The sequence below is a fragment of the Serratia sp. PL7 genome, assembly GCF_945957435.1.
The window spans coordinates 1-57,671 of record NZ_CAMFLB010000034.1; the positions used below are offsets into that span (position 1 = coordinate 1).

Annotated in this window: 39 protein-coding genes; 35 read left to right on the plus strand and 4 right to left on the minus strand. The window is 52.0% G+C overall.

The annotated features are described in order from the left end of the window. The 9 genes from N6G83_RS49140 to N6G83_RS49180 form a co-directional block, all read left to right on the plus strand. Nucleotides 1-765 (plus strand): hypothetical protein (locus N6G83_RS49140; protein ID WP_260524231.1); only part of this gene is annotated, 765 nt, incomplete at its 5' end. Beyond that, on the plus strand, nucleotides 735-1,484 hold the full coding sequence (locus N6G83_RS49145; RefSeq protein ID WP_074031249.1) for a DUF3142 domain-containing protein: 750 nt from the start codon (nucleotides 735-737) through the stop codon (nucleotides 1,482-1,484). The genes N6G83_RS49140 and N6G83_RS49145, both read left to right, overlap by 31 nt. A 132-nt stretch (nucleotides 1,485-1,616) precedes the next feature. After that, the gene (locus N6G83_RS49150) at nucleotides 1,617-1,871 is read left to right on the plus strand and encodes a type II toxin-antitoxin system Phd/YefM family antitoxin (protein WP_024529119.1); all 255 of its coding nucleotides are present in this window, start codon (nucleotides 1,617-1,619) and stop codon (nucleotides 1,869-1,871) included. Further along, nucleotides 1,871-2,176 carry a type II toxin-antitoxin system RelE/ParE family toxin gene (locus N6G83_RS49155; RefSeq protein WP_074031250.1) on the plus strand — a complete coding sequence of 102 codons (306 nt, stop codon included), beginning with the start codon at nucleotides 1,871-1,873 and terminating at the stop codon, nucleotides 2,174-2,176. Before N6G83_RS49150 ends, N6G83_RS49155 begins: the two co-directional genes overlap by 1 nt. Before the next feature lie 398 nt (nucleotides 2,177-2,574). Next, nucleotides 2,575-3,621: a LacI family DNA-binding transcriptional regulator gene (locus N6G83_RS49160; protein ID WP_211136077.1), complete on the plus strand. Its 1,047-nt coding sequence runs from the start codon at nucleotides 2,575-2,577 to the stop codon at nucleotides 3,619-3,621. 123 nt (nucleotides 3,622-3,744) lie between these two features. Continuing rightward, on the plus strand, nucleotides 3,745-5,052 hold the full coding sequence (locus N6G83_RS49165; protein WP_074031251.1) for an MFS transporter: 1,308 nt from the start codon (nucleotides 3,745-3,747) through the stop codon (nucleotides 5,050-5,052). A 35-nt stretch (nucleotides 5,053-5,087) separates the two neighbouring features. Then, nucleotides 5,088-5,852, plus strand: coding sequence for an SDR family NAD(P)-dependent oxidoreductase (locus N6G83_RS49170; RefSeq protein WP_024529116.1), 765 nt, complete (start codon nucleotides 5,088-5,090; stop codon nucleotides 5,850-5,852). Between the two features lie 89 nt (nucleotides 5,853-5,941). Continuing rightward, on the plus strand, nucleotides 5,942-6,367 hold the full coding sequence (locus tag N6G83_RS49175; RefSeq protein ID WP_024529115.1) for an RbsD/FucU domain-containing protein: 426 nt from the start codon (nucleotides 5,942-5,944) through the stop codon (nucleotides 6,365-6,367). A gap of 130 nt (nucleotides 6,368-6,497) precedes the next feature. After that, nucleotides 6,498-7,070 carry a DJ-1/PfpI family protein gene (locus N6G83_RS49180; protein WP_260524232.1) on the plus strand — a complete coding sequence of 191 codons (573 nt, stop codon included), beginning with the start codon at nucleotides 6,498-6,500 and terminating at the stop codon, nucleotides 7,068-7,070. Between the two features lie 32 nt (nucleotides 7,071-7,102). Here N6G83_RS49180 and N6G83_RS49185 read toward each other — a convergent pair whose 3' ends face one another. Both N6G83_RS49185 and N6G83_RS49190 read right to left on the minus strand, forming a co-directional pair. Further along, nucleotides 7,103-7,882 carry a helix-turn-helix domain-containing protein gene (locus N6G83_RS49185; protein WP_074031253.1) on the minus strand — a complete coding sequence of 260 codons (780 nt, stop codon included), beginning with the start codon at nucleotides 7,880-7,882 and terminating at the stop codon, nucleotides 7,103-7,105. Nucleotides 7,883-7,997: 115 nt separating this feature from the next. Continuing rightward, complete coding sequence (locus tag N6G83_RS49190) at nucleotides 7,998-8,318, minus strand: FaeA/PapI family transcriptional regulator (RefSeq protein WP_024529112.1); 321 nt, start codon at nucleotides 8,316-8,318, stop codon at nucleotides 7,998-8,000. Nucleotides 8,319-9,080: 762 nt separating this feature from the next. Between N6G83_RS49190 and N6G83_RS49195 the strand changes: the two genes are divergently transcribed. From N6G83_RS49195 to N6G83_RS49230, 8 genes are all read left to right on the plus strand, one after another. Beyond that, nucleotides 9,081-9,620, plus strand: a complete 540-nt coding sequence (locus N6G83_RS49195; RefSeq protein ID WP_024529111.1) for a fimbrial protein — start codon at nucleotides 9,081-9,083, stop codon at nucleotides 9,618-9,620. A 69-nt stretch (nucleotides 9,621-9,689) separates the two neighbouring features. Then, on the plus strand, nucleotides 9,690-10,226 hold the full coding sequence (locus N6G83_RS49200; RefSeq protein ID WP_024529110.1) for a fimbrial protein: 537 nt from the start codon (nucleotides 9,690-9,692) through the stop codon (nucleotides 10,224-10,226). A 122-nt stretch (nucleotides 10,227-10,348) separates the two neighbouring features. Continuing rightward, complete coding sequence (locus N6G83_RS49205; RefSeq protein ID WP_370592667.1) at nucleotides 10,349-12,925, plus strand: outer membrane usher protein; 2,577 nt, start codon at nucleotides 10,349-10,351, stop codon at nucleotides 12,923-12,925. An 8-nt stretch (nucleotides 12,926-12,933) separates the two neighbouring features. Further along, nucleotides 12,934-13,683 (plus strand): fimbria/pilus periplasmic chaperone, encoded by a 750-nt coding sequence (locus N6G83_RS49210; protein ID WP_024529108.1) that lies wholly within the window; start codon nucleotides 12,934-12,936, stop codon nucleotides 13,681-13,683. A 64-nt stretch (nucleotides 13,684-13,747) separates the two neighbouring features. Continuing rightward, a complete protein-coding gene (locus N6G83_RS49215; protein ID WP_235163279.1) occupies nucleotides 13,748-14,284 on the plus strand; it encodes a fimbrial protein in 537 nt (178 codons plus the stop codon). Nucleotides 14,285-14,297: 13 nt separating this feature from the next. Beyond that, entirely contained in the window at nucleotides 14,298-14,786 is a 489-nt protein-coding gene (locus N6G83_RS49220) for a fimbrial protein (RefSeq protein ID WP_024529106.1), read from the plus strand. A 15-nt stretch (nucleotides 14,787-14,801) separates the two neighbouring features. Then, nucleotides 14,802-15,332 (plus strand): fimbrial protein, encoded by a 531-nt coding sequence (locus N6G83_RS49225; protein WP_024529105.1) that lies wholly within the window; start codon nucleotides 14,802-14,804, stop codon nucleotides 15,330-15,332. Between the two features lie 79 nt (nucleotides 15,333-15,411). Further along, nucleotides 15,412-16,239 carry a hypothetical protein gene (locus tag N6G83_RS49230; protein WP_024529104.1) on the plus strand — a complete coding sequence of 276 codons (828 nt, stop codon included), beginning with the start codon at nucleotides 15,412-15,414 and terminating at the stop codon, nucleotides 16,237-16,239. A 70-nt stretch (nucleotides 16,240-16,309) separates the two neighbouring features. Here N6G83_RS49230 and N6G83_RS49235 read toward each other — a convergent pair whose 3' ends face one another. After that, nucleotides 16,310-16,678: a dTDP-glucose pyrophosphorylase gene (locus N6G83_RS49235; protein WP_256714349.1), complete on the minus strand. Its 369-nt coding sequence runs from the start codon at nucleotides 16,676-16,678 to the stop codon at nucleotides 16,310-16,312. Between the two features lie 931 nt (nucleotides 16,679-17,609). Here N6G83_RS49235 and macA point away from each other — a divergent pair. The 4 genes from macA (at nucleotide 17,610) to N6G83_RS49255 (ending at nucleotide 40,927) form a co-directional block, all read left to right on the plus strand. After that, entirely contained in the window at nucleotides 17,610-18,719 is a 1,110-nt protein-coding gene (gene macA / locus N6G83_RS49240) for a macrolide transporter subunit MacA (protein WP_024529102.1), read from the plus strand. After that, a complete protein-coding gene (gene macB / locus N6G83_RS49245) occupies nucleotides 18,719-20,665 on the plus strand; it encodes a macrolide ABC transporter ATP-binding protein/permease MacB (protein ID WP_024529101.1) in 1,947 nt (648 codons plus the stop codon). Before macA ends, macB begins: the two co-directional genes overlap by 1 nt. A 181-nt stretch (nucleotides 20,666-20,846) precedes the next feature. After that, entirely contained in the window at nucleotides 20,847-40,199 is a 19,353-nt protein-coding gene (locus N6G83_RS49250; protein WP_260524233.1) for a non-ribosomal peptide synthetase, read from the plus strand. Between the two features lie 68 nt (nucleotides 40,200-40,267). Then, complete coding sequence (locus N6G83_RS49255) at nucleotides 40,268-40,927, plus strand: 4'-phosphopantetheinyl transferase family protein (protein ID WP_211134468.1); 660 nt, start codon at nucleotides 40,268-40,270, stop codon at nucleotides 40,925-40,927. Between the two features lie 50 nt (nucleotides 40,928-40,977). Here the strand turns inward: N6G83_RS49255 and N6G83_RS49260 are convergent, their stop codons facing one another. Then, entirely contained in the window at nucleotides 40,978-42,369 is a 1,392-nt protein-coding gene (locus N6G83_RS49260) for a Xaa-Pro peptidase family protein (protein WP_211134467.1), read from the minus strand. Nucleotides 42,370-42,844: 475 nt separating this feature from the next. Between N6G83_RS49260 and N6G83_RS49265 the strand changes: the two genes are divergently transcribed. The 14 genes from N6G83_RS49265 to N6G83_RS49330 all read left to right on the plus strand — a co-directional run bounded on the left by N6G83_RS49265 (nucleotide 42,845) and on the right by N6G83_RS49330 (nucleotide 57,410). Continuing rightward, nucleotides 42,845-43,615 carry a histidine phosphatase family protein gene (locus N6G83_RS49265; protein ID WP_211134466.1) on the plus strand — a complete coding sequence of 257 codons (771 nt, stop codon included), beginning with the start codon at nucleotides 42,845-42,847 and terminating at the stop codon, nucleotides 43,613-43,615. A gap of 559 nt (nucleotides 43,616-44,174) precedes the next feature. Further along, complete coding sequence (locus N6G83_RS49270) at nucleotides 44,175-44,909, plus strand: nucleoside recognition domain-containing protein (RefSeq protein WP_024529096.1); 735 nt, start codon at nucleotides 44,175-44,177, stop codon at nucleotides 44,907-44,909. A 16-nt stretch (nucleotides 44,910-44,925) separates the two neighbouring features. Beyond that, a complete protein-coding gene (locus tag N6G83_RS49275) occupies nucleotides 44,926-45,387 on the plus strand; it encodes a YjiG family protein (RefSeq protein ID WP_037434993.1) in 462 nt (153 codons plus the stop codon). Between the two features lie 96 nt (nucleotides 45,388-45,483). Continuing rightward, nucleotides 45,484-46,596, plus strand: coding sequence for a M20 family metallopeptidase (locus tag N6G83_RS49280; protein WP_211134465.1), 1,113 nt, complete (start codon nucleotides 45,484-45,486; stop codon nucleotides 46,594-46,596). A 166-nt stretch (nucleotides 46,597-46,762) separates the two neighbouring features. After that, the gene (locus N6G83_RS49285) at nucleotides 46,763-47,629 is read left to right on the plus strand and encodes a ParA family protein (RefSeq protein WP_050135289.1); all 867 of its coding nucleotides are present in this window, start codon (nucleotides 46,763-46,765) and stop codon (nucleotides 47,627-47,629) included. Beyond that, the gene (locus N6G83_RS49290) at nucleotides 47,626-47,970 is read left to right on the plus strand and encodes a hypothetical protein (RefSeq protein WP_050147526.1); all 345 of its coding nucleotides are present in this window, start codon (nucleotides 47,626-47,628) and stop codon (nucleotides 47,968-47,970) included. The genes N6G83_RS49285 and N6G83_RS49290 overlap by 4 nt, the downstream gene beginning before the upstream one ends. Then, a complete protein-coding gene (gene dnaB-PI, locus N6G83_RS49295; protein ID WP_050135286.1) occupies nucleotides 47,963-49,315 on the plus strand; it encodes an SPI-7-type island replicative DNA helicase in 1,353 nt (450 codons plus the stop codon). The genes N6G83_RS49290 and dnaB-PI overlap by 8 nt, the downstream gene beginning before the upstream one ends. Further along, a complete protein-coding gene (locus tag N6G83_RS49300) occupies nucleotides 49,305-51,020 on the plus strand; it encodes a ParB family protein (RefSeq protein WP_050135284.1) in 1,716 nt (571 codons plus the stop codon). Before dnaB-PI ends, N6G83_RS49300 begins: the two co-directional genes overlap by 11 nt. 2 nt (nucleotides 51,021-51,022) lie before the next feature. Continuing rightward, a complete protein-coding gene (locus tag N6G83_RS49305) occupies nucleotides 51,023-51,754 on the plus strand; it encodes a DUF2786 domain-containing protein (RefSeq protein ID WP_050135283.1) in 732 nt (243 codons plus the stop codon). Nucleotides 51,755-51,847: 93 nt separating this feature from the next. Continuing rightward, nucleotides 51,848-52,423, plus strand: a complete 576-nt coding sequence (locus N6G83_RS49310; protein WP_050135281.1) for a DUF2857 domain-containing protein — start codon at nucleotides 51,848-51,850, stop codon at nucleotides 52,421-52,423. Continuing rightward, on the plus strand, nucleotides 52,423-53,661 hold the full coding sequence (locus N6G83_RS49315; protein ID WP_050135279.1) for an STY4528 family pathogenicity island replication protein: 1,239 nt from the start codon (nucleotides 52,423-52,425) through the stop codon (nucleotides 53,659-53,661). The genes N6G83_RS49310 and N6G83_RS49315 overlap by 1 nt, the downstream gene beginning before the upstream one ends. A gap of 256 nt (nucleotides 53,662-53,917) precedes the next feature. Further along, nucleotides 53,918-54,703, plus strand: coding sequence for a PFL_4669 family integrating conjugative element protein (locus N6G83_RS49320; protein ID WP_050135277.1), 786 nt, complete (start codon nucleotides 53,918-53,920; stop codon nucleotides 54,701-54,703). Beyond that, a complete protein-coding gene (locus N6G83_RS49325) occupies nucleotides 54,690-55,271 on the plus strand; it encodes a hypothetical protein (RefSeq protein ID WP_050147524.1) in 582 nt (193 codons plus the stop codon). Before N6G83_RS49320 ends, N6G83_RS49325 begins: the two co-directional genes overlap by 14 nt. A 138-nt stretch (nucleotides 55,272-55,409) precedes the next feature. Next, nucleotides 55,410-57,410 carry a DNA topoisomerase III gene (locus N6G83_RS49330; RefSeq protein ID WP_050135273.1) on the plus strand — a complete coding sequence of 667 codons (2,001 nt, stop codon included), beginning with the start codon at nucleotides 55,410-55,412 and terminating at the stop codon, nucleotides 57,408-57,410. Nucleotides 57,411-57,671: the final 261 nt, after the last annotated feature.

Consider the following 57,671-nt stretch of genomic DNA (forward strand, 5'->3'; position numbering starts at 1 on the left):
CAGCAACAGTATCTGCAGCTGATGTTGGCCACCGCCTTGGTGCAGGAAAATAAAACGGCGGCTATTTTTGCCCCAGACAGCCCAATCAATAACCTGCGTTATCGCTCCGTGGTGCTCAAAAGCCTGGCCAATAAAGCGTTGCTGCAACAGCAGGCCGTAGGCGCACCCAATGACGAAGAAAAGACCATCGCTCTGCATACGCTGCTGTTTAAGGATTTGATGGTGGGTGACTATCAGGGGTTTATTGACGACAGCCAACTGAAAAAAAATATCAAACAGACGCCTGACCCGCAGGTGTTTGGCGATGTTGCACTCAGCGTTTTCGATTGGGATGGCAGCCGGACGGAGCCTGGTTATTTCTGTGCTTCTTTAGACGCTAACGTTGCCGTATTGGCAAAGAACAAGACTGATGCACACGCCATGAACTGCGTGGCAGAGTTCTTGCGTACCACCTTTGCCGATATCAGCACGGAAGCGGAAATGGGGGGCAATGAACAGTTGGATGATCTGGCTGGGGTCGAACTGAGTAAAGATAAAGCGCACGGCAGATTAAAATATTATCAGCAAGTGATCGCCGATCCCAAGGCCGAACCGGAAGATAAAACCTATGCGTTGTACCGGGCAGTGATGTGTTTCTCACCTTCCGGCTACAACAGCTGCGATCGGCAGGAGATCTCACAAAAAACTCGCCAACGTTGGTTTAACCTGTTGAAGAGCCAGTATAAAGGTAACCAGTGGGAACAAAAGCTCAAATACTATTGGTGATGCGCGTATTACTGCTGCTGTGGTTGCCAATCTCTGCAACCGCCGCAGCGGCGGATAACGCAGCTGGCCGGTATGTAAATGCGCATGATTACCGCGCATTCTGGCTTTGGTCCGGCGTTTGGCCGCAGCCTGCGTTGCAGCAGGCCGATTTGCTCTATCTCCATCAGGGTGAAATCGTGAACGGCCGCCAGGGCGCTCGTTTTCTGAAGCTGGGATTGCCGTTGAGCAAGCTCCAGGCGCCTGCCGTCTGGATCACCGTACGTGTCGCAACCCTGGACATATCCGACGAGGTATTGGCCTCGGCGGTGCGTCTGCCTGCTCGTTGGGCTGCGGCAGGCAATCGGGTGGTAGGGCTACAGATCGACTTTGACGCGGCAACCTATCAACTGGATAAGTACGCGGAATTTCTCGACAAACTGCGCGGTCGTTTACCCAAAGAATATGCTTTGGGGGTGACTGGCCTGCTCGATTGGGCAAAGACCGGTAACGTCAGCCAGTTGAATGCATTACCGATCGATGAGTTGGTGATCCAAACCTATCAGGGGCGGCGCACGGTCACGGAGTATGAACGCTATCTCCCCGCGCTACTTAAGCTACAAATCCCCTTCAAAATCGGTCTGGTGCAGCAGGGCGACTGGAACGCCGAGTGGCAACGGCGGCTGACCACATCGCCTTATTATCGCGGCGAGGTGGTTTTTTTGTTGAATACGAGCCTGTAGTTGTTGATTTTATATAAGTATATCAATTGGATAATCATATTATTTGCTTATGCTAGTAGGCAGAACTTAACTGGTCTAAAATAGGTATGAATCGAACGATTTATACCTACTTGAACGACTGAGGAAATTGCCATGATTAGCTTTACGGCCAACCAGGCCAAAACCCAGTTTGGCGAGATGATAACTAAAGCTCAGCGTGAGCCGATCAGCATCACCAAAAACGGTAAACCTTCCGTAGTGGTTATGTCTGTTGAGGATTACAACGAGTTTGAGGCGTTGAAACTGCAAAGCTTGCGCGCCAAGCTTGCGCAGTCCATTGCTCAGGCAGAGGCTGGCCAGTTGCATGAGGGTGAACAGGTATTTGACGAGTTGATGAAGGATCTTTAATGGTTAACTACAAACTGACTGACGATGCGCGAGAGGATTTGCGCGAATTAAAGGCATTTTCTCTGAGGCAGTTTGGAACGTTAATAACAAGGGAATACTTGGCTGATATGCGTGCCACTATGCAGCATTTGGCTAATATGCCGGGGATGGGCACTAATGAAGTTGAGAGTTTAGGATTGGATATATGGAGTTTTCCGTATATGAGCCATACGATCTATTATCAACGTGCCGCTGATGGAATTTCTATCATCGGCGTTGTTCACCAGAGTCGCCTACCAACGTTGTTATTAAATCGTCGCATATGAACATAGGATGAAGGTGCTCTCTTTGGCTGTTTTTTTGCGCCCCCGTTTTGCAGACTATGTATGTAGGGGCGTAGCATGCAGTACTCATCCAAATCCCGTTCCAGCCTTTAACCCCCACCACTAAACACTCACTAAACAGCCGGGGATTTTTGCCCGTGTTTAGTAATCCCAGAACGCTGGGCTTGATAGCTTTCACAAAAGCATCACGCAACCGCGGCGCGGCTGGTAAAGTCGCTTGATTGAGTCATATCTCCGCTATAAATTGATCTGCATCGTTTCACTAAAACGATACAGATAATGCCAGGCCGTATATTTAATATATTGATTATTATGTTAATTAATGGCGTGTCGTGCATAAGTTAACCGATTGACGTCAGCACCGGAGGGGGAGCGAAAACATGGCCAATATTCGTGATGTCGCACATCTCGCCGGTGTTTCCGTGAGCAGCGTTTCCAACGTGTTAAATGGGCGTAGTAATCAAATGCGCCCGGAAACCCGGCTGCGTATCGAACAGGTGATGCGCGAATTGAACTATCAGCCCAACAGAGTGGCGCAGCAGTTGAAAACTGGGCATGCCCGGATGATCGGTCTGCTGGTCCCCTCGATCGTCAACCCCAGCTTTTCTGCCCTGGCTCGCGAGGTTGACCTGGCGGCTAAAGAACACCGCTATCGGGTGTTGTTGGGCAACACCTATCGGCAAGAAGATGAAGAGCGCACCTTTATCGAAGATATGTTCGCCCATGGGGTGCGCGGCATTATCGTTGCGGCGAGTGATATCCGTAAGACCCATTTTGCACAGGCTGCCGAAATGGGAATGATGATCGTCAACTACGATAACCGGATGGCGGGGAGCTTCACCGCTGATGCCCGGTTATTCGACAGCGTCTCAATGGACAACGTAGAGGCCGGGCGGTTGGCGGCTCAACATCTGATCGAACGCGGTTGTCGCAATATCGTCTTTGCCACCGAGGCCAGTCTGACCATGAGCCGCAGCCATAAGATTGAAGGGTTTCTCACCGTGGTGCGTAATCATCGCCTGCCCGCTCAGCAGCGGGTGATAGAAGGCAAAGCCAGCGGAGAGTATGGCGATACCGAGATGGCCGAACTGGGCTTTACCCTGGCCGCTCAGGTACTTGCTCTTTCTCCGCGCCCAGATGGCGTGGTGGCTATCAACGATGCTCTGGGTATCGGCCTGTTGGCGGGGCTGCGGGAAGCGGGAGTGGCGGTGCCTGGTGAGATATCGGTGGTGGGTATCGACAATATTCCGCTCTCGGGGTTGGTGTGGCCCGCGCTGACCTCCATCATGCCACCGCTTGCCGAGATGGCCCAGGTGATGGTGGGGCGCCTATTGCAACGCGTAGGGGATCCTACATTAGCCCCTGAAGAGTTTATATTCCCGCCGACGTTAGTCAGCCGCCAGTCGGTAATAACCATTACGCCATAACGCGAATAGCGTAACGAGAACGATTAAATAGCATTATTTATTATCAGGTGAATATACCTGTATCCATCAGGCATGCCTGTAGCAGATTATTATTCCGATTAACAACATTGGAAGTATTCTATTATGCAAAAAAGAACGCCTCAGGAAATTGAACGCAGTGCCATTAGAAAAATGACGCTGAATATTGTCCCGTTAATGATCTTATTATACTTTCTGGCTTTTTTAGATCGTAATAATATGGCCTATGCGGCAATGGCATTGGAAGATAGCCTGGGGTTAACCGCCACGGCTTTTGGCTTTGCCTCTGGGATATTCTTTATCGGCTATTTTATGTTTGAAATTCCCAGTAATGCGGGAACCATCAAGTTTGGCCCACGTATCTGGTTTGCCAGGATCCTCATCACCTGGGGGATATTTGCCGTATTGATGGGTTTTGTCCGCACGCCGATGGAGTTGTATATCTGTCGGTTTATGCTGGGTGTCTGTGAGGCGGGGTTTTTCCCCTCGGTCGTCTATTACTTCACGGTATTTTTCCCGGAGAAGTACCGCACCAAAATCCTTGGCATGTTTATCATCGTACAGCCGTTGTCGAACGCTATCGGCTCACCGATTTCCGGGTTGATCCTTAATGTTGAGCATGGCTGGTTTGGCCTGGAACCCTGGCAGTGGCTGTTTATCCTTGAAGGTATTCCACCGGTGATTATTGGCCTGTTTATCCCTTTTCTTATCAAGAACTCACCGAAGGATGTGGGCTATCTCGATGTGGAAGAGAAAGCCTGGCTAATGGACAACACCACCCGCAGTAAATCGGGTTCCAAGGTCAAGCTGTCTGATTTTGTGCAGGGCATAAAAAATAAAAAGTATCTGTTATACGCCATGTTGAATTTTGGCATGGTGTGCGGGATCTACGGTTTTGGGATGTGGCTGCCCTCCATCATTACGGCTATCTCTGGCGATGACATTTTCCGCGTAAGCCTGATTGCCTTTATTCCCTACGGGTTGGCCGCCTTGCTGGTTTATCCGTGGAGCCTATGGGCCAGTAAAAGCAAAAAAATTGGTGTGTTTGCCGGCATCAGCATGATTGTTGCTGCCTTTGGCCTGATAGGTGCCGTGGTGTTCTTTAACTATAACGTGTTTGTCGCGCTGATGTTCCTGAGCGTTGCTGCCATAGGTATCTATACCTCGGTTCCTTCATTCCTTTCCATGCCAGCCAATATTTCTACCGGGGCGGCGGCAGCGGCCGGACTGGCAGTGGTGAGCTGTATCGGCAATATCGGGGGTTTTGTCGCCCCTTATGTGGTCGGGTTATTAAAGGATGTCAGTAACAGCAATACTCCGGGGCTGGTTTTCCTGTCGCTGTGTTTATTGGTTACCGGATTGATCTGCATTTTTTACTGCGCCAAACAGCGTGAAGGCGTTATTCGCTCATAACTGGTTTTATCTACAAATAATCAAGAGGCAATAAAATGGGAAATCTAACGGGTAAGAAAGTGTTTATTACCGGGGCCGAGCAGGGGATTGGCAAAGCTACCGCAGAGCAGTTGATTAACGCCGGGTGTGACATCTACATCCACTACTTCAGCGGCGAAGAGGGGCCAAAGGAACTGGCTGAATTAGCCCATTCACGCGGTCAACGCGCCGCCTATGGTTATGCAAATTTAACCGATACCGAAGATACGCAGCGATGCGTCGCTGCCGCCGCCGAGTTTCTGGGGGGGATAGACATACTGATCAATAACGTGGGTGGCATTATCGCCCGTAAATGGCTCGGTGAGATCGACCGTCAATTCTGGCAGACGGTGATAGATGTCAATATGACGACCATGTTGAACGTCACGCAAAGCGCGCTACCTTACTTAAAAAGCGCCAAGGACGGAGCCAGCATCGTCAATTTGGCCTCACTGGCTGGCCGTTCCGGCGGGCATTCTGGTTCACTGGTGTACTCCACTGCCAAAGGGGCGGTATTAACCTGGACCCGCTCCCTGGCGGCGGAACTGGGTGAACATGGCATCAGGGTCAACGCCGTAGCGCCGGGGCTTATTCTTGGCACTCGCTTCCATAACCTGCATACCAGCAAGGAATCTGCCGATGAAACCATCCACGGTATTCCCCTTGGCCGCGCGGGGAGCCCGGAGGACGTCGCTCGGGTGATTAAATTCCTCGCCTCGGAATATGACGGCTTCGTCTCTGGCGCCACCATCGATATTAACGGCGGTATTTACCGTATGTGAGTCAACCCAGCCGCTGATAAACCGCAACCGATTCACTACGTAGGGGCGCTGCATGCTGCGCCCACCTGTCTTCCCTACTGGAAAACACTATGATCAAAGCCGACATTATTCATCCGCAACTGTTGGGTGCACTGGCGCTGTGCGGGCATAAGACCCAGATCCTCATCGCCGATGGTAACTATTCGTTCGTCACCAACTCGTCGAAAGAGGCCACCATTGTCTATCTGAATCTTGCCCCCGGAATGATCGCCAGCAGCGTGATATTAGCAAAGGTGCTCAAGCATATTAATGTGGAACATGCCTCGATGATGGCTTGGCCGCAAGGTTTCACCAACACCATCGCTGCCGAATATCAGCAACTGCTGCCTGACGGTTGCCCCATCGATTATCTCAACCGCGAGGCCTTCTATCATGCGGCAAAATCACCGGAGACATTATTGGTTATCGCCAGCGGTGAGATGCGGCGCTTTGCCAACCTGCTGCTGACCGTGGCGCCGGTGTCGTTGGCTGATTGAATGCGGGTTATCTTTGTGGGAGGGGCCTCTGTTGGCTACTGACAGAAACTGTCAACAGTGCAGGCTACACTTGGTTTTTGCGGGTAGGAAAATCCTGAAAATTGCCCCTATTTCTGACAAGGACACTCCGATGATACGTGCTATTACCCTCCTGACTGAAAACTTTTCCGATTGGGAAACCGCTTTGATCAACTCGACGGGGCGTGGGTACTACGGTTTTGACTGCCGTTTTGCCACCCCTGGCGCAGCCCAGGTCACCTCTTCAAGTGGCATGCTGGTTTCCCCCCATCTGGCAATAGAAGCCATTCAGCCTGATGAAGTCGATCTGCTGATTGTCTGCGGGGGCACTATCTGGCAAACCGCACAGGCGCCGGATATCACCACCTTGGTTGCTGCGGCTTATCAAAGTAACGCCATCGTCGCGGGGATTTGCGATGGTACTCGCGTTTTAGCGCAGGCGGGTGTGCTTGATGCGGTCCGCCATACTTCCAATTCGGCAGAAAACCTGTTGAGCCTGAACTATGGCGGTGCGCAATACTATCAGGATGTGCCTTATGCCATCGCCGATCGGTGCGTTATCACGGCACCGGGTACCGCACCGGTCAGCTTTATGGCCGCAATCTTGCGTACTCTGGGTCTGGGGGATGAAAACCTCAATGCCTACCTTGCGATGCATGCTGCTGAGCACCGCAAGCCAGGCTAGTCCACTGTTATAAATAGCCGCCGAGAGCCACTTCACGTGGAGACAGGCTCTCTCTGGCCGAGGGTGTCTGGCTGTTTGTGCGCAGATAAGGCAGCATAAGGGCGGTCTTTTCTCTGCCGTCCCACTAGTTGTGCCGAAGAGATGAGGTTGGTTTCTGCCGGCAACGTTGATGGCAGCGGCAAGCGCGGTAGAGTGATTGACGACCGTTCGTTCAGATAGCGTCCTCCCCCCTGCAGTAGCCACTGATACAGTTCCTGATTGCATCTGAAATTGAGCTTGCGCATGGCGTTCTGCTTATGGGCATTGGCAGTTTTATTGCTGATTTGCAAATAGTTGCCGGTATCCTGCCCATTCATTCCCATGTGTATGCACCGCAAAACCTCCTCTTCCCGCGACGTCAACGGAGACATACATGTGCAATCGTAGCTGGACGCTGCTGGTGACCCAAAAGGCGGAAACAGCACGCTATCCAACCGCTCATATAATGAGGATATTGTCTGGTGCCGGTACAGCGCCCTGGTATGGCATTGTTCGCAATGCACCCTTGGCTTGAGCTGGTTTTTGTTGCGCCCCTGCTCGGTGATAAAGAATACCATCGGATGATTTTTCCGCTGATGTAAGCGGTAATGCCATGGGTAGCTAGTGACCAGATCGCCCAGGAAAATGATGTCGATATCGCTGCCAACCTGTGTTTCCTCAAGTAGACGGATGTCCAGCCGACGGGCCTGAAAATAGGTTTGCAGCCCCAAGCCCAGACCATGGGTAAAATAACGGTCAGCATCGATTATCATGATGGACAGAGGTTGTTTCATGGCATGAGTTCCTTTCAACCGGCGTGTCTGCCTTGCGTGAAACACCGTGGCAGACACGGGATAGATAAATGTCAGTAGAAAAAAATCAAACACAAGTCAGAAGGGGGAGGCGTATTTAGCCTTCCGCCGCAACGGGCTGCGCTTCCCTTTTTTCATGATGTTTAGGTGATGGCGAGGGTTCAGCAATATACCAGCGTAAACTGTTATTGACAGCGCCGGAGGTAACATAAGCTTTTTTGTTTTCAACTAATCGCAGCAGATAGTAACGAGCAAGGTATATTGTCGTCTCGGAGTATTCTGCGATTTCCCGTGTTTTGGGCCATTGAACCTGCGGGGGAACGCCTGTGTGATGAATGTCGCGCTTGCAAAGGGTTTGTAGGGCAATAAAAACATTATTTAACTGCTTTTCCCTTTCTTTATTGGTGCGATAAGACATGTCACTACCTCCTTTTAATGCGTCTTGATGGGTGCTATTCGAAATGGAATAATCCTATGCTGCTTGCTTTTGTTGCTAACTTTTCTAGGTGATCACAGGGGAATACTGTCAGAATCATAACCCCCATTTCTTCCTTATGAGGCGTCAGTTTACCATTCTAAGCTATCATGGACTATTGTTTCGTGAAAACCAAATTTACGATCAATGAGTTCGCAAATACCGCGTTTTGCAGCATAAAATACTAAGTAATTCGTTTTTGCGACCGTAGTCGTCGCAATAAGAATATTCTTGCATATAAATAAGGTTTTTATGGCGAAATTGCTCTGTTTGGAAAACAACACTTTCAAAATTTATAGGTATTTGCAATAATTTTTTGGCGACAGGAGATGAGGTTGTCCGATGGAGTGGTGTGAGAATTTTCCTATCATAAATACCCTGATCAATGATTAAATTGATGTGTGGCTGTTTTATGGTCGGAATTCTATCTATTCAAGGGTGTCGCATAAAGTTGTATTTTAATAATTCGCTTTATTCATCGGATGAAGCACCGGAAGAGGCTTGTCTTTTCTGGTGAACTGCCCCCTTCGCAAATAAAGGGGAAGGAAAGGGATGCCTTCTTTTATACCAAATGAAAGGATGCTGCCGGGTATATCAATTACCGCCAAATAAAACAGCGTTGTTCTGATAGGCACCGTTTTAATTGTGTCGGGTTAGGTATGTCTGGATTTCTCGTTAAATTAACGTTTTAAGGATAAAGAAAACATGAAACTGACTAACATTGCGCTGGCTACGGTTCTGTCTCTGGGTATGGTCTCTCTGGCAAATGCTGATGCGGGTTCGGGCAAGGTAAAATTCGAAGGTAAAATCATTGATGCACCTTGCTCTATCGCTCCAGAAAGTATTGACCAGACCAAGAGCTTTGGCCAAGTGGCTAATGTGGAGCTGGTGAATGGTGGTAAATCTACTAACGTGGTGAACTTTGATATCAAACTGCAAGGTTGCGATATCTCTAGCAAGAACAAAGTGCAGGTCACCTTCGCTGGTCCATATGGCGGCGCAACTGGCACCACCAACACCCTGCTGGCCATCACTGGCGCGGCAAAAGGTGCAAGCATCGCGATGTTTGATGGTTCTAACCAACCGATCACCCTGGGTACTGCGACTACCGTGCAGAACCTGATTGCGGGTAACAACACTCTGAGCTTCACCGCCTTCCTACAGGGGCATGCCGGTACTACGTTGACCGATATCGTAGAAGGTGACTTCACCTCTACCACCAACTTTACCATGGCATACAACTAATAGTGGATGTTACTGCATGCGGTTTCCGCATGCAGTTTTTGCTGTCCTTGTTCATTAAGGGAGCCAGGGATGTCGGTGAATAGTTTTACGGCTACCTCGTTGTTTTTACTGGTGGGAGCTGTCACGGCGCTGCCGGTTTGGGGGGAGGGAAGCCAACTCAGCATGAACGGGGCGATAGTGGCTTCCGCCTGCGATATTGACACCACCAGCCGAGATCAGACCGTTGATATGGGTACGCTGCCCTTCGATAGGATTGTTAATGACAGTCAGGCATTGTCACGGCCATTCAGTATCAGGCTGGTGAACTGCACGCTTAAGCATAGCAACGATAACATTTTGGGCAAGCAGCACTTTCGCGTCACGTTTGATGGCCGCAATGAAGATGGGTACTTCGGTGTTGAGGGTGAGGCGCGCGGCGTAGCACTGGTGCTGAACGATGCGCTGGGGAATCAGGCGGTTCCAGGTAAGGAAATGCCGGCACAGACGCCGGTATTACAGGGTAAAGATATATTGCTGCACTACACCGCACGCATGGTAGCCAACAATCAGCCGTTACATACCGGCACCTATAGTGCACAAGTGCGATACCAGTTGGATTATCACTGAACAGCAGGCTGACATGATAATGGACGGTCAGCACGCCAAGACAGATTGACTTCCCCGGCAGGATATTTCCTTTAATAACAACCATAACGCCCGGGAAAGTTTTAACGCATAAAGGTCAATGGATGATGAGCACCCCACTTGTAGGAGTACAGGTTCCGCGCACCCGCTTGTTGCCGCTGTTGATTGCGCTGGCACTGGTGAATGGCCAGGTTTCTGCCGCTAAACCCATCGAATTCAATACCGACGTGCTCGATGTTCAGGAGCGCGGCAATATCGATTTGGGGCGTTTTTCCCGCAGTGGTTACGTGATGCCGGGTGAATACAGCTTGCTGATCAACGTCAACCAGCAGGAACTGCCGGAACAGACGATCCCATTTTATCCCACAGACAAAGATCCGAGCGTTACTGAAGCCTGTTTGTCCCCCACCTTAGTGGAACAAATGGGGCTGAAAGAGGAATTTACCCGCGATCTGGCCTGGTGGCACAACGGGCAATGCCTGGTGATCGGTAGCCTCAAGGGAATGACGGCGCGCCCCGAGTTGGGCAGCAACACGCTCTATCTCAGCATTCCACAGGCTTACCTGGAATACAGTTCTCCCGATTGGGATCCACCTGCACGCTGGGATAACGGTATTCCTGGGTTGCTGCTGGATTACAACCTCAACGCTCAGAGCCAACGTCAGGATCAAAACGATGGTGTCGAGAAAGGCTATAACCTGAGCGGCAACGGAGTGGTGGGCGCTAATGCAGGGAGCTGGCGGCTGCGTGCCAGTTGGCAGACACAGATTGACCATCAAACCGGCTCAGGGCAGTCCACCCAGCGCAACTTTGAGTGGACACAGTATACCGCTTACCGGGCGATCGCGCGGCTGCGGGCCAAATTGACGGTGGGTGAAGACTTCCTCAACTCCGACATTTTCGACAGCTTCCGTTACACCGGGCTAAGCCTGGTGAGCGACGACGCGATGCTGCCGCCGAACCTGCGCGGCTATGCGCCAGAGGTGAGTGGCGTGGCACGTACTAACGCCCGTGTGGTGGTCAGCCAGCAGGGGCGGGTGTTGTATGAATCCCTGGTGCCAGCCGGCCCGTTCCGTATTCAGGATTTGAGCAATGCGGTTTCGGGGCTGATGGACGTGCGGATCGAAGAGCAGGACGGCAGCGTGCAGACGTTCACTATCAGCACGGCGAGCATTCCTTATCTGACCAGACCAGGAATGGTGCGCTACAAGCTGGCAAGCGGGCGGCCAACAGACTGGCGGCACCGTACTCAAGGCCCGCTATTTGGTAGCGGTGAATTCTCGTGGGGGGTCAGCAACGGCTGGTCGCTGTTTGGCGGTGGCGTGGTGGCCGGTGACGAGTACAACGCGTTGGCGGTGGGGATTGGCCGCGACCTGATGGCGTTTGGCGCACTGTCGTTTGACGTGACCCAATCGCGGGCCAATTTGCCTCAAGGGGATACCCTGAGCGGGGGGTCCTATCGCCTGCGTTATTCGAAGAACTTTGACCAGATTGGTGGCCAGGTGACCTTTGCCGGCTATCGCTTCTCGGAACGCAGCTTTATGACCATGGGGGAATTCCTGGAGGTACGTAACCTTGGTACCCGTAGCCAGAGCAGCAAAGAGATGTACACGGTGTCCTACAGCCAGCAGTTCCGCGATATAGGGCTAACGGCCAACCTGAACTATGACCACCAGACCTACTGGGATCGGGACGCCAACGATCGCTACAGCCTGTCGCTCATGCGCTACATGGATATTGGCCGCTTCAAGAACCTTAGCCTGTCGATGACCGGCTACCGCAATCAGTACAACGGGCAGAATGACGATGGGGTGTTCCTGTCACTGTCGCTGCCGTGGGGTAACAGCGGTTCGATGAGCTACAGCGGCACACTGGATCGCAATGACAACACCCACCGGGTCAGCTACTCCGATCGGGTCGGGGATCGTGGCAGCTATCAGGTGAGCACTGGCTTTACTCGCAAAGGGGCATTGGCCAGTGGTTTCTATAGCCATGAGGCGGATTGGGCGCAGATTAACGCTACCGCCAGTGCTCAATCAGGGAGCTACAGCACGGTAGGGCTGGCATTGCAGGGTGGGGTAACGGCGACTGCGGAAGGTGCTGCGATGCACCGGGTCGCTATTCCGGGCGGTACCCGTTTGCTGGTCGACACCGATGGCGTAGCCGATATCCCTATTCGCAACTACGGTGCCCCAGTGCGCACCAACCGCTTCGGCAAAGCCGTGGTGGCCGACATGAACAGCTATTACCGCAACCGGGTGAATATCGATCTGGACAAGCTGCCGGATAACGCCGAAGCGATGAAATCGGTGGTGCAGGCCACGCTGACGGAAGGAGCGATAGGCTACCGCCGGTTTGACGTGATAGCGGGTGAGAAGGCCATGGCGGTGATCCGTCTGGCAGACGGCACTATGCCGCCGTTCGGGGCGACGGTGCAGAACCTGAAAAAACGCGATGTGGGGATCGTCAGCGACGCCGGCAGCGTGTACCTGAGCGGTATTGAACGCGGTGAAACGATGACGGTTCACTGGGACGAGCAGGCGCAGTGTGAACTGACATTACCAGCGGTATTACCAGCGAACGGCATGGCTGAACTCTTGCTGCCTTGCCGGGCGATAACCGCGAAAAAAGACACCACAGACCTGGCGGCAATACAGAAAAAGGCTGAGACAATACAATGAGATACGAAATGACGAAAACCAATACGGGAATGGCGCTGGTCGCCGTAACCTTACTGTGCGCGTTGACCACGCAGGCCCAGGCGGCGATCGCGCTAGATCGTACCCGGATCATCTTTCCTGGCGGTGATAAGTCGGTCAGCCTGAGCGTCAACAATGACAACCCGCAATTGCCCTATCTGGCGCAGGGCTGGATAGAGGATACCAAGGGCAACAAGGTAACCAGTCCGTTAACGGTACTGCCGCCGGTACAGCGCATCGAACCAGGTGCCAAGAGCCAGGTAAAGGTACAGGCGTTACCGGTGTTGAGCCAACTGCCACAGGATCGGGAAACGTTGTTCTACTTCAACCTACGTGAAATCCCGCCGAAGAGTGACAAGGCTAACACCTTGCAACTGGCGTTGCAGACGCGCATCAAACTGTTCTATCGGCCAAAAGCGCTGGTGAAAACGACCACCGAGATGGCGACGCCGTGGCAGGACCAGCTGACGTTGACCAAGCAGGGCGACAAGTATGTGGTGAACAACCCGACGCCGTACTACGTGACACTGGTGGATGCGGGCAGCAGAAAGGGTGTCAGCGCAACGGGTTTTGAGCCGCTGATGCTGGAGCCGAAAAGCAGTGCTCCTTTAGGTATCAGCGCGTCGGTATTAGGAGGATCGCCAGTACTGACCTACGTCAACGATTATGGCGGCCGCCCAGTGCTGACGTTCCGTTGCGGCGCATCGGACTGCCAGGTGGAACCGGCGAAGAAGAGTTAATTGAAACCGGTCGTGCCAGGTTACAGGGAGAGGGCGCGGGGTCAGGTCTGCAAGGAGAGAACGTATGCAACAATATTATCCTGTTCCTGGTAAGCATCGCCGGGGGAGCATGAGATCGAGGGTCTCAGGCTATTGCCTTGCCGGGGCGCTATTCAGTGTCGTGCTGACCAGCGTTCCGGTCAGCGCGATGCCGGTGAATATCAGGGGAACCGTTATACTGCCACCGCCCTGTACGATTAATAATAATCAAACCATTCGGGTGGACTTTGGCGATGAGGTGATGACGACCCGGATTGATGGCGTCAACTATAAGCAGACCATTGTCTATAGCCTGAATTGTGACATCCAGAAATCCAACGATCTGAAAATGAGCATTCAGGGCGGCACTGCGGGCTTTGGGACCGGATTTTTGAGCACCAATAAAAACGATTTGGGTATCGCTTTGTACTATGGGACGCAACGGTTAAATATCAATACCTGGTTTAACTACACCTATCCCAATCAGCCGGTACTGTATGCGGTGCCGGTCAAGCGTAGCGGGGCCACCTTGACGGGGGGCGAGTTTACCGCCTCCGCCACGTTATTAATTGATTACCAGTAAGGGAGCATAAGACATGCGAATTCTACTGTTATCCCTACTGGCTGCGGGTTTAAGTGGCCTTGTATCTACGGCATTTGCCGCAGGGGGCGATATGAAATTTCGAGGAACGCTGCTCGAGCCACCTCCTTGTAGCATTAACAGCGGCAATAATATCATCGTTGATTTTGGCCTTAAGGTGGGTGTCAAAAAAGTGGATGGCGTTAACTATATGCAGAACATTAATTATGATCTGGTTTGTGAGCCAAATACCCATGGTTGGGCGTTGAAATTGAAGCTTACGGGGAACCCCATTTCTTTTGATAACGCCGCGGTGCAAACCAATATTAATGGGCTGGGGATTAAAATCCTGCGTGACGGTCAACCCTTTGTTCTTGGCAGTGAAATAACCATTACGCCGTCCAGTAGACCCCAGCTTAAAGCCGTGCCGGTACAGCAGGTCGGCATAGTTCTAACGGAAGGCGCGTTTGAAGCAACGGCAACGCTGCAGGCTGATTATCAATAACAGGGAGGAACTATCATGCGATTTTCGGCACTGTTAATATCCCTGGCTGTAGGGCTTGGCGGTTTATCCAGCGTATCCCAGGCGGTTGATAATGTGCGCTTTAGAGGCGCTCTGGTGGCTGACCCTTGCACATTGCGAGTCACGGATGAAAATATCAATATCGATTTTGGCTCGATCGTTGAGAAATATCTTTATATCAACACCCGTACGCTAGGGGTGCCATTGGTATTACATCTTGATGATTGCGATCTTAGCCTGGGGAATATGGTCAAGCTGACCTTTTCCGGCACGGAAAATAGCAGGCTGAACGGTCTGCTGGCGATATCCGGGGCGAGCCAGACCAGCGGTATTGGCATCGGTATTGAAACGCAACAGGGAAATAAGGTCGCGATCAATACCGGTAGCTATAACCAAGGGCTGATCTCGGGCAACAATACCATCAGCCTGCGAACCTATGTGCAGGGTGAGCCCGATGCGATTAGCCAAAAAACCATTAACCCTGGCGACTTTACCGCCAGCGCGACGTTTTTATTGGAATACGAGTAGCCCGTAATACGGCTTACCCTGAAATCGACGGTGTGACTAATGAGTCCGCGGTAGATAAGGGATGATCACAGGGGTATTTATGCAAGCCATTAGAGTGATGCTTTTAGCCGTCATGTTGCTGACGGCCTATAGCGCCAATAGCGCGATTTATTCTTATATTACCCGCAGTGAGGGCACGCCCGAGAACGCCAGATATTGGTGGACTATTGAGTACTGGGACACCGTAGATGCTACTCCAAATCCGTGTTACAGGTGGGGGCAATGTACGGTATTTATTGGCCACCGGCACAGTGATGCTGGAGAGGCGGGCCCTGGTGTTTCAGATGGTAACGAATACCTTGATGGCATCCAGAATTTGCCGACGGTCGGCGACATAGGTAGGGCATTTCAGCAAAAGTATTCGCTACCGCGCAGCGGAACTCAAACCCACGTTGGCCCGGCAGTGACGCAGGAATGTGTAGGGATGTATTATAAAGCGACAACGGGGACCGCAGGTTCCGGTGGTAGTGCCATGATGCCCAGCAGCCTATGCGGGATCGTACCGCCGCCGGTAGGTAAATGTGAATTTACTGAAACCAGCATTGAACTGACCCATGGCCAAGTCCAGCTGAAAGATATCGAGGGGAATCAGGCGCGGCAGACGGGTTATATCCGCTGCACACAAACAATGGACGTTATGGTCTACGCTGCGGGTGCGGGCGGAAATGGTATGGTTAATCTCAGAAGCGACGGTAGCCTGAAAAGCCGCTTGACCATTGGCGGGGTGAGCGGCTCTACCGGGCTCAGGATACGTGCTTTGGCGGCAACCAAGATGCCGGTAGAGTTTGTTTCCACGCTGACTAAAGTAGGGACCGTGGAGGCAGGTGATTTCTTCGGTTCAGCCACCGCTATACTGACTATGCCTTAGTTGTTGATAACGTGCGCAGCATACGGTTGAGGTTGTTCAAACCGTATGCTGCGCACGTTTGATCTATTCGTCAGGTTTTTCGCACCGTAAACTCCAGTGCCACACCAATGAGCGTCATGTTTTTTACCGACTGAGATTCTGTTACCGGGATGAGGCTTCCCTGAAACTTAACCTTCTTCAGCGGTCCGTTGATCACCAGTTTGGCCCGCAGGTTGGGGAGGGACTGGGGGCAAATAGGGTAAATAACTCGCCCCTTGATGGCGACTGGGATCTTCCTCAGGTCAATGCGTTGCAAAACGCCGATCGAGGCATACAGCACCGCAAGCGGCGTTATGGAGACTAGTTGCAGCGGCGTCACACTAATAAAATCCAGCAATAACTCTGGCTTAAGATAATGCAGACCATCATGAGCTACGGTGACGCCAGTGATTTCTGGCATTGCGAGAGTCTTAGGCGAAGAGGATAAGTCTGTCATTGGGTCAGCCTTTGTCTGGAGTTGCCGCAGGTGTGTTAGTTTGCTCCCACTGAACATCCTCTCTACAAAACCTCCTTTTTCGTCTCTCAAGCAAGAGCGGGTGCCAGATAATTTGAAAAACGGGATTTAGCTCACTCTTATTCACCCACTAAAGGGGGTTTCTCCTAACCTCAAGTGCTTGGTTGGGGTCCGCATCATGTTGGCGTCAACGGTGCCAATAGCTGGCGCTATTAATAATCTGTCTGAATAACTCAATTTTCCAGCTACGTGACAATTGCTCATATTGTCTTAAATGTAGATAAGATATTTCTTGTCTTGTTGGGTAATAACTTAATTGCTCAGGATGTACACCAATAAATAATCTGTATGAATAACTCGGTTTTCCAGCTGCACGACAGAGAGTCATACTCTCTTAAATATAGCTAAGACACTTCTTGTTTTTTGTTAAGTAATAACTTGGTTGTTCGGAATTAGCACCAATAAATGCAGGGATTCTTAGCTGTTAACGAGAAAATTCTATTTGAACTATCAGAGAAATTAATCAATAATGGTTGTTATTCAAAATTCCAATCAGTTCTATTATCACTCATGTCAATTTAAACGTATTGGCCCATTACAGGTCCGGCACACGATGGGGGGGATCAGCGGCTTTGCTATCCGGCTTGCGCCAGTGTGCCGTGATAAAAGCCATTCTCGAAGGATGGGTAAATGGTTTTATTTATAGCTTGAGCATTATGAAATAGATGGAAGTTATAAGGAATATCAATAATAGTCTCGCTGCACATATTGGCCTTGGTGGGGAATATTATGGGTTCACGTGATGGTTTAATTCGATGGCGGCTTTGTGGCTAGAAATTGGCAGGAATAGACGAAATAGCTAGGGAAAAATATCCATATGTTAAAAGGACGAACAAAACGTAGGCTGCTAGGGGGAGGCGCTTTAGCGGCGATTGCTATGCTGGTCTATTGGCATTTCAGCCAACCGTTACCTGCGGAGTTTAAAACGGTTAAGGTTACCCAGCGTGATTTTCAACAGAACGTTTTGGCGACCGGCCAACTGGATGCGGTACGTAAGGTTGATGTGGGGGCTCAGGTCAGCGGACAGTTGGAGAGCCTGAAGGTCGAGATTGGCGATAAGGTGCAAAAAGGGCAACTGCTCGGCATTATCGATCCCCAACAGGCACAAAACAGCATTCGCGAAGGCGAGGCCACGCTACGGCAACTGCAAGCCCAGCTGCAACAGGCGCAGGCGGAGCAGCAACTGGCAGAGGTCACTTTGCAGCGTAACCGCGAATTGGCCAAGGTGCAGGCGGTTTCGCACCAGGATCTGGATAAATTGACCACCGATCTGGCGGTGAAAAAGGCGCAGGTGGCAAACACCCGGGCGCAGATCGCCAAAAATCAAGCCAGCCTGGATACCGCCAAGATCAATCTGGCCTATACCCGCATTGAAGCGCCGATGGACGGTGATGTGGTGCAGATCACCACCTTTCAGGGCCAAACGGTGATCGCCGCACAGCAGGCACCCAACATTCTGACGTTGGCAGACATGAGTACCATGCTGGTGAAGGCACAAGTTTCCGAGGCGGACGTGATCCACCTCAAGCCGGGGCTGAAAGCCTGGTTTACCGTGCTGGGCGATCCGAGCAAACGCTTTGAGGGCGTGCTGAAAGACATCCAACCCACCCCAGAGAAGGTCAATAACGCCATCTTTTATTACGCGCGTTTCGAAGTGCCAAATCCGCAGGGGTTGCTGCGCCTGCAAATGACCGCGCAGGTGCATATTCAGTTGGCTGGCGCCAGCGATGCGCTGGTTATTCCGCTGGTAGCGTTAGGGGAACAAATCGCCGATAACCGTTACCACGTTGCGGTGCTGCAACAGGGCCAGAAACAGCTGCGGGAGGTGACGATCGGCATGCGTAACAACCTGGATGTGCAGATTGTCAGTGGATTGACAGCCGGTGAAGAGGTGATTGTCAGCCGCGGCGGCGTGGAGGGCAGCTGATGGCCGCACTGTTGGAACTGAGTGATATCCGGCGTAGTTATCAATCCGGTGAGCAAACCCTGGAGGTATTGAAAAGCATCAGCCTGCGGATAGATGCTGGTGAGATGGTGGCGATCATCGGGGCTTCCGGCTCCGGTAAATCGACGCTAATGAACATTCTCGGCTGTCTGGACAAACCCAACAGCGGCATTTACCGCGTGGCCGGGCAGGACGTGGCCACGCTAAATAGCGATGCATTAGCCCAGCTGCGGCGCGAGCATTTTGGCTTTATCTTCCAGCGTTATCATTTGCTGCCACATCTGAGTGCGGCGCATAACGTGGAGGTGCCTGCCGTTTACGCTGGGATGAGTCACTCGGCACGGCATGCCAGGGCGGCGGCCTTGCTGCAACGCCTGGGATTGGGAGAACGTATCGCCTATCGGCCAAGCCAGCTGTCCGGTGGGCAGCAGCAGCGTGTCAGCATTGCGCGGGCATTGATGAACGGTGGCCAGGTGATCCTGGCGGATGAGCCAACCGGTGCGCTCGATAGCCACTCAGGTAAAGAGGTAATGGCGATCCTCAAGCAGCTGTGCGAGCAGGGACACACCGTGATCATCGTTACCCACGATCCGGCGGTAGCGCAGCAAGCCGAGCGGATTATCGAAATCCACGATGGCGAAATCATTGGCGATTCTCGGCCACAGGCACAGAGCAAGCCACAGGCCAAGTCGTTGGAACTGGCCACGCCAGCCCCTTCCTGGCAGCAGATGGCCGACCGTTTCCGGGAGGCGTTGTCGATGGCCTGGTGGGCGATGGCGGCCAACAAGATGCGCACCCTATTGACCATGCTGGGGATCGTTATCGGCATTGCCTCGGTGATCTCGATCCTGGTGATAGGCGATGCCGTCCAACAGCAGGTATTGGCCGAGATCAAATCCATCGGTACCAACACCGTGGACGTCTATCCTGGTAAGGATTTTGGTGACGATGACCCAACCCTCCGCCAGGCGTTGAAATATGACGATCTGAGTGCATTGAGTGCACAACCTTATATCAGCGCGCTTTCTCCCATGACTCGCAGCAGCATGCGTCTGCGCTTTGGCAATATTGATGTGGCGGCTAATGTGGCAGGCGTCAGCGAGCAGTTTTTCCGGGTGTACGGCATGGAGTTTTCTCAGGGAACGGCTATTGATGTCAGGCAGGTGGAGTCCCAGACGCAGACGGTGGTGATCGATACCAACACCCAGCGCCGTCTGTTCCCGCAACAAAAAAACGTGCTGGGTGAGGTGATCCTGATTGGCAATATGCCTGCGACCGTGGTGGGGGTGGCGAAGGAAAAGCAAACCATGTTTGGCAGCAGCAAGATGCTCAGCGTCTGGGTGCCTTATACCACGATGGCCAATCGCCTGATGGGCAACGACTACTTCGATTCGATCACCGTGCGTATCCGCGATGGCTATAACAGCCAGGAGGCGGAACAGCAACTGACGCGGCTATTGACGCTGCGCCACGGCAAGAAAGACTTCTTTACCTACAACATGGATAGCCTGGTGCAAACGGCGGAAAAAACCACCCGTACGCTGCAACTGTTCCTGATCCTGGTGGCGGTGATTTCGTTGGTGGTGGGTGGGATTGGCGTGATGAATATCATGCTGGTCTCGGTAACAGAAAGAACGCGAGAAATCGGCATCCGCATGGCCGTAGGCGCTCGTTCCGGCGACGTTCTGCAACAGTTCCTGATTGAGGCGGTGCTGGTCTGCCTGGTAGGGGGGATTTTAGGGATCGCGCTGTCGTTCACCATCGGCTTGCTGGTGCAGCTGGCGATGCCGGGCTGGCAGATCAACTTCCCGCCGGTGGCTCTGCTGAGTGCGTTCCTGTGTTCCACCGGTATTGGCGTCGTGTTCGGTTATCTCCCTGCGCGCAGCGCTGCGCGGCTGGATCCCATTGACGCATTGGCACGGGAATAATCAGAAAAACCATAATTTCACCCTGATCCGCGAGCACTGCTGAACCTTCGGCACAATAACGTTCAGGTGATACCTATTGCTGTGAGTCGCTGCTCACGGTGTTGGCCGTGCTATGACTCAAATCAGCCAAAATATTTATAAATAAAAAATCTCAAGGAGTAAAATAATTATGGAGAGTTACATGAGAAAAATAACGCTCACCCCCTATCAGACAATTTTTTATTATGAGTGGCTACAAGATCCCGATCGCAGCGATTACAATATGGTGATCGACAATACTATTGTCGGCGAAATAGACAAAAAAAAGTATAACGATAGTTTTGAACAGCTGCTTAACGAGCATTTTATTACCCGTCATAACATTGATGACGGGCCTGATGGAGCCTTTTGGATACCGAGAGAGCCCTTTTTCAATTTAGTCACCTATCACGACACCCCGTTAACCGATGAAGAAATTTATGCGTTAGTCTCTGCCCCCTTTGACTTAAGAAATGGTCCGCTGGTACGGATACATTTGATTTCTCTTGGGGAAGAACGATACCGTACATTGTTTATTTTTCATCATATTGTTGTCGATGGCATCAGTACCGAAGAGATCTGGGACAAATGGCGTAAACGCTATAATGGCATCGACTATCAGGTGCCATCGCTGCAAGATCAAGGGGCTATGCACCAACAGCTTTGCCATAATTTCGCCACGCTTCTGCAAGAAAAAGGCGAGCAAATGCGTGAGTTCTGGCGCGAGCGTCTGGGCGATCTTGAAGGCGTTGATTTACGCTTTTTACAAACAGGCCGCCAGCTTACAACCGTTGCAACCCGGCGTCAGATCAGCGAGTTACTGTTTGGTTTTGATGAAGATATCAGCCGACGCGTAAAGCTGTTACTGCGCAAGTATAAGTTGACCACTTACCTGTTTGGGCAAATGGTCATGGCACTGCTGTTACACAAAATGTCAGGGCAAAAAGCCGTTGCGCTCGCTTACCCGGTGGCGATCTCTGAAGGTAAGGAGCTGTTGTATGGCGCGCATATCAATACCTTGGCTATCGATTATCGCTTTGCGGATGATGCGACTATCCGTAGCGTTATTGCCAGTGTTCATCGTTATTACAAAGCATTAAAGCAGACAAAAGCCAAATATTTACCTGTCCATGAGATCCTGGCTTGTGGTGAGGCCACCGGTGTACTGGATGTCGCTTTTGCCCAAACTTTCCTGCGTGATCATCATACCCATTTTAGTGGCATCGTGGATGAGTCGGCCAATCACGACTTCCATATTGACCTGGTGAATGAACTGTTATTTGAACAGGAGGTGTTAGCGAGTGGTATCAACTATCGCGTCAGGTTTGATCGCAACGTCCTTGATGCCTCTTTGGTTGAGAATTTTATCGATCTGTATAAAGATCTGTTTATTAATACGCTTGATAAGCTGCTTGCAGGTGAAGTAGACACGCCAATAAAGACCATCACGCTGATTGCGCAGCCGCCACGCCACACCCAGCATGTATGCGCCGGGGCTAAAGTCCCTCAACATTCGATTGTCGAACAATTTGAGCGTATAGCCGCGACTTACCCAGCCCGCAACGCCGTTGTCTATGACAATCAAACACTGTCCTATCAACAGCTTAATCAACAGGCCAACCGTCTGGCTGATTACCTAAGATGTGAACTGCGGATCAAGAGCGGCGATTTCGTCGCCCTGTGCCTTGAAAAGTCGGCAGCAATGCCCGTATGTATTCTTGCCATACTCAAAACGGGGGCAGCGTATGTTCCGCTTAACCCTGGCGAGGCCGGGAACAGGTTAAGTTTTATTCTGCAGGACACACAAGCTAAAGCCATCTTGGGCGATAGCGCCAGCGTGAGCTATTTGAATCAGATTGCAGAGTTGCCACAGGTGCCGATTATTGCCGTTGATAACCCGCAGTTTCAGCGCGACCTGGTTGCTCAGCAGCAGTCAGAGAACCTTGATATCGCCATAAATTTGCACCAGTTAGCCTATATTATTTATACCAGCGGCACGACAGGTAAGCCAAAAGGCGTGATGATTGAACACGCGGGATTAATCAATCTGGCGCTGGTTCAGGGCGAAGCGTTTGGCTTGGCACCTGACGAGGAGTCGATAAAGCAATGTCTTTGGTATGCCGCCTATGTTTTTGATGCCCATGTCTCTGAGCTCTTTACGGCGATTGCCAATGGCCATGTGATACATATTTTGCCGGAAAATAAGCGCAAGGATTTTGACGCGTTAGCGGAATATATTGCCGATGCTCGCATTGATATTGCCACTATTCCCCCGGCATTATTGGATAAAAACTCCCTTTTAGCGCTCTCTACTCTGGTTGTTGCTGGTGAACCTTGTAATCGTGAGATTATGCAACGTTATCGTGCGCAGGGAACAACGGTTATCAACGCCTATGGCCCGACGGAAAGCAGTGTCTGTGCGACGTTGCACTATTACGAAAATGGCGATGGCAACCTCAATATCGGCCTGCCGCTACTGAATCTTGATGTGCATGTTTTAGATGAACACCTGGCACCTGTCCCCGTCGGTGTGATCGGTGAGCTTTATATCAGTGGCGTTGGCCTGGCCCGGGGTTATCTGAATGATACGCAGCAGACCGAGCGTGCCTTTATCGCCAATCCTTTCCAGAGCGACGAGCAAAAGCAGCGTAATGAAGCGACACGGCTGTATAAAACCGGCGATCTTGTCCGCCGCTTGGCCGACGGTCACATTGAGTATGTCGGCAGGCGAGACTCTCAGCTGAAGATCCGCGGTTTCAGAATTGAATTAAGCGAAATTGAAATGCAACTGGTGCAAATTCCGCAGATTATCCAATCGGCGGTTATTGCACATAGGCTCCCGACGGGAGCGCTGTCGTTAGTTGCCTACTATGTTGCGGATGTTGCCTTGGGCAAAGAGCAGATCATTGGGCACCTGGCGGATGCTTTGCCTGACTATATGATCCCGATGGCCTATGTTCATTTAACGGCGTTCCCGATGACGGTTAACGGTAAATTAAACCGTAAGGCGTTACCGCTGCCAGATCTGAGCGGGCAGGATGACTATGTCGCTCCTGCCGATGAGATGGAAATGGCGCTATGCCAGATCTATGGTGAGATATTAGGCCAGGCGCCGGGTCATGTCGGCGTTAATGACGATTTCTTTAAGCTGGGCGGCGACAGTATCAGCGCTATTCAGATGGTGAGAATGATCCGTCAAAGGCTAAAAGGGGCGGCCAGCGTCAAAGATATTTTTGACTGTAAAACCGTGCGTTTACTTGCCCGGAATATCGTGCTGGATGCCGATGAACATCACATCAAACATCTCTCCGAGTCGGGGATGTTGAGCGGCCCTGCGCAGTTGCTGCCGATCCAGCAGTGGTTCTTCGATCGTATCGATCAGGGGACTTTTGCCGCTTACCAGCACTGGAACCAATCCTTTGTGCTGGATGTTCCCCCGTTGGATATTGGCATACTCAACAAGAGCCTGGCGTTGTTATTTGCCTATCATGATGCCCTGAGACTGGTCTTTGCGCATGACAGTGATGGTGGTTACAGCCAGCACTACCAATCAGACGTCGGCGAAATACCGCTGTCGGTTATTGATGAACCCGTGGGTGCCGAGCAACAAATCGCGCTCTTTGATCGGTGGCAAAGTGAGTTTGATATCTTCGGCGGTAAGCTGTGCCATATTGGCTATATAAACAGTGAAAATGCGCCGCGGGCGAAGCTACATTTTGCTTTCCATCACCTGATTATGGATGCGGTAAGTTGGCATATCATCAAACAGGATCTGGAGAGGATTTATCGCGCGCTGGCAGGAAACGCGGCGGGTATTAGCGATCCCGTTGAGATTTTAGGTGATAAACCCACCAGTTATCGTCAGTGGGCTGCCCAGATACAGGATTATGCCAACCATCAGGGAGCCAATGAGGAAACGCTTTATTGGCGTACTGTGATTGGCGGTCTTGGTGACTATCGCCAACGGATAGCGCCGCTTTTCACCTCGCCATCCTTGAGCCAACGCGAGCTATCGTTAAACAAAACCTTAACGCAGCATCTGTTGGGCGGGGTGCATCATGTGTTCAATACCCAGGTCAACGATCTTCTGTTAGCGAGCTTTGTTGAGATCCTCAAAGAGTTTACCGGGCTGCATACCCAGTATCTGACGTTGGAAGGCCATGGCCGGGAAGCGCTCGATACCAGCGTTGATATCAACCGTACGGTAGGCTGGCTGACAACAATGTACCCGGTCCGCTTGAGTAGCGAGGGGGACTGGCGTCAACGGATCGTGACCGTCAAAGAGACCGTTGGCGGGATCCCGCGCCGGGGCGTTGGATTTGCGCCGTTGATGGGGTATGACGCCGACCAGCTGCCACCGGTTAGCTTTAACTATTTAGGGCGCTTTGATGAGGTGCAGCAGGAGGGATGGTGCTTCAGCCCTACAAACAGCGGACAAACCGTTGCGCATGAGAATGGTGAAGCGCATCTGCTCAGCGTCAACTGTGGTGTAGTTGGGGGGGAACTGAGAATACGCCTCTCCGGTTACCTGGCAGACGAAGTATTGCAACACCTGGCGAGCCGTTACCAGGGGGCGATTGCAGGCGTTATTGAGCGCCTGATGGCGGAAAGCCGCACTTATCTGACCGCGCGAGATATTGACGGGGTAATACCTCAAGCAACACTTGACGCTCTGCAGCGTGATACCGAGCTGGAGTCGGTGTATCTGGCCAATAGTTTGCAGGAAGGCTTTATTTACCACGCGCTATCGCAGGGTGAAGTCGACGATGCCTACCATACCCAGATGTTCTGGGACTATGACAATGCGCTCGATATCGCCTGTCTGAAGCAGGCATGGTTACATGCTCAGCAGCATTATCCAACGCTCCGCCTGCGGTTTAATTGGGATGAAGAGTTGGTGCAGATTGTTGATGCCCATGCTGCACTGAACTGGCATTTCTTTGATCTCAGTGGAAAAAGCGAGCACCAACAGCAAGCTTTCTTCTCTGATTTATCTGCCCAGGATCGAGCACGGCCTTACGATTTGTCGATCAGCGGGATCTTCCGTGTCTATGTGGTCAAAAATGCGGATGAACGTTACCGCTGCATTTTCAGCTGCCACCACGCCATCATGGATGGCTGGAGTAACCCGCTACTGATTGAAGCGGTGCATAAATTCTATCTGGCATTGTTGCGTGGTGAAACGTTGAAGCAGGAAGGTGACCACGGTTTCCACCAGGTTCAGCGCTATATACAGTCGAACAAAAGCGAGCATTTACCGTATTGGCGGGACTATCTGGCACCACAGGATGAACCCGAAGATTTAAATATCTTGCTGTGCGGGCAGGCGAAGCACGTTCAGTTAAATGAATATAAGCACATTAAAACGCCGAAAACACAGCAGTTGATGTTTGATGAACCTTGTTACCAACAGCTGAAATCGTTCACCGCCGAGAACGCGATAACCCTGAATGCGCTATTGCAATATTGCTGGCACAAAGTGCTCAGTATTTATTCTGGCAATGCGGCCAGCATCGTTGGCACGGTGGTTTCAGGCCGTAACCTGCCCGTGGATGGCGTGGATCAAACGGTAGGATTATTGATCAACACACTGCCGCTGATCGTCGATCATCAGGCTTCTGTGTCGATCCGCACGGCTATTCAAAACCTGCAGGACGCGATTAACGAGGCGAACACCCGCAGCCATGTCAATCTGGCTGAGCTACAACCGGCAGGTAAACGCCTGTTTAACTCTTTGTTCGTCTTTGAAAACTATCCGATGCCCAGTGGGGACATCGATAGCGATTTACGGCTACGTTTCGGCAGTGCTAACGAGAAGCAAGATTATCCGTTGGTGGTGACCGTGTTGGAACAGCAACATCTGGCGTTGAGCCTGCATTATGCCGGTGAACTGTTTGATGACGTGCTGATCGAACAACTGCTGAACACGATGAGGACGCTGGTAGAAAATATTGTTCAGGGTGCCTCTCAGTCTCAAACCGAGTTGCCTTATCTGCAGGCGGCGCAGTATCAAACGATGATCCACCAGTGGAATGATACCCGCAGGCCCTACGAGCATGATAAAACCCTCGCCGCACTGTTTGAAGCTCGCGTGGCCGCCTCACCAGACAACATCGCCGTAGAATTTAACGACGTGGTGTTAACGTACGCACAGTTAAATCAACAGGCGAACCGGCTAGCGCATTATTTGCAGCAATGTTGCCAGCTACGCGCCAACGATCTCGTGGGTCTCTATCTTGAGCGCAGTGAGCAGTTGGTCATTGGCATTCTGGCCATACTGAAAGCGGGCGCGGCCTATGTGCCGATGGATCCAGATTCCCCCGATGAGCGCAATGGCTATATTATTGCGGATGCCAAGGTAAAAGCGGTGCTTTGCCAACGACAGGCTTTGCAAAGGCTAGACCAGATGGCACCCGGCACCATGCTTATCCCTCTTGATGCACCGGAAACCACCGCGCGTTTGGCGCGCTGTGCAACAGATAACCCATGCAGCAATACCGGCCCCCACGATCTGGCGTATGTCATTTATACCAGTGGCACGACGGGATATCCTAAAGGGACGTTGATAGAGCAACGCTGTGTGAACCGGCTGGTGATTAATCCCAATTATGTTGAGATCGGTGAACAGGATCGCATTCTTGGCATTTCAGGCTATCAGTTTGATGCCTCCATTTATGACATCTTTGGGGCGTTGTTAAATGGCGCCGCGTTGGTGATTGCCGATAAGCCAAATATCCTGGACTTAGACCGTCTCTCTCAGCTTATTGTCGATCGTCAGATCAGCAATTTCTTTGCCACGACCGCCTTCTTTAATACGCTGGTGGATGCTGAACTGCCTGGTTTGCAGCAGTTGAACTACCTGCTGTTCGGTGGTGAGCAGGTGTCCGTTAACCATGTTAATCGTTTTAGAGCGCTTTATCCGCAGGTCAAGTTGGTGCATGTTTACGGGCCGACGGAAACGACAACCTACGCCACGGCCTATTTGACCAATACGGCGTCGCAGGCGTTTGATTACACCGTTCCCATCGGTCAGCCAATCAGTAATACCCAGCTGTATATACTCGATGAACAGTTGCGCCCCGTCCCACAGGGCGCGATTGGTGAGCTGTATATCGGTGGCGCTGGCGTTGGGCGCGGCTATCTGAACAATCCGCAGGCGACAGCGGATGCGTTTATTGCCAATCCGTTCCGCAGCGATGCCGAACGCAGCCGTGGTGAAAATGCCCGCCTTTATAAAACCGGGGATCAAGGCCGTTACCTGCCGGACGGTAACATCGAATATCTGGGCCGCAATGACTTCCAGGTCAAGATCCGTGGCTTCCGTATTGAGCTGGGGGAGATCGAAGCCCGGCTGATCGACCATCCTGCCATCCAGCAGGCACTGGTCCTGGCGAGCGAGAATCCGGCGGGGCATACCCATCTGACGGCATACTACGTTGCACAGGATCCCTTGGAGCAAGATGAGTTGCACGCCCATCTGCAACAGGTTCTGCCGGACTACATGGTGCCGTCTGCCCTGGTTCACCTGCTGTCGCTACCGATGACCGTCAACGGCAAGGTTGATCGTGCCGCCTTGCCGGTCCCGACGTTTGAGGCGCAGGCAGATCGGGTAGCACCAGAGACGGCGACCGAGCAGCAACTGGCCGAGGTCTTCGCCGAGCTGCTCGCCCTCCCGCAGGACAGCCTCAGCGTGCTGGACGACTTCTATCGCCTGGGGGGCAACAGTATCCTGGCGATCAAACTGGTGGGCCGTTTGACCCGCGCGTTAGAAAAAAGTGTGCATGTCTCTGACCTGTTCCGCCTGAGATCCATCCGTGCACTGGCGGCATTTATTGATAATACCGCGCAGGGTAGTCAGATCATCCAGGCACCGTCGATCGCCCGGCCTGAGGAACAGCGGCTGTCGTTTGCCCAGGAGCGCCTGTGGTTTATCGACCGTTATGAAGAAGGCAGCAACGCCTACAACGTCCCGCTTACGCTCAAGCTGCAGGCCGGTACCGATCCGCAGAAAGTGGCACAGGCCCTGATGAAGGTGGTTGACCGGCACGAAGTGCTGCGCACCCTGATCCTGTGTGACGACGACGGGCAGGGGTATCAACATATTCTGCCAGCAGAGACATTCTCACTGACCCTACCGCACGAAACATGCGACAGCGTGCAGGCGTTGCATGCGCGGCTGCATGAGCATCAGCACCGGGTATTTGATCTGGCGCAGGAGTGCCCAATTGCAGCCAGCAGTTATACGCTGGCGGGGAGCCACTACTTCAGCATCGTCATTCACCATATCGCGTTTGACGGCTGGTCGGTGGATCTGCTGTTAAAAGAGTTGCTGCACTATTACCGCGTGTTCACCGGAGAGGCCAGCAATGAACTCCCGGCCCCGCCGGTGCAGTACCGGGAATTTGCGCTGTGGCAGCGCCAACACCTGCAAGGTGCCACACTGGACAAGCAACTGGCCTACTGGCATGGGCAACTGGCGGACCATGAACCACTCAACCTGCCGACGGACCATGTGCGCCCACTGCAATTGGATTACCGTGGCGACGATATCACCTTCCAGCTGGATGCGGCGACCAGTGCCGAGCTGCGGGCGTTGGCTGCCTCGTTGAACGTCAGCCTGTATACGGTACTGCTGAGCGGCTATTACCTGCTGCTGGGGGTTTACAGTAATCAGCAGGATATCGTATTGGGGACACCGATAGCGGGCAGGCATTACCCGGGGGTGGAAGACACCCTGGGCCTGTTCGTCAATACGCTGGTCCTCAGACGGCAGATAGACGTCAGCCAAACGGTCAGAGAATTTATTGGCGAAACAGGCCAACAGGTCAGTGAAGCGCATACCCATCAGGATCTGCCTTTCGAAAAGCTGGTTGAAGTGCTGAAAACGGAAAAAGACAGTTCAAGGCACCCGATCTTCCAGGTGATGTTCAGTCTCCAATCGTTTGGCGCAGCAGGACGTACCGAAGGAGAAAGCCTGTTCGAGCAGTATGACGCGCAAGAAGGGGCGTATCGGGCAGCGAAGTTCGATTTGACCGTGATGCTGGACGACAGTGAAGAGACGATCGGTGGCGTCTTCAACTATGCGACGGCCCTGTTCAACGGGCAAACGATGCGGAACTACATTGCGACCTATCAGCATATCCTGCGCCAACTGGGTACGCTGTGCAGGCAGGGGCGTTCCCTTGCGGAGCTCCAGTATCTGGATACGGCGCAATACGAGCAAATCATCTGCCAGGGGAACCGCACCGAATGCGACTACCCACGGGATATGACGATCCACGAAATGTTCGAGGCGCAGGTAGCAAGAACCCCAGAGAATATCGCACTGGTGTTTGAGGGGGGGAGCCTGACCTATCGGCAGTTGAATGAACGCGCCAACCGGTTGGCGGCTTACTTGAGAGCGCAGTTTGTTTTACAACCGGACGATCTGATCGGGCTTTGCCTGGAAAGATCGGAGCGCATGATCGTGAGTATCCTGGCGGTGTTGAAGGCCGGTGCCGCCTATGTACCGCTTAGCCCCGATATGCCCGCGGAGAGAATGCTCTGGACGATAGAAAATATTCATTCCCGCGTTATTCTGACGGAGTTGGGCACGCAAGAGGCGCTGGCCAAGCTGATTGATCCACAGAAGACGGCGCTGCTGTGCGTGGACGATCCTGAGTTGATAACGCGGGCTGCGAGCCACCAGGTGGTTAATGTGGCAACCCAAACCAAACCTGACAATCTGATTTATGTCATCTATACCAGCGGGACGACGGGAACCCCTAAAGGGGTGATGATTGAGCATCATTCTGTCGCCAATCTTGTGGAGGCGCAACGGAGTATCTTTGGCACTGAGATCTGCCAGGTTGGAGAGCCGACAAAAAGTTACCTTTTCTATTCAAACTATACCTTTGACGCGCATGTTCTGGATGTGTTCAGCCCGTTGCTGACCGGCCATTGCTTACATGTCTTGTCTAAAGAGATACGTTTGAATTTCGGTGCGCTTGCTGCCTACATTAAACAACATGCCATTGATATCGGCTTTGTGCCCCCTGCGCTGCTAAATAACAATGAAACACTGGGGCTTTCCACGCTAATCCTGGGAGGGGAGGTGGCCAGTAGCAGCGTGATGGAGCGCTATAGCGCTCAGGGGGTAAAAGTAGTTAACTGCTATGGCCCAACGGAAACCACGGTCTTTGTCACCAGGAACGTTTACCAAACGGGCGATAGCAATACCATCATTGGCCGGCCAATAGGCAATGCTGACGCTTATATTCTGGACGGTTGTCTACGGCCGCTCCCTGCGGGTGCCGTGGGTGAGCTCTATATCAGTGGGGACTGTGTAGGCCGTGGTTATTTAAATAACCCTGAGGCGACTCATCAGGCGTTTATCGTCAATCCATTGCAAAGTGATGAAGATAAAGCTCGAGGACGTCACGATCGGCTGTATAAAACGGGCGATTTAGTCCGTTACCTGAACGACGGCAAGATTGACTATATTGGGCGTAATGATGCCCAGGTGAAGATCCGTGGCTTCAGGATCGAATTGGCCGAAATCGAAAGTTGTCTGACCCAATATCCACAGATTGAACAGGTAGTGGTCCTGGCGCTGGAGCATGACTCGGGGCAAAAGTACCTGGTGGCCTATTATGTTGCGCCAGACGCATTGCCAGCAGATGTGCTATCTGAGCATCTGCAACAGCGTTTACCCGCCTATATGATCCCTACGGCGTTTGTTCATTTAACGGCATTGCCGATGAACATGAACAATAAGTTGGATCGCAAAGCCTTACCTCTGCCGATATTAACGGATGAGGCGAACTACGTGGCCCCAGCCAACGAGAGTGAAATGCTGATCTGCCGCGTATTTGCGGAGGTATTACAGCTTAAGGATTATGCGGTAGGGATCACCGATGATTTCTTCCGCTTGGGCGGGGACAGTATCAGCAGTATCCAACTGGCGAATAAACTCAAAAAGTTATCTGGCCACCATCTCACGGTGAAAGACATCTTTGCCCACAGAACGGCCAAAGCATTGAGCACTTATCTGCTGCAACGTCAGGGGGACAATTTGCCGGTTATCCAGTCAGAGGCGGGCATGCTGGCGGATGAGCTACCCTTGGCGCCGATCCAGCGCTGGTTCTTCCAGGCCGTTGAGTCGGGGAAATTGCCTGATGCTGGGCATTGGAACCAGGCATTTATGGTTAAAGTGCCAACGTTAAACGTTGAGTTACTGCGTTTGAGCGTGGCTAAACTGGTTGAATACCATGACATTTTGCGTGCCGTTTACCCGAAAGATGCCGCTGTCGGCCACTACCGTCAAACGATAGCAACGTTACCATTTGATGCGATCAATCAACAGGATTTCACAGCCGTTCAGCTCGATGCGCAGTTGACGGCCTGGCAGAACCGTTTTTGCCTGGCAGAAGGGCCACTGTTCCATATCGGTTATATTACAGGCTACGCTGACGAGACTGCGCGTATCCATGTAGCGGTACACCATCTCAATATTGATGCGGTCAGCTGGCGGATTATTAACCATGACTTACGCACGCTTTACCTGTTCTTTGCAGCACAAAGCGATAACCTTGATGCGACGGCTGATGCGCAAACTATCCTGGGCCCGAAAGGCACGAGTTACCGCCAATGGGTCAACTCACTGCAAAACTACCCAGCCGTTGCCGTGAACAACCATAGGGATGAGAGGCACTACTGGGAGAACCTGACCACGGATGTGGACGCCTGGCACCAGCGTTTGGACGCCCATCGCGTGGGGACGCTCAATCGTACGATGATAAGCCTGTCGCAACAGCAAACCGGTTGTCTGTTGCGAGACCTTCATCATGTTTATCACACAGAGGTGAACGACATTCTGCTGACCGTACTGGCGGATGCGTTGTCGCAGGTGGTTGGCGGTGACAGCCAGTATGTCCTGCTGGAAGGGCATGGCAGAGAGGCGATGTTTGACGATGTGGATATCAATAATACCGTCGGTTGGTTTACCTGCATGTATCCGGTCAATCTGCGTATTGAGCATCGTGACCTTGTACGCAATTTACCGTTGATTAAAGACAGGCTGCGAACCCCTCCTCACCATGGCTTAGGCTATGGCGTGTTGGTTGGCTATGATGCGCAGGCATTGCCGGCAGTGAGCTTCAACTACCTTGGCCAGTTTGATGGTGATGAACGGGATGGCGAGTGGGCGTTTGTTCAGGAATCTACGGGGTCGGCATTATCAGCGAATAACCGCACAACGGACTTTTTAGCGCTGAATGGCGGTGTGCTCAATGGTCAATTACAGTTCCTGGTCGAGGGTGATCTCAGCCCGGAACAGCTCGAACTGTTCGCCACGACTTATCGCCAGCGGTTAATCCAGTTGATCGATGAGCTTAAACGGTCATCTCGCTCTTATCTCACCGAGTCTGATGTTAATGGCGTGGTCTCCGGTGAATTGTTAGCGCACCTCCAGCAGGATGAAGAGGTGGCGGCGATTTATCCGGCTAACAGCCTGCAGCAAGGATTTATTTATCATTACGTACTGCAAGGCGACATCGACAACGCCTATCGTACGCAAATGGTCTGGCACTATCGCAATGCGTTGGATGTCGAGCTGTTAAAACGGGCGTGGCAATGCAGCCAGGCGAAATATCCGGCGCTGCGGCTAAGATTCTCCTGGCAGGAAGAGTTTGTGCAGATTGTCGATAAGCAAGGCACCTTTGGTTGGCAGTTTATCGATATCAGTGAGCAGGACGAACGTGCACGAGCAAGCACCGTGGCTGAACTCATCAAGCAGGATCAGCAGACCCATTTCGATTTGTCTGCTAGCGGGTTATTCCGGCTGTATATCGTTAAGTGCGCGGCCGAACACTACATTTGTCTGTTTAATAACCATCACGCGATTCTGGACGGCTGGAGCCTGCCGATCTTGCTTAACGACGTGCACCAAAATTATCTGGCCCTGCAACAGGGAAGCGCGCCGGAGCAAGCCGCAGATCAAAGTTATCTGGAGGCGCAGGCATTGCTACAGACGGTTAGCCAGGAAACCGAGCAGTTCTGGCAAAACTATCTGGGTGGCTTGGAAGTGCAAGAGAATCTCACCGGCCTGCTAAAGCCTGAGATGAAGCACGTCAATTTAAGTGAATATAAACACTTACAAGACCCTCAGAGCGTGTCGACCGCATTGGCCGGTGAGCTTTATCACGGGCTGAAGGCGCTCTCGCGGCAGCATGGCGTGACGTTGAATGCGCTGATGCAGTATTGCTGGCACCAACAGCTCAGCCTTTATAGCCACGCGGACGTGACGATTGTGGGCATGACGGTGTCTGGCCGTAATCTGCCGGTGGAGGAGATAGAGCGCTCTGTTGGGTTATATATCAATACGTTGCCTGTCGTTCTGGCACATACCGATGAGGCGATCATCGACAATGTCAAACGCCTGCAGGCCCATATTAATGACATCAATAGCTACAGCAATATCAGCCTGATCACACTGCAAAAGGCGGGGGTACGTCTGTTCAACTCGCTATTCGTGTTTGAAAACTATCCGGTGCCTGCCGATAACGGCGAGAGCCTGTTCAAACTCGAGTTTGAGGACAGTGATGAAAAACTGGATTACCCGCTGGGCATCATGGTGTACGAACAGGATGGACGGATTGAGTTCAAGATCAACTATGCGGGCGAGCTGTTCAGCCGTTCGGCCATTGAAGGCGTGCTGCAGGGAATTCGGCTCACCGTACAGCAGTTGATCGCGGACCCGGCCATGGCTCCCCAGGCGTTATCGCTGCTGACGAAGGAGGACTATACGCAGCTGGTAGCAAACCAGCCGCGGGTTCAGGTTGCCGTGGAGCGGAATAAACTGGTCGGTCAGATGTTTGAAGAGCAGGCTGCCAGAACGCCGGATGCTTTGGCGTTGGTATATCAGGATACTCGGTTGACGTATCGCGAGTTAAATCAGCGGGTGAACCAGTTGGCGGCTTACCTGCAGGCGAACTTTGCGATACAGCCTGACAGCGCGATTGCCCTCTATTTTGATAAGTCGACCCATATGGTCATTGCCATGCTGGCCGTGCTCAAGGCCGGGGCGGCCTATGTCCCGATTAGCCCTCAGGCACCGTTGGAGCGCTTGAGTCTGCTGGTTGACGACGTTAAACCGGTGTTGATCCTGACGCAGCAGCATTATGATGCACGCATCGCTGGCTGTGGTTTCCCTCTGCTGGATATTGATAACCCGCAATTGGCCAACAGGCTGGCGCAGCTCGACGACAGCAATGTACCGTCACGCACGCAGCCAGACGATTTGGCTTATATCATCTTTACCAGCGGAACCACTGGCCGGCCAAAAGGGGTGATGATTGAACATCACTCGTTAATCAACCTGGCGCAAGGGCAGTCAGACCTGCTAGGTATGCCTACGGGCTATGAGCAGGCTGCCAGGCTAAACACGTTGTGGTACTCGGAATATGTTTTCGATGCCCATGCGCTGGATGTTTTCTGTGCCTTGTTGAATGGCCATTGCCTACATATTCTGGCAGAACACCAACGTCTCGACTTTATCGCGCTCTCTGCCTATATCAGGGATCACGCTATCGATTTCGCCTTTATTCCTCCGGCGTTACTGGCACAAAATGAACTTCTGGAACTGTCCACGCTGGTCGTTGGTGGGGAGTGTATCGATGCGGCGATGATTGACCGCTACTGTGAGGCCGGAGTCCGTTTGATCAACGGTTACGGGCCTAGCGAAACCACCGTTTGGGCGACGGCGCGGATCTATCAACCTGGTGATGCCAATACCAATATCGGCAAGGCGATCAACAACGTTTGCGTCTATCTGCTGGATCGTCACCTACGCCCCGTCCCACAAGGTGCGATTGGTGAGTTGTATATCGGCGGTGCTGGCGTTGGACGCGGCTATCTGAATAACCCGCAGGCGACAGCGGACGCGTTTATTGCCAATCCGTTCCGCAGCGATGCCGAACGCAGCCGTGGTGAAAACGCCCGCCTTTACAAAACCGGGGACCGGGGCCGTTACCTGCCGGACGGTAATATCGAATACCTGGGCCGCAATGACTTCCAGGTCAAGATCCGTGGCTTCCGTATTGAGCCGGGGGAGATCGAAGCCCGGCTGATCGAGCATCCTGCCATCCAGCAGGCACTGGTCCTGGCGAGCGAGAATCCGGCGGGGCATACCTATCTGACGGCGTACTACGTCGCGCAGGCCCCCTTGGAACAGGAGACGTTGCGCGCCCATCTGCAACAGGTTCTGCCGGACTATATGGTGCCGTCGGCCCTGATTCACCTGCTGTCGCTACCGATGACCGTCAACGGCAAGGTTGATCGTGCCGCCTTGCCGGTCCCGACGTTTGAGGCGCAGGCAGATCGGGTAGCACCAGCGACGGCGACCGAGCAGCAACTGGCCGAGGTCTTCGCCGAGCTGCTCGCCCTCCCGCAGGACAGCCTCAGCGTGCTGGACGACTTCTATCGCCTGGGGGGCAACAGCATTCTGGCGATCAAGCTGGTGGGCCGTTTGACCCGCGCGTTAGAAAAAAGTGTGCATGTCTCTGACCTGTTCCGCCTGAGATCCATCCGTGCGCTGGCGGCATTTATTGATAATACCGCGCAGGGTAGCCAGATCATCCAGGCACCGTCGATCGCCAGGCCTGAGGAACAGCGGCTGTCGTTTGCCCAGGAGCGCCTGTGGTTTATCGACCGTTATGAAGAAGGCAGCAACGCCTACAACATCCCGCTGACGCTCAAGCTGCAGGCCGGTACCGATCCGCAGAAAGTGGCACAGGCCCTGATGAAGGTGGTTGACCGGCATGAAGTGCTGCGCACCCTGATCCTGTGTGACGACGACGGGCAAGGGTATCAACGGATCCTGCCAGCTGAGACATTCTCACTGAGCATATCGCACGAAACATGCGACAGCGTGCAAGCGCTGCATGCGCGGCTGCATGAGCATCAGCACCGGGTGTTTGATCTGGCGCAGGAGTGCCCAATTGCAGCCAGCAGTTATACGCTGGCGGGGAGCCACTACTTCAGCATCGTCATTCACCACATCGCGTTTGACGGCTGGTCGGTAGATCTGCTGTTAAAAGAGTTGCTGCACTATTACCGCGTGTTCACCGGAGAGGCCAGCCATGAACTCCCGGCCCCGCCAGTGCAGTACCGGGAATTTGCACTGTGGCAGCGCCAACACCTGCAAGGTGCCACGCTGGACAAGCAACTGGCCTACTGGCATGGGCAACTGGCGGACCATGAGCCGCTCAACCTGCCGACGGACCATGTGCGCCCACTGCAATTGGATTACCGTGGCGACGATATCACCTTCCAGCTGGATGCGGCGACCAGTGCCGAGCTGCGGGCGTTGGCTGCCTCGTTGAACGTCAGCCTGTACACGGTACTGCTGAGCGGCTATTACCTGCTGCTGGGGGTTTACAGTAACCAGCAGGATATCGTGTTGGGGACACCGATAGCGGGCAGGCATTACCCGGGGGTGGAAGACACCCTGGGCCTGTTCGTCAATACGCTGGTCCTGAGAAGGCAGATAGACGTCAGCCAAACGGTCAGAGAATTTATTGGCGAAACGGGGCAGCAGGTCAGTGAAGCGCATACCCATCAGGATCTGCCTTTTGAAAAGCTGGTGGAAGTGCTGAAAACGGAAAAGGACAGTTCAAGGCACCCGATATTCCAGGTGATGTTCAGTCTCCAATCGTTTGGCGCAGCAGGACGTACCGAAGGAGAAAGCCTGTTCGAGCAGTATGATGCGCAAGAAGGGGCGTATCGGGCGGCGAAGTTCGATTTGACCGTGATGATGGACGACAGTGAAGAGGCGATCGGTGGCGTCTTCAACTATGCGACGGCCCTGTTCAACGGGCAAACGATGCGGAACTACATTGCGACCTATCAGCATATCCTGCGCCAACTGGGTACGCTGTGCAGGCAGGGGCGTTCCCTTGCGGAGCTCCAGTACCTGGATACGACGCAATACGAGCAAATCATCTGCCAGGGGAACCGCACCGAATGCGATTACCCACGGGATATGACGATCCACGAAATGTTCGAGGCACAGGTCGCAAGAACCCCAGAGAATATCGCACTGGTGTTTGAGGGCGTGAGCCTGACCTATCGGCAGTTGAATGAACGGGCTAACCGCTTGTCGGTTTACTTGAGAGAACGCTTTGCTGTCCGCACTGGCGATCTGGTGGCGTTGTGTTTAAACCGCTCTGAGTATATGCAGGTCGCGATACTGGCCATTCTCAAGGCGGGGGGCGCTTACGTACCACTGGATCCGCTGGCACCGGATGACCGGGTGAGCTACATGCTGGACAACGCCGGTATTGATATCATCTTGACGGCACACCCCGGCGATGAGAAAGCCGCTGCCCTAGCGGCAACCGGCCGAACCGTTATTGATGTCGCCGATCGGGAAACGTCAGCTGATATTGCCCGCTACCCAGGCGAAAACCAGCCTTCATCGGTGCGGTCTACCGATTTGGCTTACATCATCTATACCAGCGGGACCACGGGCAATCCTAAAGGCGTCATGCTAGAGCATCACAGTGTGATCAACCGTATTGTCTGGATGCACAAGCAATATCCGATCACTGCGCAGGATCGTATCTTGCAAAAGACCAACTACACCTTCGATGTTTCAGTGTGGGAGCTTTTCTGGGCTAACTGGTTCGGGGCCTGTACCGTTTTTGCCTCGCAGGAGGCCTATAAAGATAATGTCTATCTGGCAGAACTGATTGAACAGCAACAGGTCACGACGCTCCATTTCGTTCCTTCAATGCTGTCGGCATTCCTTGAAACCCTGGAAGGGCAGAGTGCGTTGCAGGCAAAACTGGGCAGCCTTAACTACCTGTTTTGCAGCGGAGAGGCGTTAAACGTGGGGGAAGTCAGAAAATGCCAGCGCTTACTGCCGCATTGCCAGATCCACAATCTCTATGGCCCAACGGAAGCGACGGTGGATGTGCTGTTCTACGACTGTAACGCACGCTCCATCAAGGATGTGTTAATCGGTAAGCCGATCGACAATACTTCCGCCTACGTGCTGAATGCACAAATGCAACCCATTCCACCGGGGGCTATTGGCGAGTTATTCATTGGTGGCGTCGGTGTTGCTAGAGGTTACGTGAATAATAAGCCATTGACGGATAAGGTTTTCCTGAGTAACCCATTCCAGAACAGTGAGGAAAAGCGACGGGGTTACAATGGCAGGATGTATAAAACCGGCGACGTGGTACGCTATTTAGCCGATGGCAATATCCAATATCTGGGCCGTAATGATTTCCAGGTTAAAGTGCGCGGTTACCGTATTGAACTGGGCGAGATCGAGACGCGCCTGGCCAGCTATCCGGACGTGAATCATGCGGTGGTGATCGCCAGTGAGCGTGGCAGCAACGATAAATATCTGGTGGCTTATTATGTTGCCGCGCAGGAAATTTCCACCGAAAAGCTATGCGCTCATCTGCGGGAAACCCTGCCAGATTATATGGTACCTGGCGTATTCGTTCATTTGACGGCGCTGCCGGTGACCTCCAACGGTAAGCTGAACAGAAGGTTGTTACCTGAGCCGCAAATAACCCATTCCGTGACCTACGTGGCGCCGGATAACAAGGTTGAAAAAACGCTGTGTGAGTTACTCGCCGATACGCTGCAAGTTTCCTTTGAGGCAATCAGCATGGAGGATAACTTCTTTGCGTTGGGCGGCAACAGCATCCTGGCGATGAGGTTGAACAACCGGATTAACCAGGTGCTGAGGGTTAAAATACGTCTGCTTGATATTATCAATGCGCGCACCCTAAGCGAGTTATCGCAAGCCATTGCACAGGCTCAGGGGAAGTCCTTTGAGGTGATAGTGCCATTTAGTACGGTAACGCAAAAACCACAGATGTTTATGGTTCACCCTGGGATGGGGAACTGTTCGGTCTACCAATCCTTGGCCAATAGGTTGAGTGAGCGTTACTGCTGTTATGGGGTTGACTCATATAACTTCTATCACGAGCAGAAGGTCGAGCGGCTTGATGAATTGGCACGTTTCTATCTGGAGCATATCGATCGCGTGCTTGATATCACCCAACCGGTCACTTTATTAGGCTGGTCGTTGGGCGGGAAGATTGCACTGGAGATCGCGGCCAATTTAGAAGCGCGTGGGGTTAAGGCGATCACTGTCTATCTGCTGGATACCTGGTTGTTAAGCGAAGATCATTATCTGCGTAATGATTCATCCTTTAACCTGGACTCTATGATGGAGCGGTTACAAATCCCACATTATTTAAGACATAATGTCGAATCGGTTGCCATAAGCGATAAGGTGTTGAATGCACAGCCACTTTCTGCCGTGTTAAAACATACGCAGATCGTGCTGTTTAAGGCGACAGAGGAGATAGATAATGAGGAATACCAGCAATATCGGTTTAACAACATTGATACTGGTGTTGAAAATATCGCCCAACTACAGCTGTTTGAAATAGCAGCCAGTCACTTTACCTTGCTAGAAAGGGAGGATGAGTTGATTAGCCATATCCGCTAATTCTTTCTTGGCGCTGGGCAGGGGGTCTATTACCTGCCCAGCATGCTGTCGGTGAAGGGGTAAAGAACATGACCAATTATATCTACTGCTCTCGTATTGACGAGCTAAGCAGCGAACTGCTTTATTCGCAGCGGGATTATCTTGATAGAGACCAACGGATCTTATTCGATCGGTTTAGATTTGATGACGATAAACGCCGGTCATTATTGGGGAGAATGTTGCTACGTTATGCATTAAAAAAACATGTTGGTTATCAGGGAAGTCATTTTCCCAGGCTGCACTATAACCGCTATGGCAAGCCTGCTGTGATGGGAATGAAAGGGGGGTTTAATCTTTCCCATGCGGGGGACTGGGCCGTATGTGCCTATACTACGCAGGGGGATATCGGCGTTGATGTGGAAAAAAGAGTCCCCATTGACATACGTGACTACCAGGATGTGCTTACCCCTGAGGAGTTTACACAACTCGTTCAGGGGGAAAACGTTGATTTCTTTCGTCTGTGGTCGTTGAAAGAAGCCATCATAAAAGCGGATGGTCGGGGTTTTGCTTTATCTCCGACCACGTTTACCTTACCTCACCCTTTTGCCAATGGCTTAACCGTCGATGTTGCTGAAAAACGGTGGTATTTGTCCTCACAGGACATCGGGGGGGAATATGTATTATCCTGCGCCTCAACATCCTATGAAACCGCACTGTTTTCGTTAGCCTTTGACGCTTTGTTGGCCTGACTTAATCGTCGCCGTTTTCTGCCAAAGCCGTATGCGATATGGCGGCGCGCTCAGCTCTGGCAGACAAAAGCACTGTCCTTGTCCAGCAAATAAGGGCGCAAATAGGCAACGGTGCTGCACATCGGCAAGATATCTGCTGACAGCGTTATCCCCAATGTTTCGATCAGGTATTTTCTACGCTGCTGCATCCGCTGCCACAGCTGTGGATACTGTTGTTGGATCTCCAACTTCAGCTGTTCATCCGCCAGTAGCACGGTGCTTTCGGCAGAAACGCCACCAAAGTTGGGCACTGAAGGAATGATATCAATCTGCAGGATCATACCGCTCAGTAGGGGTTGCTGGGAGCCTTGATAAACAGGCGAAGACATCCACTCTTCTTCAGCGGTCAAGTGCCCTGGGCAAAGCGACCAACCATACTTTGAGCGCGGTAAGACCGCTTCCACGTGATCAAACAGCTCCCCGCCACGCATGCCAACGCTTATCACTTCAAGCCAATGGGCATAGGCCGAGAAGTAGGGCTTGGCGACCGCATCCAGATAGTTTTTCGCCTCTGTTGATAACTCACCATTAGCATTGACCGCATAGCCTGCCCGGCTGGAGGCCCCGCCGCGATAGCCTACGGTTAAAGAGATCGTATCACCGTACTTCACGGTGTTGTCGGTTGGGAACAGGTTGCCTTTAATAAAGCGTGGGCCGCTGGAAGCAATGGTGACGATACTCGGGTGCTGGCCAAAGCGCACCAGGCAATCCCCTAACGCTTGCTCTGTGACGCCCGGGGCCAGCTTATTCATGGCATCCAGAATGCAATCGGAGGCTAATGCGGCCCCATATTCGTAGTGAGCCACCTCGTTGGCATTATTGACCGTTCTTACCCCGTGCTCGCCGATAAACAAGTCGGTCTCATTGGATAAACAGGCCTCATCACCGACAATGTTACGGAGGGTATCGACAATAAATGACGGGAGGTCGTAGATTTTCTTGTCGATTTCAGGCCCGTTGGTAAACATTTTCCAGCCAACCAGGCCGGTGCGGGCATTTTCCCGAATACCAGCTTCAACCAGCAGCTCTTTAATCGACTTATCGCTTCTGCCGGGTTGATTTGGCAGTGAGAATTGAGATAGATGTACCGCCTTGGCTTGGATCCGCGCTTTGCTGACCTTATTGAGATTCTCGTTCCCTAGCACTAGCGTCATTTCGCCATCGGCGTTGATAATCAATAAGGCTTCTTCAAAGCGGGTGAAAAAGCCAACCAGATATTCAAAATTACCACCGTGCTCCACATCACAGTAAATCACCAGTTGATCAAGCCCACGCTGCTTCATCCTGTTGAGGATGTGGGTTTTTCTTTGTTGGATGGTTTCATCCGTTAGCGCAACGGGCACGCCAGAACAGTCCTTTTGTGGCTCTGGGATTGTTTTTAGGCTTACTTGCTGTTTTTTCATGTGATCCTCTCTGCCTGGTGGGAGCTTTTGGTTAAGACTTATTGGCCAGTGTAAAACAGCTTAGCGTTAATTTGATCACAGTTTCTACTTTTATAGGTTTGAGTTCTTGCATTCATTTATCAAACTGTTAGCGTATTGGACTGTAAATCAGGATTGTTACTGTTTAACAGGCAAAACCTAAACCTCGGGTGGTGTTGGCTATTAGTTAGCACGCCACCCGAGGTTTAGGTTTTTTTTTGCCTCAAGATCGGCTTATACAACAGGCTGGCACCCCGGCAACACGACAGAGAGTGATGAGGTATGAACGACCAGCAAAAGAAATTATTGATGGAGTGAGTGACCAATAAAACGTGGCTAGCCTGATGTACGGTATAACCCGCTTGCGTTTAAAACTATTCGTCTGATGTAGGGGGATATATGATCCATCTACGGAAGACCAACAATAATACAAACTAAAACCATTGAGGAAATAACCATGAAACGGTTTTCACTATTACTTGCTCTATTGTCTTCGCTTATTTTTAGCCCGCTCTTGGCTTACGCTGAAACAGTCGGTGATAATACAGTCACCATTTATGTTACCCGCCATGGGAAAACCATGTTTAATACCGTACATCGGGTTCAGGGTTGGGCAGATACCCCGTTGACTGCCGCAGGCGTTACGGTTGCTGAACAACTTGGCAAGGGGCTGAAGGATGTTGAATTCAAAAAGGTGTATGCCAGCGATCTGGGGCGGGCGCGTCAAACTGCACGTATTATATTAGCCGCAAAAGGGCAGCAGTTGGACATCGTTGAAAGCGAGAAATTGCGTGAGTTCTGCTTCGGTATTTACGAAGGCGATCTCGATGCCAATATGTGGGGAGCAATCGCCACCAAGCTTGGCTATGAGTCGGAAAAAGCGCTATTCGGTGATTTTGCCAAAGGGAAATTGCCATTTGCCAAGATGTTCGGCGGTGTTGCTCTGGTCGATACCAGCGGTGAAGCCGAAACGTTTGCCACCGTCAAAGCACGTATGCAATCAGAGCTAAAAACTATTGCTGAGGAAACGGCAGCTCAAGGGGGCGGTAACGTACTCCTGGTTTCACATGGCGCAGCCATTCTGGCCATGGTAGCGGATATGAGCTCTACACCCATTGTTGGGCCACTGTCTAATGCTAGCGTTACGCAGATTACTTATAAAAACCGTGAATTTACCGTAGGTAAACTGGGCGATATGAGCTATGTAGAAAAAGGTGCAAAGCTCTGATTGGGCGGTGAGCTAAAGGTAATTAAATAGAATACTATGTATCCATAACCCTCAATATCTAACCAGCATCAGCGGCAATCTTGTCACATCATCATATAGATAAGATCATTTAGTCCCTGATGCTGGTTTTCGGCTTTTTTTCTGCGCAGGAACTTAACCCGACGCACATCAATGCATAAGCCAAGGCGAAAATGCAAACTCTAATTATGAGTCTGCTAATTTAATTAAACATTAAAAATTAATAAAAAAATCACAACACTGTTGGTCAAGTAATGCACCCGTTGGCAATGCTATGAGCAGACTGAATCAGACCATGTTGTGAACATATTCGGTAATAACTACACATAATTTGTCATGATTTCATTAATAAATCGTTATTTTGGACAGAATAAAATGCCAACAACGTCATGTTTTATAAGTTAAATTTTCCTTTGTGCAGGATTTATTGATCGCCATCAGGATGCGCATGAACAAAAAATACACACAGTAGACTATTCATAAGCCGATGCTGTTATGACTGGCACTGGGTTATTTTGTGACACTCTGATAAGGAAATAACATGAGCGGACAGCAACAAAATATTACCTCCTCTGCTACAGAAATGGCTCCCGTTCGCTGGGGAGCCTACGTGGCGCTACTTTTTGCCATGGTATTCTTTTCCGGGCTTCTCGGCGGTAAAGAATGGTATGGCGTGTTTGATTTCACGACATTGAACGGGTCTTTCGGACGAGTCGTCAGTGGTGTGACTCAAAGCAACGAGGCATTAAACGTTTCCAACAGTACCTTTCGTGGTACCGGCGGTAATGGTGCCATGGATGGTTTTCTCTTCGCCTTCGGCCTGATACCTGCTGTCATGTTTGCCCTTGGCATGATCAATGTACTGGAGCACTACGGTGCTCTGAATGCGGCACGTAAACTGTTAACTCCACTGTTGCGCCCGTTGCTGGGACTGCGCGGTAATACCGGTTTGGCACTGATCGGCAGCTTGCAGAGCACGGATGTTGGTGCCTCACTGACACGCAAGCTGGCTGATGAGGCGCAGATTACTGAGAATGAAAAAGACGTTTTCACCATGTTTCAGTTTTCTGCAGGCGCAATGATCACCAACTTTTTCTCCTCCGGCGCCATTTTGTTCACTTTGGTCGCCGCTGACGGCACCCTGGCTGTTCCCGCCTCGATCGGCCTGTGCATCCTCGTCATGTTTTTTATGAAAATCGTTGGCGCGAATATTTTTCGTTTGTTGCTGAAAATGCGTCGTCAAGATAACGCATCTTCTGAAATCCATAAGGCATAGGGAGAGCACCATGAGCATGACGACTGAATCCAAACCCATGATCACCGATGTTTTTGTTGCTGGCGCGCGCAAAGGCTGGACCATTGCTACAACCAGTACCTTGCCCAATGTTCTGATGGCCTTTGTGGTGATCAAGGCGCTGACCATCACTGGCGCACTGGACGGGCTGGCTTTCATTTTTGCTCCCCTGATGCAGCTGTTCGGCTTGCCGGGCGAGGCGGCAGCGGTCCTGATCGGAGGCTGGATGTCAATGGGCGGTGGGATTGGCGTAGCCGTCAGCCTGTTCGATAGCGGGATCCTGACTGGAGAACATCTGGCTATTCTGGCACCGGCCATCTATCTGATGGGGTCCCAGATCCAGTATGCCGGACGCATCCTTGGGGTCATTGGCACCAACGCCAAACTGATCCCGTTGATGATAGCCATCTCGGTACTGAATGCCTTCGGTGCCATGTTGCTGATGCACATTTTTATCTAGAGGCACGGCGACCTGCGGGGCGAGTGCGAGATCGTACTCTCCCTCGATTTAATTTCAGTGCACGCGCAGCCTGCGCAAAAGAACAGGGGAAACACCATGCAATTAGACGACTATCTGGCAGAGTTGGCCTCCTTGGTTAATGTGGACTGTGGTACCAATACGCTGGACGGAGTTGCCACCGTTGCTGGCAATATGCATGAGAAATATCAGCAGCTCGGCTGGCACAGCGAAATTGTCGATCTTGGCGATAAAGTGGGGCCCGGCGTTTTTGCTGCCAACAAACCCAATAGTCCACACTTTGATGTGCTACTGGTAGGTCACCTGGATACGGTTTTCCCGGTAGGTACCGTAGCGACGCGCCCCATGAGCATCAAGGAGGATCGCGCCTATGGCCCCGGCGTGGCGGATATGAAGAGCGGACTCCTTAATATTCTTTGGGCAATGCGGGAACTGTCTGCAGAGGCGAAAGAGCGTCTCTCTATCGCGATTGCCATGAATCCTGATGAGGAGACGGGGTCGGTTTACTCACATGAATGGATTGGCGCACTGGCGAAACGCAGCCGCTGCGTGTTGGTGTGCGAGGCCGCCCGTGCGGATGGCTCACTGGTCAAAGCTCGCAAGGGAATGGCCCGCTACGAGCTGGAATTTCACGGCGTCGCCGCCCACGCCGGTAACGATCCTGATAATGGGCGTTCCGCAATCAATGAAATGGCTCACTGGATACTTCATCTTAATCAGTTTGCCAATGCGCAACTGGGGACGACCCTGAATGTTGGAGTGGTGAGTGGAGGTTCTGCAGCCAATGTAGTTGCGGACCACGCGCAAGCGATAGTGGATGTCCGCTTCTGGCAGAACGACGAATTTGAGCGTGTCGATCGGCTAATGCGAACCCCTACGCCTCACTGCTTTACTGCCGATGTTCGCCTCAATGTGACATTACAGGCTCATGTGCCCGCCATGTCACCCTCAGCAAAAACCGAACAGCTGATGGCGAAGGTGGAGTCTGCGGGTAGGTTGGAGAATATTGACGTTCGCTGGCAGGCCGTCGGTGGCGGTTCTGATGCCAACCATACCGCCGCGCTTGATATTCCCTCACTGGATGGTTTTGGCCCAATTGGGGCTGGCTTCCATAGCACGGCAGAATATCTGGAGTTGTCCAGCATCGAACCCCGGGTGCGTCTTTTACGCCGGGTGATAGAAACGCTTTGATCGCTGTCAGAAAGCAAAAAACCCGCCATAGGCGGGTTCTTCTAAATGATGGTGCCCGGACTCGGAATCGAACCAAGGACACGGGGATTTTCAATCCCCGTGTTGAAAACGGGTAAAGTTTCACCGTTTTTTGCCATTACTCGAATGACAAATTCGGGTAATCAATATGCATGTAATTTCAATCATTTCCACCAAAGGCGGCGAAGGTAAATCGACCCACGCAGCCAATCTCAGCGGCTTCTGTGCAGATGCTGGTCTCAAGACTCTGCTGATCGACGGTGACTACGCTCAACCGACCGCCTCCAGTTATTATCACCTGCAGTATGAAGCCCCCTACGGTCTGTATGAATTGTTAATGCAGACGGCTGATCTTAATCAACCCCAACAGCTTATTTCTCGCACCAGTATCACTAACCTTGACCTGATTGTTTCTAACGATCCCCATGAGCAACTCAAAACGGCCATGATGCACGCGCCCGATGGTCGTTTTCGGCTGCGCAATCTACTGCAGCACGCTCTGTTTACCGACTATGACGTGATTATTATTGATTCACAGGGTGCCCGATCCATCATGCTTGAGCTGGTCATGCTGGCAACGAACCATACGGCGCTCGCCATGATAAAACCGGTGGTACCTGATGTGCGCGAGTTCTTACGCGGCACTATCCCACTGATGGAAGGGCTATTGCCTTATAAAGACTTTGGTATCGCATTGCCCCCGGTGAAGATCCTGGTGAATTGCATGGATTACACCATTCTGGCAAAGAAAGCGCTGACAGCGATAACGCAGATTATTGACGAAGGGACATACAGTTCCACGGGTATCCCGGTCAGTATGCTGGCAACGCAGATCTATGACTTGGACGTTTATAAACTGGGACACAGTTTGTCTCAGCCAGCACACAGACTGGAGTATGAAACTGATCGTAAAACCCCGCCTGCAGCACAATCTATATGTGATCTGGCTTGTGAGCTTTTCCCTGAGTGGAAACCAAAGTTTGATGATGTGCTTGCTCGGGAGATCCGCGTATGAATCGTATTCAAATTTGGCGTGCGGTCGCTTATTCCACTGATACCTATAAGGGACACGATGAGCTTCATGTGTTCGTCGATGCGCCTGATTACGAAACAGCCAAAAGTCGGATTTATGAGCGCCTGGTTGATGAATGGGATCTGGCGCGGGGTTTCATCGATTTTTACAACGTGTGGAGTGAGTCGGAGCTTCGTGATATGGCCGTAGGCCCGCAAACACCGATTGGACTTCCGTTGTTGGAGTCTGGTGCGAGTTATGATCGGGAGCCCTTGATCCTGGTCGCTTCTTCCCGGCTCCGTGATGTTCTGGAATGCGCGTTGCGGGAGGTACGCCATGCGTAATACTGAACAACAACGGGTTCTGCCGCATTCATTGGAAGCCGAGCAGTCTGTCCTGGGTGGCTTGATGCTGGAGAATGACCGTTGGGACGAGATTGCACCGATCCTGATGGCAGACAGCTTTTACTCACGGCCTCATCAGACGATATTTTCAGCCATGCAGGCGTTGCTTGGCCGCAATATGCCCATTGATCTCATCACATTATCAGAAGAGCTTGAGCGTGTTGGGCAGCTTGATACTGTCGGGGGTTTTGCCTATCTGGCCGAACTGTCCAAGAACACGCCAAGCGCCGCCAATATTGTGGCCTATGCACACTATGTCTCGACCGGTAAGCAAAAACGCCAGTTACTGGCGTTGGGGCATGATCTGGCCGGACAGGCCGAGGATGCCCGTACTGATGTGGCGGAACTGCTGGAAGAGGCAGAGCAACGTCTTTTCAATATCGCGGGTCTACAGGCGTCCGGTAAGCCGTTTGATCTCATTTCCTCGCTGGAGACCTATCTTGGCCGTCTTGAACTGCGTTGCAGCAGCGAAGACCTGATCACCGGTACCCCGACGCCTTTTGAGCAACTCAACGGGATGACCAGTGGATTTCAAGACAGTGATCTGATCCTGCTAGCAGCACGTCCCTCTATGGGAAAAACCGCGCTGGCTCTGGGTTTATGTGAAGGTGCTCTTGAGACCCGGAAAGACAAGCCGGTGCAGATTTACAGCCTGGAGATGCCCATCGATCAGTTGTTATCACGATTTATTGCCATGCTGGGACGTGTCCCTTTGCAGTGTCTGCGCAACGGTAATCTGGGCGATGAGGAGTGGGCCAGAATAGCGGAGGCAAACGCAATTCTCATGGAGTGGAAAGGTCGTCTGTTCATTGATGACGACAGCTTTATGACACCGTCAATGCTGCGTTCTCGGGTACGTAAAAACGTACGGAAATACGGGCATCCGTCGCTGATCCTGTTGGACTATCTGCAGTTGATGCGTTGCCCTGGTCAGGAAAACCGGACACAGGAAATTGCCGAGATTTCGCGTTCTCTGAAGGCACTGGCGAAAGAGATCGGTTGCCCTGTTGTTGCTCTTTCACAGCTTAACCGGGCTCTTGAAAACCGGCCAGATAAACGTCCCAACAACGGTGACTTGCGGGATTCTGGGGCTTTAGAGCAGGATGCCGATGTGATCATGTTTATCTACCGTGATGAAGTTTACGACGAACACAGCCCAGATAAAGGCATTGCCGAGCTGATTATCGGCAAGCAGCGCAATGGTCCCATTGGCACGGTAAAAGTGAAGTTCCAGCCTGAAATCACCCGATTTGAAGATTTTACGGGAGGCCGCTATGACTTCTAAAAAAGAGCAGACGTTGGGTGAACAGTTGTTGCAGCGGGGACGTTCACCCGCGTCCGGCACAGTGGCCATCTTGCCGGTCAGTGAGATGGCAATGGTCTTAACGTTGGATCAATTGCGGCCTAACCCGGATAACCCACGCACCACCCGCAATCCCAAGTATGACGATATCAAGGCGTCTATCCTGGCGCGTGGGCTGGATTCGGTGCCAAAAGTCACAAAGGACCCCGACAGCGCCGACGATGTGTATATCTTCAGTGATGGAGGGAATACACGCTATACGATCCTGGTGGAGCTATGGGAAGAGACCCTAGATGAGCGTTTCCGTCGTATTCAGTGCATTTTCAAGCCGTGGCCGGGGCGGTTGAAGTGTGTTATCGGGCATTTGGCTGAAAATGATGTTCGGGGTGATTTGCTGTTTATAGAAAAAGCGTTGGGTATCGCCAAGGCGAAGTGTATTTACGAAGAGCAAATTGGAAAGAAAATCTCTCAGCGAGAGCTGGAGTTATTTTTGCGTACTGAAGGCTACCCTATTACCCAGTCAAATATCAGCAGGATGGAATACACCCTTGAAAATTTATACCCGTATATGCCCACTCTGCTCAATTCGGGAATGGGTAGAATCCAAGTTATTCAGCTTATATCTTTACGTACGGCAGCACAAAAGGCCTGGAGCGAATTCAGTGTAAATATTGATGTAGTTAAACCGTTTAATGAAGTATTCGGTGGGGTTTGCCACACCCTGGATGATCCCGACCATTACACTCTGGAAACGTTCAAAGACGAATTGATCGCCGCTTTACTCCTGGCGATGCCCAGTCCGGAGATCACGTATGACCGCTGGTTAATCGAACTCGACCCGAAAGAGCAGAATCGCCGGAAACTCTTCGGTGAACCCGCCCCTCTACCACAACATATCATCAATGCAGATAGAGGCACCGAGACAAAAGGTGAGGGAACAATCCCTGTTGGTACGCCGGTGTCTTCGCCTGATGTTCCTCCCAATGATGATAGTCATATTAAAGAAGAATTCCCGGCTGTACGTCGCGAGCCCGATGCTGTTATTTCTCTGCAGGATGTGAAGCCGTCAGTACCGGTTGATGCCGATCCCGGCAAGCAGCGCAAGGAAGAGGAACAGCCTGATTTGTATGGCTTGCCAAATGCGTCTCGGGAGTCAACGTTACCAGTGACTTTCCCACTTTCAACCTCAGCCGATGCTGTACGGCAAGATCAGCAAAAGGATGACCTTTCTCATGTGCTGGAAAGCGCCACCTTGGACTCTTCGGTTTCATTCGCCAATACCGGGTTAGAGCCGGTGACGGATATCTGGCACATCTCCGCCCTGCAGGACGATATTGAGCATTTGCAGGATGCCGCTTTTCGTCTGGCATTTGAGCTGGCAGAAGTGCTTGAGGCCGAGCAGGAACTCTGTGAAGACAACGCGATGGGGTCGGCGGGATATCGCCTGCAGGTAAGTGCGCACCAGGCCTCCCCGATAACACGGTTGCTGGCAGGATTGTCTGGTGATGCTGCGGTTTCACTGTCTGCGCTTGAACTGACCACTATCGTCATCGGTGCTGAACAACCGGCAGACTGGCCGTTACTCGATGATGTGCAGATGGTGAAGTTTTTACGGTTAATACGTGTGATACGGCGTCTGCGTGAGATCCAACGCCAGTTACAGCCGCACCAGGATGGGGAGGAATAAGGATGCGTCGTTCACATTCACAGCGTCAGGTTCGCCTGGTGAAGTTCATTCGTAAACTGCTGGAATTGGCTAAAAATAACAGCAATGCCCATGAGGCCGGACTGGCCTTGTCCCGCGCTCAGACATTGATGCAAAAATACGGTATCAGCGAACTGGATGCCGAGTCTTCTTCTGTACGAGAAGAACCGACACAGAAAGCCCCGTCAGATGCCGTGAAAATCCCTCAGTGGATGGACAGACTGGTCTGGGTTGTTAACCGTGCATTTGGTTGTCGGGCTTACTATAGCTGGCAGCAGGGAAGTGCTGGCAACAGTCACCGCGTCGTGATGTTCTGCGGTTTTGGCGAACGGCCTGCCGTGGCTGCCTATTCCTTTGATGTTCTATCCCGCCAACTGAAAGAGGCAACAACCGCCTACCTCAAGACGCAAAACAAGCGTCTTAAACTGGCAACTCGCCGTGCCCGTGCCGACCAGTTTCGAGAAGGTTGGGTTGAGGGTGTTCGCCGTGTCGTCGTTGATTTTGGCCCCTCCCAGCGGGAGAGCCAGAGTATGGCGCATTACCTTGAGGCCTTGGCGTTATCCCAGACCAAACTTCGGGAAGCGAGGGAGTGTCGCGGGGCCGATATTGCCCGTGGAACCGGTTTCGTCGCCGGGAAGAATGCCCGATTGTATCACGGTGTCGATGGTGCAGAGCAAGGCAAGCTGACCAGTAACCGGGGGGCGTCCAATGAATAAAATCCGTAAGGACTGGTCAGGGATCACGCTGGTAGTGCTTTGTGTGGTGGCGTGGGCGATTGATTTAGGGATACTTTTAGGAGGGAACTACATATGAATCCGCAAATCGGTATGACGACAAATGCCTTGTTGACGCAGGTCCTGATGGAGCTGAAATCCGGCAATATTCGGCGCTGTGAGGCAATGGGGCTGACGCTGGAAGAGATCCAGGATCTGAATCAGCTTACAGTTGAGGATTTGCACTATCTGGTGAACTCCTCGGTCTCGATACTGACGTTCCATATCAATCACACCAATCTCAATATGATGTTGGCGCAGGCCCGACAAGAGCAGGTTCGCATACAGCGTATCGATCGTGCATTGGCGTTGGGCGGTTCGATAGAAATGATGCAGTGCTATTTTGGGCTGACGGCAGCAGAAGTCAGTACCCGTCGTCGCCTGGCAGGAATACCGACCCGGCAAGGGCGTAATCAAACGCCCGGTGAAGCAGAGGAAATCTCGATTTGGGAGCAGTGGCGTGCCGCCAAAATAGACAATCTGGACTCGCTGGAAGCGCTGGAGGTCATGATGCTGATTGCTGAACAACAGGATATTGCCTTAACGTCGGTGTGGACGCTGGTAAAAGGCTGGGTCGAGCAACAGCAGCAACAGCAGCGGAGAGTGGGTTGATGACCCTGGCGGTAGACAACGTCATACAACATACGTTAAGCAGGATGACAGCCCGGATTGTGCAAAAGGCACAATCCGGCGCTGTGACAAATGAGCAGAGCGGTCTGCTCTATCTGGGGAATGTGCATGATGCCATTCCCCGGCAGTTGTTTCTCGATGCTCGGTTATCCCCTTTGGACAAAATGGCATGGGTCATGATCCGTCTCTATGCCCAGCAGAACGACGGGGCGGTGTTCCCGACCTATGAAGAGCTGCAGCTTCAGCTTGCCTCCCCCCATTCAGGTAAAGCCTCCCGAGAAACGGTCAGCCGTACCTTGCTGATGTTACGGCTGACAGGCTGGCTGAGCTTATGCAAGCGGGTCAGGGACGACGGTGGCCGGGTGCGTGGCAACATCTATGCCCAGCATGATGAGCCGTTGGGGTTACGTGATGCCGAGCATTTTGACCCTGGCTGGCTTGATGCGTTGGCACAAGCGTGTCAGCACGGCAACAAGACTATCCGGTTAACTGCACTGTCTGTACTGGGTGAAATCAAACAGGATACGTCCATGCGTCACCGTCATTCGCGTATTGCATTGATCGAGGCTCGCTTGTCTTCGCCACAATCTCCCCAGGATTTGGCATTACGGCCGCAGGTGTCTTTACCGGGTTCGGATTCCGAACTCAGTCAAAAAATGCCTTCTGTCACCCAAAGATCACCGAGTTCGGAAACCGAACTCAGTATAAATGAGGGGACTGTTTTACCGAGTTCGGAATCCGAACTCATTCTGGAAACAAGGGGTTATGACAGAGTTCGGAATCCGAACTGTTACGTACGTAGTTATACACAGGGTGTAAAAGATACGTACGTAGGGGCATCAGGGAAAAACGCCAATCGGCTTCACTGGCCGTCAGTGCTGATTGAAAATCTGACCACGGTTGACCGGGATAACGTGGAGCCGCAACTGCAGGCACTGCCAGCGCCATTGGGGCAGCAGGTTCTGGATGAAGTGGCGGAGCGTATCGGCACGGGTGAGATAAAAAATGTGATTGCCTACCTGCTCGCCACGCTGAAGCGGGCCAGGAATGGGCAATTCAATTCAAAAGCTGGCGCGACCAAACGCATGCAGCAGCCAAAACCCCAACCCGTTGGGGCTACAGAGCCTGTTCCCGCCCAAACGCAAGGGAAAAACCAGAGAGCATCGGCGGAAAATATTGCTCGGGTAGTGGCGGGAATACGAGCTGCTTACAGGCAATAATTATTATTAAAATCAATGTATTAAATTGAAATGTACAACTAATGACAGCGTTGTTAGTTTTAAACGATTAATAATCTGTAATTAATAGGTACAGACTGATGACAGTGTCATCAGTTTTAAACGATTAATAAAATGGGATTGATAGGTACAGGCTATGATGAAAATTGTGAAAGCCGAAGAAATACTTTCCCGTTGTTCGAGGGGCTGCTGATCTCTGACTATCTCACTCTGCGTCAACTATCGAATAGAGGCTGTTATGACTGACAATGCAGAGAAAAAGGACGGGAAAAAAGTCGGTGCACTACATTCAGAACTGCGGATTGATTTGCATACCTACTATGCGATCAGTACCTGGGAAGGAAGAGAAAGAGGTGCGAGAAAAGATACAATCATAGGAATGCCGCGATTTTTCCGGTTAGTGTCCAGCATCAACCGGGATTCTCTTGCTGATAATCCTTATGCGGATGCCGTGATGTATCAGCTTGAAACGCTGATAGATGAAGCGCATAAGAACATTCAGCGTCTATTAGAGGAGGCAAATAGTCTGATAGACGATCTCCCTGGCGGTATCTCGTTGTCCAGTGTTGTTTCCAGCTCCCCTCTTAATATTGGTGTGCATAGTCATACACCTTTAGGGTATCGCTGCGTTTACTTGCTTGTCGGCTTTGACCAACTGGCGCTGAAATTATTTCAGGCTCATCATTACGGGTTTATCTCCCGGCAACATCGTGACGATCGATTGCATCAGGGGGGATACCAAATTCGTAGAATATTCACTGTGGCAATGGGTTATCGTTCATTCCCCGTCAACCGCAGAGACATTGTGATGGAGACTGAAACGATACCCCCGGCGCAGCAGTATTTTGGCGCGTTAGATGAAATGGTGTTGTTTGGAAAAAAACGCTCTCGTTTCTCGCCGCCGGTCAATGCTGAAAGCCTTCGTTTGTTAAATAATCGATTGCGGCATAAATCCAGGGAGAATAAGGTAGTAGTAAGCATTGATAAACAAGGAGATAAGGATGATAGTCATGGGAAAGAGTAATTTTTGTCATGCTGCAGGCGTGGTGTTATCTGCGGTTCTGTTAGGGGGGTGTGCGAGTAGCGATGTGGCCGAGTTGAATAAGAAAGTCAGCGACATGAGCTACGGCTTGCTTTCACTGGGTAAAAAAGCGGACAGCCATGAGAGTGGTGGTTTGCCTGCGATGTCAAAGAATTCACCGGTAATTGATAAGAAAACTGCCCGAGAACTTGAGGTTCCGGTTGATGTGGATACCGCTGCTGCACGAGTAAAACGGTATTACAATTTCACCTCCAGTGATGTTATTAACACCCTAAATAGCCAAGGGTTAGAAGGTAAAGTGAAAGTGGCAGCGATTACCCAAGGGGGATATGCCTGGGACGCGCAACCGGGTGCCTACTACAAGATGGGCAGGGATTGGGGCGCAGATGAGGGGATCGAGGACAATATCCTGATTGAACTGGAGAAAAATGGTGCGGGGAGTCGTATGTATATCACGTTCCGCTCCAGTGAAGCCTCACATGTCACTGAGGCTTATACCGGCAAACTGTTTGCCGAAGTCAAACAGGTCGCGGAAGGTAAAATCCGCTAACAGTGTCTGCATCCTGTGATGGTCCGGCTGGGCCATCACCGAGTTTTCTTTTTTCACCTGTCATTTTTATTGCCATGCCCTTTTGGGTAGGGTGTCGTGCATGCTGAATCTGGCGGGTTCACTTTCATGGAGAATGGAATGAAACTCTTTTTGTGTGAAAAACCCAGCCAGGGACGGGATATTGCCGCCGTGCTGGGCGCAACGGAGAAGAAGGGCGGCTATCTGTCAGGTGCAGGGGTAACGGTTACCTGGGGGTTTGGGCATCTGCTGGAGCAGGCCAGCCCGGATGTGTACGGCGAACAGTTTGGCAAACCGTGGCGTGCAGAGGTGTTGCCGGTATTGCCCACGCAATGGAAAATGCAGGTCAAACCCGAATCCAAAGCGCAGTTTGAAGTGATCCGAAAGTTGTTACTCAAGGCAGATTGTGTGGTGATTGCGACAGATGCCGACCGTGAAGGTGAAGTGATTGCCCGTGAAATCCTTGATTATTGTGACTATCAGGGCAACGTCGAACGGTTGTGGCTCTCGGCGCTCGATGAAGCCAGCGTCCGGGCTGCACTGGGGGCGATAAAACCAGGACATGAGACCTATCCACATTACCTTGCGGGTCTTGGCCGTTCTCGGGCAGATTGGCAGATCGGCATGAATTTGACCCGCCTGTACACGGTCAAAGCCCGTGACAGCGGCTACGGCAATGTGCTTTCCGTCGGGCGGGTACAGACGCCGACGCTCAATCTGATTGTTGAGCGCGACCGGCATATCGCGGGTTTTGTGCCAACTCCCTTTTTTGTGGTCACGCTGGCACTGGCGTCCAACGGTCAGTCTTTTCAGGCGCAATGGGTGCCAGCGGCGACCTACTGTGATGAAGAAAAACGCTGTATCCAGCAAGGGGTAGCGCAGCAGGTTGTCCAGCTCTGCCAGCAAGCGGGAGTTGCCTCGGTCACAGAGATAGAGACCAAACGTGAAACCGTCTCAGCCCCATTACCGTTTGATCTGGGTACGCTACAGCAGCAGTGTTCAAAGCGTTGGGGATTGGGTGCGCAGCAGGTACTGGATATTGCCCAGAAGCTGTATGAAACCCATAAAGCGACAACTTATCCGCGTACAGACTGCGGGTTTCTGCCGACCTCGATGTTGTCGGAAGTCCCCACCGTTCTTTCCGCCCTGGTAAAAAGTGACCCAGCACTCTCGACCGTGCTGGAACGGTTGCAGCCAGGTTTTGTTTCCCGCGTCTGGAACGATAAGAAGATCACCGCCCACCACGGTATTATCCCCACAAAACAACCGTGCGATCTTGGTAAAATGAGTGAGGTAGAGCGTCAGGTCTACCAACTGATCCGGCAGCACTATCTGGCACAGTTTCTGCCTGTTTATGAACAGGATGCAACCCGAGTGTCACTGCTTTGTGGCGGCCAACTGTTTAAAACCCGTGGCAATGTGGTGGTGGTGTCGGGCTGGAAAGCCCTGTTTGAGAAAGAGCAGGAGGGCGATGAGGCGCAAGATGATACCGACAACGCGCAACTTCCGGCCCTGCAGCAGGGAACGTCGTGTCAGGTGACCGGTGCAGCCATGAAGCCCCAGCAGACCAAACCGCCCGAGCATTATACGGAAGGCACCCTGATTGCGGCGATGAAAAACGCCGCGCAGTTTGTGACCGATCCCCGCCTGAAAAAAATCCTGAAAGAGAATGCGGGGCTGGGGACAGAAGCGACGCGGGCCGGGGTTATTGAAACCCTGCTGGCTCGCGGTTTTATCGTAAAAAAGGGGAAATCTCTGCGTGCTGCCGTGGTGGCCGGTGAATTGATGGATGTGTTGCCGATGCCGTTGAAAGATCCCGGCATGACCGCCCTGTGGGAGCAGGCGCTGGATGATATCGCCGAAGGCAAGATGTCGCTAGATGACTTTATGGCAAAACAGTCAGCCTGGACAACGCAGTTGGTCGAGAAAGGGCGTCAACAGGCGATAAACATCACCGTTCCTCCCTCGCCGCCGTGTCCGGTGTGTGGTGGCGTGACCTTGCAGCGGACGGGGAAATCAGGGAATTTCTGGGGCTGTCTGCGTTATCCTGACTGTATCGGGATAGTGAATCCCCCTCAGCGGAACAAACGGCGAGGTTTCCCCAAAAAGAAAGCGCGTTGAGGTAAAACTAATTATCCATTGCACTCGGTGCGGGGAGTTTGCTATTTTGCCGTGGCTTCTGAAGCACCCCGTGATTACTGCGGTCACCAGTAATATGCATCATTCTTTTACCCGGAGAATAGATGTATAAGACGCAAAGTCTCAGTGAAAACCGCGTCGGGTTCGAAGGCTCGGCCTCTGAGTTGATGGAATGCAGTCATACAACAGCCTGTGGTGCGGGCATGGCGGGAACGTATCGGGAAGATACGGTTCCCGTTTTTT

Coding starts and splice junctions, on each gene's coding strand:
- N6G83_RS49150 (WP_024529119.1), top strand. CDS start 1,617: ATGATTAGCTTTACGGCCAACCAGGCCAAAACCCAGTTTGGCGAGATG.
- N6G83_RS49155 (WP_074031250.1), top strand. CDS start 1,871: ATGGTTAACTACAAACTGACTGACGATGCGCGAGAGGATTTGCGCGAA.
- N6G83_RS49160 (WP_211136077.1), top strand. CDS start 2,575: ATGGCCAATATTCGTGATGTCGCACATCTCGCCGGTGTTTCCGTGAGC.
- N6G83_RS49165 (WP_074031251.1), top strand. CDS start 3,745: ATGCAAAAAAGAACGCCTCAGGAAATTGAACGCAGTGCCATTAGAAAA.
- N6G83_RS49170 (WP_024529116.1), top strand. CDS start 5,088: ATGGGAAATCTAACGGGTAAGAAAGTGTTTATTACCGGGGCCGAGCAG.
- N6G83_RS49175 (WP_024529115.1), top strand. CDS start 5,942: ATGATCAAAGCCGACATTATTCATCCGCAACTGTTGGGTGCACTGGCG.
- N6G83_RS49180 (WP_260524232.1), top strand. CDS start 6,498: ATGATACGTGCTATTACCCTCCTGACTGAAAACTTTTCCGATTGGGAA.
- N6G83_RS49185 (WP_074031253.1), bottom strand. CDS start 7,882: ATGAAACAACCTCTGTCCATCATGATAATCGATGCTGACCGTTATTTT.
- N6G83_RS49190 (WP_024529112.1), bottom strand. CDS start 8,318: ATGTCTTATCGCACCAATAAAGAAAGGGAAAAGCAGTTAAATAATGTT.
- N6G83_RS49195 (WP_024529111.1), top strand. CDS start 9,081: ATGAAACTGACTAACATTGCGCTGGCTACGGTTCTGTCTCTGGGTATG.
- N6G83_RS49200 (WP_024529110.1), top strand. CDS start 9,690: ATGTCGGTGAATAGTTTTACGGCTACCTCGTTGTTTTTACTGGTGGGA.
- N6G83_RS49205 (WP_370592667.1), top strand. CDS start 10,349: ATGATGAGCACCCCACTTGTAGGAGTACAGGTTCCGCGCACCCGCTTG.
- N6G83_RS49210 (WP_024529108.1), top strand. CDS start 12,934: ATGACGAAAACCAATACGGGAATGGCGCTGGTCGCCGTAACCTTACTG.
- N6G83_RS49215 (WP_235163279.1), top strand. CDS start 13,748: ATGCAACAATATTATCCTGTTCCTGGTAAGCATCGCCGGGGGAGCATG.
- N6G83_RS49220 (WP_024529106.1), top strand. CDS start 14,298: ATGCGAATTCTACTGTTATCCCTACTGGCTGCGGGTTTAAGTGGCCTT.
- N6G83_RS49225 (WP_024529105.1), top strand. CDS start 14,802: ATGCGATTTTCGGCACTGTTAATATCCCTGGCTGTAGGGCTTGGCGGT.
- N6G83_RS49230 (WP_024529104.1), top strand. CDS start 15,412: ATGCAAGCCATTAGAGTGATGCTTTTAGCCGTCATGTTGCTGACGGCC.
- N6G83_RS49235 (WP_256714349.1), bottom strand. CDS start 16,678: ATGCCAGAAATCACTGGCGTCACCGTAGCTCATGATGGTCTGCATTAT.
- macA (WP_024529102.1), top strand. CDS start 17,610: ATGTTAAAAGGACGAACAAAACGTAGGCTGCTAGGGGGAGGCGCTTTA.
- macB (WP_024529101.1), top strand. CDS start 18,719: ATGGCCGCACTGTTGGAACTGAGTGATATCCGGCGTAGTTATCAATCC.
- N6G83_RS49250 (WP_260524233.1), top strand. CDS start 20,847: ATGAGAAAAATAACGCTCACCCCCTATCAGACAATTTTTTATTATGAG.
- N6G83_RS49255 (WP_211134468.1), top strand. CDS start 40,268: ATGACCAATTATATCTACTGCTCTCGTATTGACGAGCTAAGCAGCGAA.
- N6G83_RS49260 (WP_211134467.1), bottom strand. CDS start 42,369: ATGAAAAAACAGCAAGTAAGCCTAAAAACAATCCCAGAGCCACAAAAG.
- N6G83_RS49265 (WP_211134466.1), top strand. CDS start 42,845: ATGAAACGGTTTTCACTATTACTTGCTCTATTGTCTTCGCTTATTTTT.
- N6G83_RS49270 (WP_024529096.1), top strand. CDS start 44,175: ATGAGCGGACAGCAACAAAATATTACCTCCTCTGCTACAGAAATGGCT.
- N6G83_RS49275 (WP_037434993.1), top strand. CDS start 44,926: ATGACGACTGAATCCAAACCCATGATCACCGATGTTTTTGTTGCTGGC.
- N6G83_RS49280 (WP_211134465.1), top strand. CDS start 45,484: ATGCAATTAGACGACTATCTGGCAGAGTTGGCCTCCTTGGTTAATGTG.
- N6G83_RS49285 (WP_050135289.1), top strand. CDS start 46,763: ATGCATGTAATTTCAATCATTTCCACCAAAGGCGGCGAAGGTAAATCG.
- N6G83_RS49290 (WP_050147526.1), top strand. CDS start 47,626: ATGAATCGTATTCAAATTTGGCGTGCGGTCGCTTATTCCACTGATACC.
- dnaB-PI (WP_050135286.1), top strand. CDS start 47,963: ATGCGTAATACTGAACAACAACGGGTTCTGCCGCATTCATTGGAAGCC.
- N6G83_RS49300 (WP_050135284.1), top strand. CDS start 49,305: ATGACTTCTAAAAAAGAGCAGACGTTGGGTGAACAGTTGTTGCAGCGG.
- N6G83_RS49305 (WP_050135283.1), top strand. CDS start 51,023: ATGCGTCGTTCACATTCACAGCGTCAGGTTCGCCTGGTGAAGTTCATT.
- N6G83_RS49310 (WP_050135281.1), top strand. CDS start 51,848: ATGAATCCGCAAATCGGTATGACGACAAATGCCTTGTTGACGCAGGTC.
- N6G83_RS49315 (WP_050135279.1), top strand. CDS start 52,423: ATGACCCTGGCGGTAGACAACGTCATACAACATACGTTAAGCAGGATG.
- N6G83_RS49320 (WP_050135277.1), top strand. CDS start 53,918: ATGACTGACAATGCAGAGAAAAAGGACGGGAAAAAAGTCGGTGCACTA.
- N6G83_RS49325 (WP_050147524.1), top strand. CDS start 54,690: ATGGGAAAGAGTAATTTTTGTCATGCTGCAGGCGTGGTGTTATCTGCG.
- N6G83_RS49330 (WP_050135273.1), top strand. CDS start 55,410: ATGAAACTCTTTTTGTGTGAAAAACCCAGCCAGGGACGGGATATTGCC.